The sequence below is a fragment of the Litoreibacter sp. GN1-5 genome (assembly GCF_055693805.1).
This window is the reverse complement of the sequence record NZ_JBVFUP010000001.1, coordinates 3,545,075-3,601,238: the sequence shown is the minus strand read 5'-3', so window position 1 is coordinate 3,601,238 and position 56,164 is coordinate 3,545,075. Positions and strand designations below refer to the sequence as shown.

At 54.5% G+C, this 56,164-nt stretch carries 57 protein-coding genes, 2 tRNA genes and 3 pseudogenes (2 of these 62 cut by a window edge); 22 read left to right on the top strand and 40 right to left on the bottom strand.

Annotated features, from left to right (window positions below; all coding sequences use genetic code 11):
- Both plsY and ACZ1HF_RS18110 read left to right on the top strand, forming a co-directional pair.
- Window positions 1-410, top strand: partial view of a glycerol-3-phosphate 1-O-acyltransferase PlsY gene (gene plsY, locus ACZ1HF_RS18115; RefSeq protein ID WP_472658824.1) — the 3' portion only. The gene continues 208 nt to the left of window position 1, outside the view; only the last 410 of its 618 coding nucleotides appear in the window; its start codon lies off the left edge, out of view; it ends in the stop codon at window positions 408-410.
- A gap of 64 nt (window positions 411-474) precedes the next feature.
- Window positions 475-849 (top strand): GbsR/MarR family transcriptional regulator, encoded by a 375-nt coding sequence (locus tag ACZ1HF_RS18110; RefSeq protein WP_472658823.1) that lies wholly within the window; start codon window positions 475-477, stop codon window positions 847-849.
- A gap of 13 nt (window positions 850-862) precedes the next feature.
- On the opposite strand, the gene ACZ1HF_RS18105 is transcribed toward ACZ1HF_RS18110, so the two are convergent.
- The 12 genes and pseudogenes from ACZ1HF_RS18105 to ACZ1HF_RS18050 all read right to left on the bottom strand — a co-directional run bounded on the left by ACZ1HF_RS18105 (window position 863) and on the right by ACZ1HF_RS18050 (window position 7,923).
- Window positions 863-937: transfer RNA gene (locus tag ACZ1HF_RS18105), tRNA-Phe, on the bottom strand.
- 101 nt (window positions 938-1,038) lie between these two features.
- Window positions 1,039-1,221, bottom strand: coding sequence for a DNA gyrase inhibitor YacG (locus ACZ1HF_RS18100; RefSeq protein WP_472658822.1), 183 nt, complete (start codon window positions 1,219-1,221; stop codon window positions 1,039-1,041).
- Window positions 1,218-2,264 (bottom strand): ribonuclease E/G, encoded by a 1,047-nt coding sequence (locus ACZ1HF_RS18095; RefSeq protein ID WP_472658821.1) that lies wholly within the window; start codon window positions 2,262-2,264, stop codon window positions 1,218-1,220. Before ACZ1HF_RS18095 ends, ACZ1HF_RS18100 begins: the two co-directional genes overlap by 4 nt.
- The gene (locus ACZ1HF_RS18090; RefSeq protein ID WP_472659082.1) at window positions 2,261-2,833 is read right to left on the bottom strand and encodes a Maf family protein; all 573 of its coding nucleotides are present in this window, start codon (window positions 2,831-2,833) and stop codon (window positions 2,261-2,263) included. Before ACZ1HF_RS18090 ends, ACZ1HF_RS18095 begins: the two co-directional genes overlap by 4 nt.
- Before the next feature lie 23 nt (window positions 2,834-2,856).
- A complete protein-coding gene (gene infA / locus ACZ1HF_RS18085) occupies window positions 2,857-3,075 on the bottom strand; it encodes a translation initiation factor IF-1 (protein WP_213887575.1) in 219 nt (72 codons plus the stop codon).
- A 180-nt stretch (window positions 3,076-3,255) separates the two neighbouring features.
- Window positions 3,256-3,699, bottom strand: coding sequence for an arsenate-mycothiol transferase ArsC (locus ACZ1HF_RS18080; protein ID WP_472658820.1), 444 nt, complete (start codon window positions 3,697-3,699; stop codon window positions 3,256-3,258).
- Between the two features lie 3 nt (window positions 3,700-3,702).
- Complete coding sequence (locus ACZ1HF_RS18075) at window positions 3,703-4,173, bottom strand: UPF0262 family protein (protein WP_472658819.1); 471 nt, start codon at window positions 4,171-4,173, stop codon at window positions 3,703-3,705.
- Window positions 4,170-5,470: pseudogene (hisD, locus tag ACZ1HF_RS18070) on the bottom strand (histidinol dehydrogenase). The gene ACZ1HF_RS18075 and the pseudogene hisD overlap by 4 nt, the downstream one beginning before the upstream one ends.
- Window positions 5,471-5,513: 43 nt before the next feature.
- Entirely contained in the window at window positions 5,514-6,008 is a 495-nt protein-coding gene (locus ACZ1HF_RS18065; protein ID WP_472658818.1) for a GNAT family N-acetyltransferase, read from the bottom strand.
- Window positions 6,005-6,484: a DUF2948 family protein gene (locus ACZ1HF_RS18060; RefSeq protein ID WP_472658817.1), complete on the bottom strand. Its 480-nt coding sequence runs from the start codon at window positions 6,482-6,484 to the stop codon at window positions 6,005-6,007. Before ACZ1HF_RS18060 ends, ACZ1HF_RS18065 begins: the two co-directional genes overlap by 4 nt.
- Complete coding sequence (gene murA, locus ACZ1HF_RS18055) at window positions 6,481-7,746, bottom strand: UDP-N-acetylglucosamine 1-carboxyvinyltransferase (protein WP_472658816.1); 1,266 nt, start codon at window positions 7,744-7,746, stop codon at window positions 6,481-6,483. The genes ACZ1HF_RS18060 and murA overlap by 4 nt, the downstream gene beginning before the upstream one ends.
- A gap of 3 nt (window positions 7,747-7,749) precedes the next feature.
- Window positions 7,750-7,923, bottom strand: a complete 174-nt coding sequence (locus ACZ1HF_RS18050) for a hypothetical protein (RefSeq protein WP_472658815.1) — start codon at window positions 7,921-7,923, stop codon at window positions 7,750-7,752.
- A 95-nt stretch (window positions 7,924-8,018) separates the two neighbouring features.
- Here ACZ1HF_RS18050 and ACZ1HF_RS18045 point away from each other — a divergent pair.
- Together ACZ1HF_RS18045 and ACZ1HF_RS18040 are read left to right on the top strand one after the other, a co-directional pair.
- Window positions 8,019-8,093, top strand: a tRNA-Thr gene (locus ACZ1HF_RS18045).
- Window positions 8,094-8,538: 445 nt separating this feature from the next.
- Entirely contained in the window at window positions 8,539-10,086 is a 1,548-nt protein-coding gene (locus tag ACZ1HF_RS18040; protein WP_472658814.1) for a reverse transcriptase domain-containing protein, read from the top strand.
- Between the two features lie 142 nt (window positions 10,087-10,228).
- Here ACZ1HF_RS18040 and ACZ1HF_RS18035 read toward each other — a convergent pair whose 3' ends face one another.
- The 5 genes from ACZ1HF_RS18035 to ACZ1HF_RS18015 form a co-directional block, all read right to left on the bottom strand.
- Window positions 10,229-11,179, bottom strand: coding sequence for a 2-hydroxyacid dehydrogenase (locus ACZ1HF_RS18035; RefSeq protein ID WP_472658813.1), 951 nt, complete (start codon window positions 11,177-11,179; stop codon window positions 10,229-10,231).
- The gene (locus ACZ1HF_RS18030) at window positions 11,172-12,020 is read right to left on the bottom strand and encodes a fumarylacetoacetate hydrolase family protein (protein WP_472658812.1); all 849 of its coding nucleotides are present in this window, start codon (window positions 12,018-12,020) and stop codon (window positions 11,172-11,174) included. Before ACZ1HF_RS18030 ends, ACZ1HF_RS18035 begins: the two co-directional genes overlap by 8 nt.
- Window positions 12,021-12,053: 33 nt before the next feature.
- Window positions 12,054-12,245 (bottom strand): hypothetical protein, encoded by a 192-nt coding sequence (locus ACZ1HF_RS18025; protein WP_472658811.1) that lies wholly within the window; start codon window positions 12,243-12,245, stop codon window positions 12,054-12,056.
- Between the two features lie 35 nt (window positions 12,246-12,280).
- Window positions 12,281-14,068 (bottom strand): IlvD/Edd family dehydratase, encoded by a 1,788-nt coding sequence (locus tag ACZ1HF_RS18020; RefSeq protein WP_472658810.1) that lies wholly within the window; start codon window positions 14,066-14,068, stop codon window positions 12,281-12,283.
- Between the two features lie 96 nt (window positions 14,069-14,164).
- Window positions 14,165-14,908 carry an SDR family oxidoreductase gene (locus ACZ1HF_RS18015; RefSeq protein ID WP_472658809.1) on the bottom strand — a complete coding sequence of 248 codons (744 nt, stop codon included), beginning with the start codon at window positions 14,906-14,908 and terminating at the stop codon, window positions 14,165-14,167.
- 134 nt (window positions 14,909-15,042) lie between these two features.
- Between ACZ1HF_RS18015 and ACZ1HF_RS18010 the strand changes: the two genes are divergently transcribed.
- Entirely contained in the window at window positions 15,043-15,942 is a 900-nt protein-coding gene (locus tag ACZ1HF_RS18010; RefSeq protein ID WP_472658808.1) for an NAD(P)-dependent oxidoreductase, read from the top strand.
- A complete protein-coding gene (locus ACZ1HF_RS18005) occupies window positions 15,939-16,793 on the top strand; it encodes an NAD-dependent epimerase/dehydratase family protein (RefSeq protein WP_472658807.1) in 855 nt (284 codons plus the stop codon). Before ACZ1HF_RS18010 ends, ACZ1HF_RS18005 begins: the two co-directional genes overlap by 4 nt.
- A 135-nt stretch (window positions 16,794-16,928) precedes the next feature.
- Here the strand turns inward: ACZ1HF_RS18005 and ACZ1HF_RS18000 are convergent, their stop codons facing one another.
- From ACZ1HF_RS18000 to ACZ1HF_RS17990, 3 genes are read right to left on the bottom strand one after another with little or no spacing between them, the layout of a single operon-like run.
- Window positions 16,929-18,350: a homospermidine synthase gene (locus tag ACZ1HF_RS18000; protein WP_472658806.1), complete on the bottom strand. Its 1,422-nt coding sequence runs from the start codon at window positions 18,348-18,350 to the stop codon at window positions 16,929-16,931.
- Window positions 18,351-18,361: 11 nt separating this feature from the next.
- Window positions 18,362-18,673, bottom strand: a complete 312-nt coding sequence (locus ACZ1HF_RS17995; RefSeq protein WP_472658805.1) for a P-II family nitrogen regulator — start codon at window positions 18,671-18,673, stop codon at window positions 18,362-18,364.
- A gap of 3 nt (window positions 18,674-18,676) precedes the next feature.
- On the bottom strand, window positions 18,677-19,651 hold the full coding sequence (locus ACZ1HF_RS17990; RefSeq protein WP_472658804.1) for a sodium-dependent bicarbonate transport family permease: 975 nt from the start codon (window positions 19,649-19,651) through the stop codon (window positions 18,677-18,679).
- Window positions 19,652-19,721: 70 nt separating this feature from the next.
- On the opposite strand from ACZ1HF_RS17990, the gene ACZ1HF_RS17985 reads away from it, so the two are divergent.
- The gene (locus tag ACZ1HF_RS17985) at window positions 19,722-20,486 is read left to right on the top strand and encodes an SDR family oxidoreductase (protein WP_472658803.1); all 765 of its coding nucleotides are present in this window, start codon (window positions 19,722-19,724) and stop codon (window positions 20,484-20,486) included.
- 30 nt (window positions 20,487-20,516) lie between these two features.
- Here the strand turns inward: ACZ1HF_RS17985 and ACZ1HF_RS17980 are convergent, their stop codons facing one another.
- A complete protein-coding gene (locus ACZ1HF_RS17980; protein WP_472658802.1) occupies window positions 20,517-21,083 on the bottom strand; it encodes a TetR/AcrR family transcriptional regulator in 567 nt (188 codons plus the stop codon).
- A gap of 179 nt (window positions 21,084-21,262) precedes the next feature.
- Window positions 21,263-21,886 carry a glutathione S-transferase family protein gene (locus tag ACZ1HF_RS17975; RefSeq protein ID WP_472658801.1) on the bottom strand — a complete coding sequence of 208 codons (624 nt, stop codon included), beginning with the start codon at window positions 21,884-21,886 and terminating at the stop codon, window positions 21,263-21,265.
- 282 nt (window positions 21,887-22,168) lie between these two features.
- Here ACZ1HF_RS17975 and ACZ1HF_RS17970 point away from each other — a divergent pair, with 282 nt between their 5' ends.
- Window positions 22,169-22,768 (top strand): uracil-DNA glycosylase family protein, encoded by a 600-nt coding sequence (locus ACZ1HF_RS17970; RefSeq protein ID WP_472658800.1) that lies wholly within the window; start codon window positions 22,169-22,171, stop codon window positions 22,766-22,768.
- A complete protein-coding gene (locus ACZ1HF_RS17965; RefSeq protein ID WP_472658799.1) occupies window positions 22,765-23,547 on the top strand; it encodes an SseB family protein in 783 nt (260 codons plus the stop codon). The genes ACZ1HF_RS17970 and ACZ1HF_RS17965 overlap by 4 nt, the downstream gene beginning before the upstream one ends.
- On the opposite strand, the gene ACZ1HF_RS17960 is transcribed toward ACZ1HF_RS17965, so the two are convergent.
- From ACZ1HF_RS17960 to ACZ1HF_RS17920, 9 genes and pseudogenes are all read right to left on the bottom strand, one after another.
- Window positions 23,544-24,479 carry a 2-hydroxyacid dehydrogenase gene (locus tag ACZ1HF_RS17960; RefSeq protein WP_472658798.1) on the bottom strand — a complete coding sequence of 312 codons (936 nt, stop codon included), beginning with the start codon at window positions 24,477-24,479 and terminating at the stop codon, window positions 23,544-23,546. The two genes, ACZ1HF_RS17965 and ACZ1HF_RS17960, sit on opposite strands and share 4 nt — an antisense overlap.
- A gap of 3 nt (window positions 24,480-24,482) precedes the next feature.
- Complete coding sequence (gene rodA, locus ACZ1HF_RS17955) at window positions 24,483-25,622, bottom strand: rod shape-determining protein RodA (RefSeq protein ID WP_472658797.1); 1,140 nt, start codon at window positions 25,620-25,622, stop codon at window positions 24,483-24,485.
- Window positions 25,619-27,562, bottom strand: a complete 1,944-nt coding sequence (mrdA, locus tag ACZ1HF_RS17950) for a penicillin-binding protein 2 (RefSeq protein WP_472658796.1) — start codon at window positions 27,560-27,562, stop codon at window positions 25,619-25,621. Before mrdA ends, rodA begins: the two co-directional genes overlap by 4 nt.
- On the bottom strand, window positions 27,559-28,098 hold the full coding sequence (locus ACZ1HF_RS17945) for a hypothetical protein (RefSeq protein ID WP_472658795.1): 540 nt from the start codon (window positions 28,096-28,098) through the stop codon (window positions 27,559-27,561). The genes mrdA and ACZ1HF_RS17945 overlap by 4 nt, the downstream gene beginning before the upstream one ends.
- Window positions 28,091-29,000 (bottom strand): annotated as a pseudogene (gene mreC / locus ACZ1HF_RS17940) (rod shape-determining protein MreC). Before mreC ends, ACZ1HF_RS17945 begins: the two are co-directional and overlap by 8 nt.
- Window positions 29,001-29,058: 58 nt before the next feature.
- Window positions 29,059-30,096: a rod shape-determining protein gene (locus ACZ1HF_RS17935; RefSeq protein WP_472658794.1), complete on the bottom strand. Its 1,038-nt coding sequence runs from the start codon at window positions 30,094-30,096 to the stop codon at window positions 29,059-29,061.
- 406 nt (window positions 30,097-30,502) lie between these two features.
- Complete coding sequence (locus tag ACZ1HF_RS17930) at window positions 30,503-30,895, bottom strand: DUF1304 domain-containing protein (RefSeq protein WP_472658793.1); 393 nt, start codon at window positions 30,893-30,895, stop codon at window positions 30,503-30,505.
- Between the two features lie 254 nt (window positions 30,896-31,149).
- Window positions 31,150-32,706, bottom strand: a complete 1,557-nt coding sequence (locus ACZ1HF_RS17925) for a 2-isopropylmalate synthase (protein WP_472658792.1) — start codon at window positions 32,704-32,706, stop codon at window positions 31,150-31,152.
- An 11-nt stretch (window positions 32,707-32,717) separates the two neighbouring features.
- On the bottom strand, window positions 32,718-33,071 hold the full coding sequence (locus tag ACZ1HF_RS17920; RefSeq protein WP_472658791.1) for a cupin domain-containing protein: 354 nt from the start codon (window positions 33,069-33,071) through the stop codon (window positions 32,718-32,720).
- 216 nt (window positions 33,072-33,287) lie between these two features.
- On the opposite strand from ACZ1HF_RS17920, the gene ACZ1HF_RS17915 reads away from it, so the two are divergent.
- Window positions 33,288-33,953: an SDR family NAD(P)-dependent oxidoreductase gene (locus tag ACZ1HF_RS17915; protein ID WP_472658790.1), complete on the top strand. Its 666-nt coding sequence runs from the start codon at window positions 33,288-33,290 to the stop codon at window positions 33,951-33,953.
- Window positions 33,950-35,476 (top strand): cryptochrome/photolyase family protein, encoded by a 1,527-nt coding sequence (locus ACZ1HF_RS17910; RefSeq protein ID WP_472658789.1) that lies wholly within the window; start codon window positions 33,950-33,952, stop codon window positions 35,474-35,476. The genes ACZ1HF_RS17915 and ACZ1HF_RS17910 overlap by 4 nt, the downstream gene beginning before the upstream one ends.
- A gap of 81 nt (window positions 35,477-35,557) precedes the next feature.
- Here ACZ1HF_RS17910 and ACZ1HF_RS17905 read toward each other — a convergent pair whose 3' ends face one another.
- Both ACZ1HF_RS17905 and ACZ1HF_RS17900 read right to left on the bottom strand, forming a co-directional pair.
- On the bottom strand, window positions 35,558-36,409 hold the full coding sequence (locus tag ACZ1HF_RS17905) for a tetratricopeptide repeat protein (RefSeq protein WP_472658788.1): 852 nt from the start codon (window positions 36,407-36,409) through the stop codon (window positions 35,558-35,560).
- Between the two features lie 150 nt (window positions 36,410-36,559).
- Window positions 36,560-38,038: an MORN repeat-containing protein gene (locus ACZ1HF_RS17900; RefSeq protein WP_472658787.1), complete on the bottom strand. Its 1,479-nt coding sequence runs from the start codon at window positions 38,036-38,038 to the stop codon at window positions 36,560-36,562.
- A 135-nt stretch (window positions 38,039-38,173) separates the two neighbouring features.
- On the opposite strand from ACZ1HF_RS17900, the gene ACZ1HF_RS17895 reads away from it, so the two are divergent.
- Window positions 38,174-39,838, top strand: a complete 1,665-nt coding sequence (locus ACZ1HF_RS17895) for an NAD+ synthase (RefSeq protein WP_472658786.1) — start codon at window positions 38,174-38,176, stop codon at window positions 39,836-39,838.
- A 108-nt stretch (window positions 39,839-39,946) separates the two neighbouring features.
- Entirely contained in the window at window positions 39,947-40,765 is an 819-nt protein-coding gene (locus ACZ1HF_RS17890) for a CE1 family esterase (protein WP_472658785.1), read from the top strand.
- 15 nt (window positions 40,766-40,780) lie between these two features.
- On the opposite strand, the gene ACZ1HF_RS17885 is transcribed toward ACZ1HF_RS17890, so the two are convergent.
- Window positions 40,781-41,707: an MBL fold metallo-hydrolase gene (locus tag ACZ1HF_RS17885; RefSeq protein WP_472658784.1), complete on the bottom strand. Its 927-nt coding sequence runs from the start codon at window positions 41,705-41,707 to the stop codon at window positions 40,781-40,783.
- A 143-nt stretch (window positions 41,708-41,850) separates the two neighbouring features.
- Here ACZ1HF_RS17885 and gltX point away from each other — a divergent pair, with 143 nt between their 5' ends.
- Window positions 41,851-43,173, top strand: coding sequence for a glutamate--tRNA ligase (gltX, locus tag ACZ1HF_RS17880; RefSeq protein ID WP_472658783.1), 1,323 nt, complete (start codon window positions 41,851-41,853; stop codon window positions 43,171-43,173).
- A gap of 48 nt (window positions 43,174-43,221) precedes the next feature.
- On the opposite strand, the gene ACZ1HF_RS17875 is transcribed toward gltX, so the two are convergent.
- Window positions 43,222-43,779: a TlpA family protein disulfide reductase gene (locus tag ACZ1HF_RS17875; RefSeq protein ID WP_472658782.1), complete on the bottom strand. Its 558-nt coding sequence runs from the start codon at window positions 43,777-43,779 to the stop codon at window positions 43,222-43,224.
- 24 nt (window positions 43,780-43,803) lie between these two features.
- On the opposite strand from ACZ1HF_RS17875, the gene argH reads away from it, so the two are divergent.
- From argH to ACZ1HF_RS17855, 4 genes and pseudogenes are all read left to right on the top strand, one after another.
- Window positions 43,804-45,195 (top strand): argininosuccinate lyase, encoded by a 1,392-nt coding sequence (gene argH / locus ACZ1HF_RS17870; RefSeq protein ID WP_472658781.1) that lies wholly within the window; start codon window positions 43,804-43,806, stop codon window positions 45,193-45,195.
- A complete protein-coding gene (locus tag ACZ1HF_RS17865) occupies window positions 45,192-45,332 on the top strand; it encodes an argininosuccinate lyase (RefSeq protein ID WP_472658780.1) in 141 nt (46 codons plus the stop codon). Before argH ends, ACZ1HF_RS17865 begins: the two co-directional genes overlap by 4 nt.
- Window positions 45,333-45,432: 100 nt before the next feature.
- Window positions 45,433-45,904: pseudogene (greA, locus tag ACZ1HF_RS17860) on the top strand (transcription elongation factor GreA).
- Window positions 45,905-45,937: 33 nt separating this feature from the next.
- Window positions 45,938-46,963, top strand: coding sequence for a hypothetical protein (locus ACZ1HF_RS17855; protein ID WP_472658779.1), 1,026 nt, complete (start codon window positions 45,938-45,940; stop codon window positions 46,961-46,963).
- Between the two features lie 153 nt (window positions 46,964-47,116).
- Here ACZ1HF_RS17855 and pheS read toward each other — a convergent pair whose 3' ends face one another.
- Window positions 47,117-48,190, bottom strand: a complete 1,074-nt coding sequence (gene pheS, locus ACZ1HF_RS17850) for a phenylalanine--tRNA ligase subunit alpha (protein ID WP_472659081.1) — start codon at window positions 48,188-48,190, stop codon at window positions 47,117-47,119.
- Between the two features lie 1,015 nt (window positions 48,191-49,205).
- Window positions 49,206-49,715 carry a GrpB family protein gene (locus tag ACZ1HF_RS17845; RefSeq protein ID WP_472658778.1) on the bottom strand — a complete coding sequence of 170 codons (510 nt, stop codon included), beginning with the start codon at window positions 49,713-49,715 and terminating at the stop codon, window positions 49,206-49,208.
- Between the two features lie 347 nt (window positions 49,716-50,062).
- On the opposite strand from ACZ1HF_RS17845, the gene ACZ1HF_RS17840 reads away from it, so the two are divergent.
- Together ACZ1HF_RS17840 and ACZ1HF_RS17835 are read left to right on the top strand one after the other, a co-directional pair.
- Window positions 50,063-50,422 carry a DUF805 domain-containing protein gene (locus ACZ1HF_RS17840; protein ID WP_472658777.1) on the top strand — a complete coding sequence of 120 codons (360 nt, stop codon included), beginning with the start codon at window positions 50,063-50,065 and terminating at the stop codon, window positions 50,420-50,422.
- A 300-nt stretch (window positions 50,423-50,722) separates the two neighbouring features.
- Window positions 50,723-51,121, top strand: a complete 399-nt coding sequence (locus tag ACZ1HF_RS17835) for a DUF805 domain-containing protein (RefSeq protein WP_472658776.1) — start codon at window positions 50,723-50,725, stop codon at window positions 51,119-51,121.
- Between the two features lie 244 nt (window positions 51,122-51,365).
- On the opposite strand, the gene ACZ1HF_RS17830 is transcribed toward ACZ1HF_RS17835, so the two are convergent.
- From ACZ1HF_RS17830 to ACZ1HF_RS17820, 3 genes are all read right to left on the bottom strand, one after another.
- On the bottom strand, window positions 51,366-52,736 hold the full coding sequence (locus ACZ1HF_RS17830; protein ID WP_472658775.1) for a glutamate--cysteine ligase: 1,371 nt from the start codon (window positions 52,734-52,736) through the stop codon (window positions 51,366-51,368).
- Window positions 52,737-52,796: 60 nt separating this feature from the next.
- A complete protein-coding gene (locus tag ACZ1HF_RS17825) occupies window positions 52,797-53,324 on the bottom strand; it encodes a hypothetical protein (RefSeq protein ID WP_472658774.1) in 528 nt (175 codons plus the stop codon).
- Between the two features lie 234 nt (window positions 53,325-53,558).
- A complete protein-coding gene (locus ACZ1HF_RS17820) occupies window positions 53,559-54,284 on the bottom strand; it encodes a 16S rRNA (uracil(1498)-N(3))-methyltransferase (protein ID WP_472658773.1) in 726 nt (241 codons plus the stop codon).
- Window positions 54,285-54,297: 13 nt separating this feature from the next.
- Here ACZ1HF_RS17820 and ubiA point away from each other — a divergent pair, with 13 nt between their 5' ends.
- Together ubiA and ACZ1HF_RS17810 are read left to right on the top strand one after the other, a co-directional pair.
- Window positions 54,298-55,287, top strand: coding sequence for a 4-hydroxybenzoate octaprenyltransferase (gene ubiA / locus ACZ1HF_RS17815; RefSeq protein ID WP_472658772.1), 990 nt, complete (start codon window positions 54,298-54,300; stop codon window positions 55,285-55,287).
- 55 nt (window positions 55,288-55,342) lie between these two features.
- A protein-coding gene (locus ACZ1HF_RS17810) for an OmpA family protein (protein WP_472658771.1) crosses the window boundary here: on the top strand, window positions 55,343-56,164 show its 5' end (the start). The gene runs 1,158 nt beyond the window's last position; only the first 822 of its 1,980 coding nucleotides appear in the window; the start codon lies at window positions 55,343-55,345; the stop codon falls past the right edge of the window.

Here is a 56,164-nt window from a genome sequence, read left to right as displayed (position 1 = left end):
GCAAGGGTGCGATTGCGGTTCTGGCGGCACGGACAATATTCTACGGCACTGATGCCCCGCAACTGGCAGGGTTGGCGGCGTTTCTGGGGCATCTCTTTCCTATCTGGTTGGCGTTCAAAGGCGGCAAAGGGGTTGCGACCTATCTTGGGACCCTGCTTGCTTTATCGTTTCCTGCTGGTGCAGCAGCCTGCCTGACATGGCTGGTGATTGCAGTACTGTTCAGGATCTCATCACTGGCAGCCCTTGTAACAGCCCTGATGGTGCCAGCATGGCTTTGGGCACTGGGACGACCTGAGGTGATTATGCTGGCCATTGCACTTGGGGCGCTGGTCTGGATGCGACACGGCGAAAATATCAGGCGCATGTTGGAAGGGACGGAGCCGCAGATCAGAAAGAAATCCGACAGTTGAAAGAGTGCATGACTTTCCAATCATGCCAATTACTTCAATATTAAAGAAATTTCAGGATAGCCTGATGAAACTGACCCAAGCTATGCAAAACTTTATTCTTCATTTGGGGGATATGGGCACGAAATGTGGGACCAACCGCTCCGTCGCACAAATCCATGCCTTATTGCATATTTCGCCCAAAGCAATGACCGCAGATGAAATTTGCGAGACGCTAAATCTAGCTAGTTCAAACGTATCAAAGGGGTTAAAAGAATTACAAAGTTTGAAACTTGTAACAACCAAGAGAGAGCTTGGGGATACTCCCGAGAAGTCACTGCGCTTGCGCTCTATCATGGATAACGGGCAGGGGGTGATCGTGAACTTGGCCAACACACATTGGACGAAAGTTCGGCAAGAAGCCGAGCTTATTCGGAGCCTAAAAAATCCCCACCACCTCTAAGTTTTTGATTTTATGGTGCCCGGGGGCGGAATCGAACCACCGACACGAGGATTTTCAATCCACTGCTCTACCCCTGAGCTACCCGGGCACCGGGGTCCACTTGGCGAAACTCAAGCGAACTCCGGGCGTTTTATGATAGGGTGTCAGGGCTGTCCAGAGCGATTTTACCAAAAACTTACTCAGGCGCACTTAATGCAGCTTCCGGGTCTCTTCTTCCAGCGCTTCAATCGCCTCTTCCATATCTTCAGGGTCAGTGCTTGGGATGGCGTAGCCACCCGTCATCCAACGCCCAAGATCGATATCGGCACAACGTTGAGAACAGAAGGGGCGATACTTCTGAACGGTCTCTTTTGAACAGATTGGGCAGCTCATATGATCAATCCTTTCGGAAATGGCAGACGTTCGCGTTTGCGTTGCAACTCAAAATGCCCAAGAGGTGTCCAACCCACAAGGGCTGTTTCAATCGGATCGGCCCGGAAGGCGGCGCGTAAAACCTGTTCAACCTGGCGACGATCCTTCTTGGCCATAGGCGCGGTGTCCAACACGATTTGTCCCCCTAACCCCCGCAAGCGCAGTTGCCGCGGCAAAGCACGCGCGGCAGACAGGTTCGCCTTAAGGCCAGAGGCGGCCGAGAAATCACCACCGGTGTTGACATCGACCGCGACCAGCGCACGGGTCGGTTCTATAAATATGCTGCTGCTACTGCCAAGACTGATATAGGCGTCCTCAAGGCTTAAAAGCGCGTCCAGTACGCCATGCTGCGCAAACGCATCTGGTGTCTCAACAACTGTATCCGCGGGTCCCTGCAACCAATCGCGCCAAGCCAACGTATGGGGATCGGGCGCACCCAGCAACAATTCCGCTTGATCACCTGTGTCGTTCAAAACGCTATCGGCAAGATCCAGCAGAGCCTCGGTTTCTTCTGCAATTTGATCATCCTGCACGTTAATTGCGTTTGAGCGAACAATAACACCGTGTGACCGTTCTGGAGCAGAAGTTTCATGCAACACTTCAAGCAGCCGCAGCTTTTTCTCATCATCCCTGATCTGGCGCGACACGTTGATGCCTTGCGCACCCGGCGTCACGATCACAGCCTGCCCTTTGAAAATCAGGCGGTCCGTCACGGGAACAGCCTTCCCGGCTTCCGCATAACTGGTGACTTGCACCAAAAGCGATTGCCCGACGCTGATACCCTTGGCCTGACGAAACAAAGCTTTGTCATCATCGGGCAGTTTCATCATCATGCCGCCCTGCCCCTTCATGGGGCGATCGGCGACAGCGCGAAAAATAGCGCCCGGTGCAGGCGGCGCGTCATCTGCAACATCGATCAGGACATCATCTAGCTGTCCATCAACCATCAGCGCAGCCGCCTTACGGCCTGCTATTTCGTCCAGCAGGATCAATCGGCCCTTCATACCTGCCCAATACCATAACCAGCTGCCCGTAACAGAGCCGCCGTCTCATAGATCGGCAAGCCGACGACACCTGTGAAAGACCCCTGTATCCACGGTATAAACGCCCCCGCTGGTCCCTGAATGGCATATGCACCTGCCTTGCCCTGCCAGTCATCTGTCGCAAGATAGCTATTCAGGTCTTCATCAGACAAGCGTTTCATCCTGACAGTCGTCACAACGTCACGTTGCCAAACCTTATCGCCCCGTTTGACCGCGACAGCCGTTATAACCTTGTGCCTCCGACCCGACAGGGCCAACAAGAATTCCGCCGCCTGCCCCGCTGTCTCGGGTTTGCCAAGAATGCGGCGCCCCATAGCCACGGTTGTATCGGCACATAACACAATCTCATCCGCCGCAGCGCTTACGGCGTCAACTTTTTCGCGCGCCATGCGAACGCAATAAAGGCGTGGAAGCTCCGCTTTCGCGGGCGTTTCATAAATATCAGGGGGCCGCACGTCAAAAGGCACAACGCCGATTTGCGCCAGCAATTCCAATCTGCGTGGACTTCCAGATCCCAGCACAAGTTTCAGGCTGGGATCACTCTGCGTTTGTGTCACTTGAACCGGTAATTAATCCGACCCTTGGTCAGATCATAGGGGGTCATTGCAACCTGTACCTTGTCGCCAGCCAGAACGCGGATGCGGTTCTTGCGCATCTTTCCTGCCATATGGGCGAATATTTCATGGCCGTTTTCCAGCTCGACCCGAAATGTCGCATTAGGCAAGAGTTCCTTCACGACACCGGGAAATTCGAGCTCTTCTTCCTTGGCCATGTTCACTCCATAATTAAGACCTGCCAGACTGCAGGCGTGGCATAGATGCGCTGGAACACAGCAATTTTCAAGGGCTAAGTGTTATTCAGGTTATCCCTCTTTGACAAACTGTGTCCTGTACTACGTCAGCATCATCGGTCACGACCATCACGGCAATCGTTGCTCAACATTCATTGCAAGCTACCTGAACCGCTGCTTGATCCGATCACGGATCTGGTCGCGGGCCATGCGGTAGGAGTTCAGCTTTTCCTCGCGCCCCTCGCCCAGACCAGTTGGGTCCAGAATTGGCCAGTATTCCACGTCCAGATGATAGAACCGGGTCAGTTCCAGCGCCATGCGCTGCGATGCCGGGCTAAGCGCGATGATCAGATCAAAACCCGACAGATCGTCCCCCCATTCCTGCATTTCCTCAAAAGATCGGGTGCGGTGGCGCGACAGCTCCACCCCGATCTCTTCGCAGACCGCGACAGAAAACCCGTCTATATCAAGATCATTCTTCACGCCTGCGGATTGCACGTAGATCGACGTGCCATAGAACTTCTTCATCAACCCCTCTGCCATAGGGGATCGAACCGCGTTATGATCACAGCAGAAAAGCACGGATTGAGGGTTTTCTGCTGACACTGTTCAGGCCCCGAAATGTAACACGCAGATCAACGTAAACAGCCTGCGGGATGTATCCATATCCGTATCCACCTTGCCTTCCAGCCGTTCCAGAAGGACACGCGCGCCTTCGTTGTGGATGCCCCGCCGTGCCATATCGATGGCCTCGATCTGGCTTGGCGGAAGTTTCTTGACCGCATCGAAATAGCTTTCACAGATTTGGAAGTAATCTTTCACAACCTGTCGAAATGGGCTGAGGGACAAATGGAATTCAGCGGCCTTCTCCTCCTGCTCGGTCTGCACATCAAAAACAAGACGACGTTCGCGGATCGCAAGCAGCAATCTGTAAGGGCCAAGCGAGGCGTCCTCATGAGGCAGCGCAAAGGTGTTTTCTTCCAGCAGGTCGAAAATTGCGACCTTTCTTTCCTGCTCTATCTCGGGGGTAGGCGTCGGCAGGTTGGCATCATCGATGCTGATATGGGTCAGTTTGGTCATTGGTTCAGCTTATCCAGCCTTGCGCGCACGCTTAGACCGTGGGCTTCCAGCCCCTCGGAAATGGCAAGCGTTTCGGCTGCGGACCCAATGGCGCGCAAAGCATCCGGGGTCATGCGTGCAAGTGTCGTGCGTTTGAGAAAATCCATGACGGACAGCCCGGACGAAAACCGGGCCGAGCGGGCCGTTGGCAGCACATGGTTTGGACCACCGATATAGTCGCCGATGGCTTCCGGGGTCCATGATCCAATGAAGATCGCACCTGCGTGTTGCACTTTTTCCGAAATATCTTCTGCGCCTTCACAAGCAATTTCAAGATGTTCCGGGGCAATCCTGTCAGATAACTTTAATGCCTCATCCATATTTCGCACGATAATAACTGCGCCAAAATCACGCCAACTTGCCCCAGCGATATCCCGACGTTCCAGCGTTTCAAGCTGCTTCTCAACGGCACCTGCTACGGCTTGCCCGAAACCCGCATCATCAGTGATCAGGATGCTCTGCGCACTTTCGTCATGTTCGGCCTGAGACAACAGATCAAGGGCAATCCAGTCCGGGTCGTTGTCCTTGTCGGCAATCACCAGAATCTCCGATGGGCCGGCGATCATATCAATACCAACCTTACCGAAAACCCGGCGTTTTGCTGCCGCAACATAGGCATTGCCGGGTCCAGTGATTTTGTCGACCGGCGCAATTGTCTCTGTTCCATAGGCAAGCGCTGCAATCGCTTGCGCACCACCAATACGGTAGATCGTCTCGACACCGGACAGTCGCGCAGCCAACAGAACCAATGGATTGCAGACGCCACCCGGTGTAGGTGCGCAGATCGCAAGATGTTCGACACCCGCTACCTGCGCAGGAATCGCATTCATCAACACCGAGGACGGATAGCTCGCCAGCCCCCCGGCACATAGAGCCCCGCCGCCGACACAGGTGTCCAGCGCCAACCAAGCATTGCGCCATGCTCATCCTCCCAAGAGGCATCGGTTGGCATCTGACGGTCATGATAGGCGCGGATGCGCTTAGCCGCCAATTCCAGCGCTGCATATTCCGCGTCTGAAACCTTGGCAATCTCGGCATCAATCTCATCTCGGGAAAAGGCCAAAGTGTCAGGCGTCAGAGCAAGCCGATCAAACTTTTCGGTCAGCTCAATCACCGCCACATCGCCACGCATGCGGACATCCTCGATGATACCAGCCACGGTGGCGTCCACATCTGGGCTGTCCTCACGTTTCATCGATAGAAGCGCTTTGAACGACGTTTCGAAGTCGGGATCTTGGATATTGAGAAACTGAGTCATAGGACGCCAATACCCATGTCACACAAAAGGCTCAAGATGGTGTTTAGAGCATTCTTACGTAGAATTCATCGTCGAGGCTTCTTTCACCGACCAAAGCGGCATTAGGAAGCGTGCCATGTTTGACAAAACCGTTACGAGTATAGAAGGCAATAGCACGCGTGTTCCCAGCCCAAACCCACAGTTCTAGCTGACAGATTCTAAGCGCTTGTGCGTGAACTAAAATAGCCTCAAACAACATTTGCGCGCCACCACTGCCTTGGGCATCTGGTGTGACGTAAAGTGGCCCGATCTCTGCACGATGTCGGGTTGCTTTCCAGTGCTGCTGCACCAACCCCGCAAAACCCATCAAGCGGGTATTGTCGAATAACCCGAACATGCCTCCACGTGAAAGCTGGCCCTCGAGATGGTCTTTGTTCGAGGCTTCTATTTCAGCGCGTGTCGGCAGAAACGCATCTGGAAAAATATCAACACCCTCAAGGCGCAGAGCAAAGAATTGATCAGTATCCGTGTCCGTTAGTTCTCGGGTAGCGAATGTCACTCTGGATGCTCAGGCGCTTTGCCGGAAGGTGCGATGTAGGGTCTGGTGACATCCTGTAAGGTCACGTTGATACATTCTGTTTTCAAAGCAATCGCGCCGTCTCCGGCCAGGGTCAGGATCAATTGCCCTGCACCATCTTCCGCAGGTTCCCAAACGATCGACAAAAGCGAATGAACCATGTCGGGATCGCCACGTGAAATGCCTTGGGATTGAACCCCGGTCACATCATCAATTGCCAAAACCGACCGGACACGCTCATAAGCGCGCTTGCGGTTGCGCGCTTTGGTTTGATCTTCCCAACGGAAGCGGTTCAACAAAATGGCAAAACGCCTCTCTGAGGCTTTCCAAGTCATCTCAGAGGCAGGAAACACCGCATCCTGCGCAAGGGTGGATATGACTTGCAGATCATCTGCATCCTCTGCGATCAATCGTAGAGATCGCTCTCCTGCGTCCTCAAACCGCGCGTCTTCGGTCATTCCGGCACTCTTTCTATCATCGCCCCACATGCGCTCAGCTTTTCCTCAACTCGCTCATACCCACGGTCAAGATGATACACACGGCTGAGAACAGTTTCCCCTTCCGCAGCCAAACCAGCAAGGATCATCGAGACAGACGCCCGCAGATCAGTTGCCATCACAGGCGCGCCTTTCAGACGCTGGACACCGGTGACTGTAGCCGTCCCGCCATGCACCTCAATATCTGCGCCCATTCGGATCAGTTCTGGCGCATGCATAAAGCGGTTCTCGAAAATCGTCTCGTGGAGTTCTGACGTGCCTTCGGATGTGCAAAGCAACGCCATCATCTGCGCCTGCAGATCCGTTGGAAACCCCGGAAACGGCTCTGTGGTCACATCAACAGCCTTCACGCGACCATTGGCATGTTTGACTTTCAGGCCTGTCTTGGTTTCCTCGATCGATACGCCTGCTTCTTCCAGCTTGTCGCAAAACGTATCTACCAGATTGCGCCGGCCGCCCAAAAGCTCCACCTCACCACCGGTGATTACAGGTGCCAGCATATAGGTGCCCAGCTCGATCCTGTCCGTTACAACAGGATGGGTCGCCCCATTCAGGCGATCCACGCCCTGCACCGTAATTGTTGAACTTCCCTGTCCCTCAATCTGCGCCCCCATTTTGATCAGGCATTCCACCAGATCAACGATCTCAGGCTCGCGCGCGGCGTTCTTCAGAACGGTCGTCCCCTTCGCCAGACTTGCAGCCATCAAGGCATTCTCAGTCGCCCCCACCGACACAAATGGGAACTCAAACTGAGCCCCTTTCAGCCCCCCCGAAACCTTGGCGTGGATGTATCCATCCTTCAATTCCAGCTCGGCGCCCATCGCCTCCAGCGCTTTCAGGTGCAAATCAACCGGCCGCGCGCCGATAGCACAGCCACCGGGAAGCGACACAACCGCATGCCCGTACCGCGCCAGCAGCGGGCCCAACACAAGGATCGAGGCCCGCATCTTGCGAACGATGTCATAATCAGCTGTGTGATTGTTAATGTCATGGGATGACATCGCCAGAACCTGACCGTCTTGTAACGAAGACACTTCCGCCCCCAGGGATGCCAGCAGAGTGGTCATCGTCTTGATATCGCTCAGCCGCGGCGCATTGGTCAGGGTCAGCGGTTCCTCCGACAGCAGTGTCGCTGGCATCAAGGTCAGACAGGCATTCTTCGCCCCAGCAATGGGGATTTGGCCCTTTAGAGGCCCGTTTCCTGTTACAACGATTTTATCCATGTTCTACTGCCCTGTATTATCTGATTCAGGTGCTTTACGCGCCCGAGCCTGTGCCTTACGTCGCCCCATATTCACTTTCAATGCCGCTTTCAGCCGCTCTTCCCGCGTTTGCTGCGGTTTTTTCGGGGTGGACGGCACCGCTTTCAGAGGTTCGGACGGGTTGGAATTCTTGCTCATAGGGTCGTCATACCTCAGCGGTCCAAAGGCGTCCAGATAACGCTTGCGTCGCTGATCATTTGATCGTATCCACCCGCCCACATGTTGCTGAAGATGCTGTGGTAGCTCAGTGGTAGAGCACACCCTTGGTAAGGGTGAGGTCGAGAGTTCAATCCTCTCTCACAGCACCACCCAAACCCCTTATTTTTTGAACACCTAACTAAGCAAGGGCTTTTCTACGTCTTTGTCCTACTAACGACTAGGACAGAACGGATATGCCGCCGCGTCTCTTCGTATACTTCACTTTAGGTGGCGGCATATATCACCTAAACATTCCCATCCCCTCCAATCCTGAATTGGTGACAACGACTTGTATAAGCCGTCGTATTTAATTGATTGGTTGGTGCTGGCCGGCAAAGCGGGACTGATTTGTCGGATTTGGTGAGTCTTGATTGACCTTTTGTTCGGATCACTGGTACTCAACCTATAGAGGCGTAGTAGCCGATGGTGGGGCGGGCGAAATACCGGGCGCTCAAGGTGTCGATGGCGCACCGCAAGGTGTGACGATAGAATTTTTCTGTCGGAGTCCCTGACTCTTAGCTCCCCCACCGACCTACTCAATATTGGTGGCGATTCATGCAAAATGCATTGAAGGTCGAGATTAAGCGACTATCCAAGAAGGCTTTCGCAAAAGCCGAGCGACAAGAAAAGACCGAAGAGAAATATCGTGCAAGGTTCGAGAAGCGCACTGGAAAGCCTGCGGGCGTTCCGTCGCCCAAAAAGTCAGTCGTTCTGCATCGTCATTTTGACCCAAAGTTCTGCGCACGAAATGCAAATTTCCTGGCGAAAACAATCTGGCACAAGGTCCAAAATAAAGAGTATGAGCCAACTCCAGCAGTCAACTATCAGATTCCTAAGCCTGATGGATCAAAGCGCAGTATCATGGCCTTCTCAATACCTGATGCTGCGCTGGCGAACGTTGTTCTGAAGCGGACTCGAAATCGCAACACAAAGCGTCTGTCGCCATCATCCTATGCTTATCACCCAGACAAAAACGTTTTCGATGCTATCTTAGCGTTAAGGGAATTTGACGCTGGCGGAAAACTGTTCGCCGTCCAAATCGATTTTGAGAAATACTTTGACCTCATACCGACCGGATACCTAACTGAACGACTGGAAGACGCAGGCAAAATCAGCCTGACCCCGCACGAAAGACATATCTTTGATAGGTTCCTTCGCCATCGGCACTGTGACTACAAGGACTATGCCAAAGGTAAATTCAAACGACGTTACAAGGGTACCCCACAAGGCTCCTCCGTATCTTTGTTGCTGGCGAATATCGCTAACCATGAACTGGATACGTCTTTGTCGGCGGAGTCGGGCAAGTTTGTACGTTTCGCTGATGATGTGGTGGCTCTTTGCCGGACCTATGAGCAAGCCCAGCTTCTTGAGCGTTGTTTTTATGATCACTGTGCCAAGAGCGGATTGAAAATAAATGAGAGTAAGTCGCCGGGGGTGGCTATTATTGCGAGCAACGATCAAGAGCTACGCAGTTACGCACATTTTGACTATTTGGGCTATCGGTTCGGGCAAGATGGGCTTGGGGTTCCTGAAAAAGTCGTTGACCGGATCAAATCCCGCATATCGAGATTGGTAAATATTTACTTGCTTCAATACCTCGACGAGGGGTTCAAATCTAATCGTGCTGCAGTGACGCCGCACCCGTACGATTGGGATTTGCTTGGGTTAATCTATGAAATGCGCCGTTCGCTTTACGGTGGCCTTTTAGAGGAAGAGTTGCGAGCGTTCATTCACGAAGGAAAGATGCTTAGGAAAATGAAAGGCCTTATGGGTTTCTATTGCCTTATCGATGATCCAAGCGAAATGCGAAAACTCGATGGATGGATGCTAAGTGTCGTGCGAAGAGCAATGGTTGTCCGCAATCGGGTTTTGCAGACAAAATACAAAAGTAGTTGTCCGACCCCAACCAACGCGCAGTTAGCTACCGGCGATTGGCTGGACCCTAAAGCGTGGCGCGGGGACGATCTACCAGAGGCCAGGATGCCCAGCTTGATACGTGGCTGGCGAGCGGCGCGCAAACACTACTACACCTTCGGTTTGGAGAACGTGGAAGCACCCACTTATGTAGCGTACGCTGACGTGGCTGACCTATTTGACTACTGAGCGCCATTCGGGGGAATTGCCTTAACAATCGCACCAACTTCGTTAGGACAAAACACTTTAATCTGATTTAATATCAATTATTTATGGAAATTTAAACGAAAGTTCAATCCTCTCTCACAGCACCATCAAGACCAAAATCCCCTCACAGATGCGCGCATTCCGGGACTGGGGTTTTAACGGTTCCAGTCTCAAGCCATTGCAATAGATTATCAACCGTCAGGCTGCCCATGGCCGCGCGGGTTTCCACTGTGGCAGAGCCGACATGGGGCAGCAGCACGACATTGTCCATTGCTTTCAACGCGTCGGGGATATGCGGCTCCTTCTCGAATACATCAAGCCCGGCATAGCCCAGCTTGCCTGTTTGCAAGGCCTTAATCAGCGCCGCCTCATCCACGACCGAGCCACGCGCGACATTGATCAGCGTGCCCTGAGGGCCAAGTGCTTCCAGCACATCCTTGTTCACAATCTTATTCGTCGATTGCCCACCAGGCGTGATGCAAATCAGAACATCACAATCGGCCGCCATCCTTGTCAGATCATCGTAATACTTATACGGCACGTCTTTTTTGGTCCGCGTGTGATACAAGATCGTAGGGTTGAAAATACTCAGCCGATCCGCAATTTCCTGACCGATCCGACCAAGACCCAGAATACCGATTGTTCGATTGTCAGGTGAACGCGACAAGGGCAGAGCACCGTCACGTTCCCACCTGCCCGACCGGGCCTGTTCCTCGTTCATGCGGAAATCACGGTAGCAGGCCAATAGCAGCAAAAGCGTTGTATTGGCCACTTCTGCATTCAGCACATTTGGGGTGTGTGACACCTTGATCCCACGCGCCACACAGGCATCCGTATCAATTGCATCATAGCCCACGCCGTAGCACGAGATCACTTTTACATTTGGTAAAGCGAACAGAATTTCCGGTTTAACGCCATCGTGACCATTAGTCGCCACGGCCTCGATTCTGTCACCATTGTCCGCCGACCATGCCGCAAAATCTTCGATCTCGGAGAGTTTGTGGATAGTGAATTTCTCGGCCATGCGTGCAAGCATGGCGTCGGTGGCGCCTCCGATGAGCAAAAGATCAGGCATCTTGACCAACTTCCTGCCGTTGCTTCCCAAGCCCTTCGATTTCCAACTCCATCACGTCGCCTTTCTTGAGGTAGACAGGATCAGGCTTGATCCCCATTCCAACACCCGGCGGTGTACCGGTGGTGATCACGTCCCCCGGGTGCAGCGTCATCAGCCCGGACAAATGCTCGATAATCTGCGCAACCGTAAAGATCATTGTATTGGTGTTGCCGGTCTGCATTCGCTTGCCATTCACGTCCAGTGACATTGACAGGTTTTGCACGTCGCCGACCTCGTCCTTGGTCACAAGCCATGGCCCTGTCGGTCCAAACGTGTCACAGCTTTTGCCCTTGGTCCATTGACCGGTCAGCTTGGTTTGGAAATGCCGTTCCGAGACGTCATTCACCACACAATAGCCCGCGACATAATCCAGCGCATCCGCCTCGGAGGCATATTTGCATGTCTTGCCGATGACCACGCCCAGCTCCACCTCCCAATCGGTATGGGTCGATCCGCGCGGCATCATCACCATGTCGTTCGGCCCGACAATCGCAGAATTGGCCTTGAAAAATAGGATCGGATGTTCAGGGATCGCCGCCCCGGTTTCTGCTGCATGGTCCGAATAATTCAGCCCGATACACATGAATTTACCGATATTGCCCACACAAGGCCCGATCCGGGGCGTGCCATCGACCGCTGGCAGGGATGCCGGATCAAGGGCCTTCAGCTTTGCCAGTTCCGTGTCACTTACCGTCATGCCATCAATATCGCCAATCACAGCAGACAGATCGCGGATTACGCCATCTCCATCCAACATGCCGGGCTTTTCTTGGCCAGGCGCGCCAAAGCGGCAAAGTTTCATCTTGTATCTCCTTGGTTAAGGCAGGGCTTTGGATCAAAGCGAATTGATAGAACGGAATAAGATGCTCATCACAATGACTAAGACCACAATGGATACGAAACCGATCGCGATCGCTATCATCAGGTTCCCTTTGGCGCCGTCGGGCCGTTCTTTTTTGTAATAGGATTGGCCGATGCCCGCACCAATGAAAAGCGGAGCGAGATAAACCATAAGAATTTCTGCCATTGTATTAGTTTCCCTCTTTAAGTTGAGTTCGGTTTTTAATGATTATCGCGCGGCATAGATTTACGCGCAATGTCTTGGTATTTAGGAGCCCCGCGCAGGGTCATGCCTTCGCTGAACGGCTGAACCATCGCTCGGAAAATCTCCTGCCACGGAGTTTGGCTATCGGGCACGTCAATCGAGCCATTCACGAGTTTTTCGGCCCGCGCTTTCAGCTCGGCATCCTCCACCAGCATGTCGGCGGTGCATTTCTTCAAATCAATGCGGATACGATCCCCGGTTTGCACCAAAGCAAGCCCGCCGCCATCCGCAGCCTCAGGGGATGCGTTCAGGATCGACGGGCTACCAGAAGTCCCCGATTGCCGCCCATCCCCAACGCATGGCAGCGCGTGAACACCTTTCTTCAGCAGGTAAGACGGAGGCCGCATATTGACCACTTCCGCCCCGCCCGGATACCCCTTCGGCCCAGCGCCGCGCATGATCAGGATGCAATGCTCATCGATTGAAAGACTTTCGTCATCAATTCGGTGATGGAAATCCTCCGGCCCATCAAACACAATCGCACGCCCCTCAAAGGCGTCTGGATCGTCGGGGTTGGACAAATAGCGGTCACGAAACTCTGCCGAAATCACCGAGGTTTTCATGATCGCGCTGTCAAACAGATTGCCCTTCAGATTAATGAAGCCCGCATCCTTCAGCATCGGTGTATCTATCGAATAGATGACATCCTCGTTGTTTGTTAGCACCTCGCTACAATTCTCGGCCATTGTCTTACCATTGGCCGTTATCACCCCCGGATGCGGCAGCATTCCTGCCTTCAACAGCTCACCGATTACCGCCGGAACGCCCCCTGCGCGGTGGTAGTCTTCGCCCAGATATTTCCCGGCCGGTTGCAGGTTCACCAGCAGCGGCACTTTGTGACCCAGCCCCTGCCAGTCATCATTTGTCAACTTGATGCCTAAATGCTTGGCAACGCCATTCAGGTGAATAGGCGCATTGGTTGACCCACCAATTGCAGAATTGACCACTACGGCGTTCTCAAAAGCCTCACGCGTCATGATATCAGAGGGGCGCAGATCCTCGTCAACCATCTCGACGATCCGTTTGCCGGTCAGATAGCTGATCTGTCCCCGTTCGCGATAAGGAGCCGGGATCGCCGCCGAGCCTGGCAATTGCATCCCCAAAGCCTCGGCCAGCGAATTCATCGTGGTCGCAGTCCCCATCGTGTTGCAATAGCCCACCGATGGAGTCGAGGACGCGACCAGATCCATGAAGCCGTCATCATCAATCTCACCCGCCGCCTGTAATTCGCGCGCTTTCCAGACAATTGTGCCCGATCCCGTGCGCTCGCCATTGAACCAGCCATTCAGCATCGGGCCAACAGACAAAGCAATTGCCGGAATGTTCACAGTGGCCGCCGCCATAAGCAGTGCAGGCGTGGTCTTGTCGCAACCGATATTCAGCACAACCCCGTCGATTGGGTAGCCATAGAGCGTTTCGACCAGCGACAGGTAAGCCAGATTGCGGTCCAGCATCGCCGTGGGACGCTTGCCAGTCTCCTGAATAGGATGCACTGGTATCTCAATCACCGTTCCGCCGGCGGCAATCACCCCATCACGCACGCGCTTGGTCAACTCGATGTGATGGCGATTACAAGGGCTCAGATCCGATCCGGTTTGTGCAATTCCGATAATCGGCTTGCCCGATTGCAGTTCCTCGCGGGTCAACCCGTAATTCAGATACCGCTCCAGATAGAGGGCAGTCATCTCCTGATTATCGGGGTTGTTAAACCATTTTTGCGATCTCAGCTTCGATTTATCAGCCATAATAATCTCATATTAAGGTTAACGCGTCCTCCGGTCTTGAGAGAAACCGCTTTGGTCATTTTTGTGTCGAATACTCTTGCCGAGGACGTTTTGATCTCAGCCAGACCATCCACCATCAATCACATGGGGTTGCCCGGTCGTAAAGCCGCTTTCATCGCCAGCCAGATAGACGACCAGCGCGGCAATTTCTTCCGCCGTTGCAACACGCCCCATCGGCTGACGGGACACAAACTGCTTTAGCGCTGCATCATAGCTGCCCAATTCTTCGCCCAGCGCCTTTACCCGATCATGCCAACTGGGGCTTTCGACAGTTCCGGGACAGATGCAATTGCAGCGAATACCCTTGGTGATATATTCAACCGCCACGGATTTTGTCATCCCAATCACGGCCGCTTTCGTCGTGCCATAAATGAAGCGATTAGGTGCACCAATAATGGATGAACAGGCCGACGACATATTGATGATCGAGCCGCCGCCACGCTCTAACATACCCGGAAGTGCGGCGCGCATCGTGCGAAACATCGACCGTACATTCAGATCAAACGCGAAGTCCCATTCGTCATCCGTCGCGTCCAGAACCGATCCGTGATGGACAAACCCCGCACAGTTGAACAGCACATCCGGCGCAGCCCGTTCGACCGCCGCTTTAACAGAGGCATCATCGCGGGCATCAAGCATAAATGTCTCGATATTCGGATGCGAAACCCCGGCCAGAGCCTCTTCATTGATGTCAGTTGCAAAAACCTTTGCGCCTTCTTGTGCCAGCGCCAATGCGCTGGCTTTTCCAATCCCCTGCCCCGCTGCCGTCACCAACGCGCGCTTTCCGCTTAGTCGTCCCATATCTTGAAGTTTCTCCCGGTTTTCATGCGTTTCGCAGGTCGCTCTGCACGCAGCTTTTCTCAAGTCCTAAGTGCAAAGCGAAGAGGCGGCAATGCTTTTAAGTCTTATTAAGCTGATCTAGTGTGAGCGCAAACATGGGAGGACAGGATTTGGCGAAAGAGACAATAGCGCTGCTGGGCACCGGCCTAATGGGCGCACCTATGACGCGCAATTTGCTGAAATCAGGACATCAGGTTCAGGTGTGGAACCGCTCCAGCGCGAAAGCGGAAGCCTTGGCAACACATGACGCGATCATCTGCAAGAGCCCTGCAGAGGTCGTGAGCGGCGCGGATGTGGTGATCACGATGCTTAGCGACGGGGTGGCCGTTGGGTCATTAATTACGGACACTGCCGTTTCAGATGCCATGCAGGCCGGGGCCGTTTGGGTAGACATGTCCTCGGCCAAACCCGAAGAAGCACGCGCGCAGGCGGCGCATCTGGCGGGACTGGGGTTTGATCATCTGGATGCCCCGGTGTCCGGCGGCACCAAAGGTGCAGAGGCCGCGACCCTTGCTATTATGGTGGGAGGGAACGAAAGCGTCTTTGCCAAGGTAAAATCTGTTTTGCAGGCCATGGGCCGCCCTGTCCATGTGGGGCCAACCGGGTCAGGGCAATTGTCGAAGCTTGCGAATCAGGCGATTGTCGCTGTGACCATTGGCGTGGTGGCCGAGGCGATGTTGCTCATCCAGCGAGGCGGTGCTGACCCTGCTGCCGTGCGTGCAGCGCTAAAGGGCGGATTTGCCGACAGCGTGATCCTGCAACAGCATGGGGAACGCATGACAGAGGGTAATTTTGAACCGGGGGGACTGTCGAAATTCCAACTTAAGGATCTGGATAACCTGCTAAACGAGGCAAACCAGCTTGGCCTGAACTTGCCCATGGCACAGGACATCCGGGGTCGCTTCGCGCATTTTTGTGACGCTATGGATGGTGGCGAGAAAGATCATTCGGGGATCTATCTGGAATTGCTGGCACGCAACGGCGGCACAGTATGAAGGTTCTGATCCTGGGCGGTGGCGGGATGATTGGGCAGAAACTGGCCCATCATCTATTGGATCATGGGCTGAACGGTGTGTCTTGCCAGATCGTCCTGCACGATATCGCTTTCCCTGAAAATGGCGCTGCCACAGAAATGCGTGTCGGCAGCATTGCTGATGCCAGTGTCGCACAAGGGCTGGCGGCTGAGCGCTTTGATGTGATCTTTCACCTCGCCTCCATTGTTTCAGGCGAGGCCGAGGCGGATTTCGACAAGGGTTGGCAAGTCAATATGTTTCCAACATGGGCCTTGCTGGAAGCCTTGCGGGCAGAACACGAGACGAGCGGTGGAACATATGTCCCGCGTCTTGTTTTCACCTCATCTATTGCTGTCTTCGGCGGCCCCTATCCCGACAAGATCGACGATGACTTCCTAAGCGCGCCACAGACCTCTTACGGGGCGCAGAAGGCAATCTGCGAGACGATGATTTCAGATTTCTCGCGCAAGGGGTTCGTGGATGGCATCTCGATCCGTCTTCCGACCATCTGCGTGCGGCCCGGCAAAGCCAACAAGGCTGCGTCCTCGTTCTTTTCTGGTATCATACGGGAGCCATTGAACGGCAAGACCGCCATACTGCCGGTCCCGGACAGCGTGCGCCATTGGCATGCCTCGCCCCGGTCGGCGGTGGGGTTTCTGACCCATGCAGCAGTGCTAGAGACCCAGAGGTTAAACGGTCGGCGGGCGCTGAACTTGCCCGGCGTAAGCTGCACCGTGGCCGAGCAAATTGAAGCCCTGCGCGACATTGCCGGGTCCGATGTCGTCGCCCGAGATCAAGCCAAAGCCAGATCAGACCATCATGAAAATCGTTGAAGGGTGGCCCCGCGACTTCACACCAGAACGCGCCCTTGCGCTGGGTTTCACCGCAGACCGTAGCTTTCACGACATCATCAAGGTCTATATCGAAGATGAATTATGATGTAGCGTGGATCGCATGACATTTAACACTCAACTTGCAAGCACATTGCGGAATTGCCAGGGGTCGCTTTCGTCAATATCTTCCGAAAAATGCTGCCAACGATCCTGAAGCGGTGTCCAGTCCGTATAATGCGCCTCGACCGGACCAAGATAGGGGCGTTGCACTTCTAAACATCTTGCATGGTCCATCTCATCTGTTTCAACGATCCCGGCTTGCGGATTTTCCAGCGCCCAGACCATGCCGGCCAGCACAGCCGATGTGACCTGCAAGCCGGTGGCATTCTGATACGGGGCCAGCGCGCGGGTTTCCTCACTCGACAGGCGTGAGCCAAACCACAAGGCGTTCTTTGCATGCCCATAGAGCAGCACGCCCAGCTCATCTATGCCCTCGACAATCTCTTCCACATCCAGAATTTCATGAATTTTCTGCTGACATCCTGATCCGAACATCTCATGCAATGACAGCACAGCATCATCGCAGGGATGATAGGCATAATGACAGGTCGGGCGATAGTCAGGCGCACCGGGATCACCAACGGTGTAGTAGTCCGAGATAGACACTGCTTCGTTATGCGTTACCAAAAACCCAAACTGAGGCCCCGGCGTCGGGCACCAGCTATGCACCCGCGTAATTGCGCCCGGTCGATCAAGCCAGATGGCAGACTGACACCCCACATCATAGCGATGCGCATTCTCGGGAAACCACGTCTCATGGGTGCCCCATCCCAGCTCTGCCGGTTGGAACCCTTCGGCGATAAACCCTTCTACGGACCATGTGTTCACAAACACGTTTCGCGGTCGCGGCTGCCTACGCGCCTGCGTATCCCGCTCGGCAATATGTACACCTTTTACACCAAGGGTCTGCATCAATCGCGCCCAGCCATCCCGCGTTGCGGGCGGCGTCGCATCGGCGCCACTATCTTTCGCGAGTGTCAGTAAACCCTCCTTAACGAACCAACTGACCATCCCCGGATTGGCCCCGCAGCACGATACGGCTGTCGTCCCACCGGGATTGCTCGCCTTCTCGTCACGGACAGCCTGACGCAACGCATAATTCGTCCGCTCCGCATTGCTTTGCGTCTCGAAGTAGAACCCTTCCCATGGCTCAACCACCGTATCGATATAGAGCACTTCCATTTCGCGGCAGAATTTCATCAGGTCCAGCGAAGATGTATCTACACTCAGATTGACCACAAACCCTTTGCCTGGTTCCAGTAACCCGCCCAGAACCTCACGGTAATTCTCGCGCGTCAATGCCGTGTCAACAAAGTTCAGCCGGTGCTGTCTAAGGAAATTATGCGATGACTGATCTGGCTCGATCACAGTAAAGCGGTCTGCATCATATTCAAAATGCCGCTCAATCAGCGGCCAAGTCCCGCGCCCGATAGACCCAAATCCGATCATCACAATCGGCCCATCGATCTGCCCATAAATCGGGTAAGACTGTGCCATATATTTCCCTCTCAGAAGCGTTCGGCCCTTAATACCTTGGCGTCCGTCACATTGACCACCCCGATATGGCGCTCCAGTACTGATAAAACAGCCTCCAGCAACTCGTCCAGTCGCTCTGGTCGGATCATACATATGACGCAAGACATGCCATCTGCCCGCCCGACCATACCTTGCCGCGACCACTGCCCCGAGCGGCCCGATCCCCCCTTGACCGGCAGCACCGAGAACCCCGTGACCCCGGCCTTGATCAGCAGGTCGGTTAAGCGCTTCTCCATTACGGCCTCGATCATGATTTCAACTCGCTTCGCGTCATGCATCTCCATGGCTTATCCTCCCAAAGCCTGTGCGGCAGCCAGATAGACCGGGATGCCCACCGTCAGATTAAACGGGAATGTAATGCCTAAAGACAGTGTCAGATAGACCGCCGGATTGGCCTCGGGCAGCGCCACCCGCATCGCCGCCGGCACCGCGATATAAGAGGCAGAGGCAGACAGGACTGCGATCAGCGCAACACCACCCACTGAAAGCCCCAACACCATTCCCGCAACGATGCCAAAGCTTGCACCAATCAAAGGCATCACCAGCCCGAACACCACAACAGGCATGGACACAACACCGCGCGCATTGCGCAAACCACGTCCGGCGACCAGACCCATATCCAGCAGAAACAGGCACAAAACCCCCTTGAAGGGCGCCGTAATAAAAGCGTCGATTTCTACCTTGCCCGAAGGCCCCGTCACCCAACCGATAATAAAAGAGCCGACCAGCAAGACGATAGATCCATTCAGAAGTATTTCGCGCAACAACTCGCTGCTCATAGCGCCTTTTCCTGAAGACCGTGACACCAACCACAGTGCCGAAACAATCGCAGGGGCCTCCATCGCAGCGGCGACGGCGACCATATACCCCTCATAGCCAATTCCCTGCGCATCCAGAACCGAGCTTGCCGCGACAAAGGTTACAATCGAAATTGATCCGTAATGCGCAGCCACTGCCGCCGCATCAAGTGCGCTTAGCTTGGTAATGGCGCGCAGCAGAAGATACGCCACGAAGGGCAGCAGCGCCGATAAGACAACTGCCGCCAGCATAGACCATAAGAGCTGCGCATCGACCCCGTGATCAGCCACGCTAACCCCACCCTTGAAGCCAATCGCAAACAACAGATAAAGCGACATGCCCTTGGCCACAGCTTCAGGGAAATTCAGATCAGATCGCGCCAGAGCGGCGACCAATCCGAGGGCAAAACACAAAATGATGGGCGATAGCAGGTTTGACGCTGCCAATTCCAGAACCGATCCCATTGCGCCCCCTGCCCTATTCGTTACTGTGGCGGTAGATATCAATTCCTGACCGAATTACAAGGAAATGACGATGACTGATCTAACTGGAAAAACTGCTATCATTACTGGCGCCAGTCGGGGTATCGGGGCCGCCACAGCCCGCCATTTTGCAAATCTTGGGGCGAATGTTGTCCTTGCGGCACGCAGTACTCACGAGATTGACCGGATCGCGGAAGAAATCGGCGGCACTGCGCTCGCAATCCATTGCGACGTTGCGATTTATCCGCAGGTCAAAACACTGGTTGAAACCACGAAAACACAATTTGGCAGCGTCGATATTCTGATCAACAATGCAGGTCTGATCAATCCTATCGCCCGGATCACTGACAGCGACCCGGCGGCGTGGGGGCAGGTCGTCGATGTGAACCTGAAGGGTGTCTACCATGCCTACCGCGCCGCATTACCTGTGATGCAGGCTCAGGGGTCCGGTACCATTATCAACATCTCGTCAGGTGCCGCCACGGGCGCGCTTGAAGGGTGGAGCCATTATTGCGCCACGAAGGCAGCTGTCTTGTCCCTCACCAAATGCGGCCACAAGGAAATGGCCGCGCACGGAATTCGTATAATGGGTTTAAGCCCCGGCACAGTGGCAACCGAGATGCAGGTTCACATCAAATCTTCCGGCATCAACCCGGTCAGCCAATTGGACCCATCGGCCCACATCCCCGCCGAGTGGGTGGCACAAGGGCTCTCTTATCTCTGCGGGCCGGGCGGTGACGCGTGGCTTGGACAGGATTTCAGCCTCAAAACCAACGAAGGCCGTACCGCAGTTGGATTGCCGCTGATCGACGCCTGAAAGTAACCCGCGGGCGGTCGTTATCTTTCATTAATCAAGGCGTCCAAGCATCAGCGCGACAGTTTCTTCAAATCGGGTCATGTCTTTTTCTGCCCGCGCTGCAAGTTGCGCACCTTCCAGAGCTGCCAGCCAAGTTGCAGCCTCTTGACGGGGGTGACCTATAGATTTGACGGACCCGTCGGCTTTGCCTTCCGTAAATACTTTTTCGAGCCAGTTTAAACTGATGTCACGATAACGCTTCAACTCGCTTAAAACGCGCGGCTCCAGACTTTCCCTACTGATTGAAAAGGACACGCAAAGGCACAGGCCTTCGCCATCAAACAAGCCCTTACGGTAGCGATCTATATGTGTACGAAGTCGTTTGGCTGCGCTCACCGCCTTAGCATCAAGAGCCATCAAATCGGCTTCAAGCATTTCATTATAGCGCTCCATAAGAGACGTCGCGAGGTTGGCCTTGGTCGGGAAGTGATAGTGGATCGATGCGGTACGCACGCCGACCTCTGACGACAGGTCTGCATAGCTGAAGCCGTCATACCCTCGGGACCGCACCGCTTTTTCTGCGCTATCAAGAAGCGCCATTTTTGTATCTGTACCCATAGGCCTAACCCATTCAAAACCCGTTACATGTCGATCCTGTTTTTGGGGACCATGCAAATTTTCTTGTGTAGCGCTTTGGTATATTGCGCCATATTCGGCGACGCAACCGCACCCAGTCCTGACATCATGTAACGAAAAGGGACGCACCGTCTGGCCCGCCCCTTTATGACAGAGTTAAGCTACCCCGCCACGCTAGGTCGCGCCGCTACTTTCTGGCGCCAGACAGAGAGGTTTGCCAGATCAGAAGGAACGTCAACCTTGGCAAAATCCGCAAAAGCCAGACCAGCAAATGCCGTAATATCGGCCATCGAAAATTCTTCACCTGCAAGATAATCATTCTCTGCTAGTACACCGTCGAGATAGCGCATTGTTTCTGTTGCAACACTTTTACGTTTCGCGCCCCATTCGGCGTTCTGGTAAGTCTCAAGATCAGGGCCAAGGCCCGGTGTTGCATGGTGGAAGTAATCACCAACCGCATTCAGAAGACCGTTCTCAGCACGCAGATTCATCATATGCACCTTCGCGCGAGATTTTGGATCACGCCCCCCTGTCAGGGAAGGACCCTCAAAAGTCGCATCGATATATTCGGTAATCGCTGTACATTGCGAAATCGTCGTACCGCAATCAAGCTCCAGACAAGGTACAGTCGCATCCGGGTTTTTCGCTTTGAACACTGGCGCGCGGTGTTCTCCGCCCATGACATCTACAGAGATGAAGTCCACCTTGTCGGTAGCCTTTTTTTCAGCAAGCGCGATCCGCACACGCGCAGGATTAGGGAAGCCTTCGACATCATATACCTTCATGGCATAACCTTTCGTCAGAATTAAGATTGAAACTACCTATCAGTCAGTAGTTAACTCTAACAGACATGTTCGCCTTTCAAGTGATCACTCTGTCGTGAACCCCGGTCGGAAAAATTTATCTGTTATTATCGGTGCATCGTAAGCGGTGCATGTGGTCTTCACCCCTGAAACGTCTGGCGTTTGAGGTTATGCAAAAAGGCAGAACAAATATCGCAAACTCCCATCAGGTAATTCCGTAACACCCCCTGTTTTCTCTGATGCATCCCGGCCTATCTTAGTCGCATGTCGATAAAGCAGCTTCAGCGTGATCTTCATGCGTGTACCTTATGCGAAGACCGCTTCGCCCGAACCGCAACCAAACATCGGCCAAACCCTGTGGTCTGGTTTGACACAGGTGCGCGCATCCTGATTGCAGGGCAGGCACCGGGGATGAGGGTTCATAACAGCGGTAGACCTTTCACTGACCCATCCGGGGACCGCCTGCGGGATTGGATGGGCGTAGACGATAGCACGTTCTATGATCGCTCAAAAGTTGCCATCATTCCAATGGCGTTCTGTTTTCCAGGCTACAACGCTAATGGCACTGACCTACCCCCGCCGCCGATCTGCGCGCAGACATGGCATGGTCGGATATTGGAGACGTTCCAAAAATTTCAGCTAAAGCTATTGGTAGGCGGATATGCCCAAAAATATCACCTTGGTGCGGCCGCAAAAGATGGTGTCACAGCAACAGTATCCAGATGGCGCGACCATGCGCCTGACATCTTTCCCTTGCCGCATCCGTCCTGGCGCAATACCGCATGGCTGAAACGTAATCCATGGTTCGAGGAAGACCTGTTGCCCGTGCTTAAATCCACTGTCCAGAAAGCCCTGCGCGAATGACACACACCGCATTGGACAAAGCCCATATTGCAATGGACGCAGCCCCCGAGGATGACAGCAGTCGGCTGCGCTTCTACGAGCGGCTCGCCGATAGTGAACTGTTCTTGCTGCTTGAGGCCGCCCCCGAAGGTGACAACATCACGCCTCTGACCTTTCCGGTGGACGACATTGAAGTCGCACTCGCCTTTGATCGGGAGGATCGGCTGGCTGAATTTGTTGGCAAGCCCGCACCATATGCAGCACTTTCGGGCCGGGTTATGGCTGGAATGCTGGCGGGATCAGGGCTTGGGTTGGGCGTAAACCTTGGACTGGCGCCATCGTCCATTCTGATCCCGAATGACGCTGTAAAATGGCTCCACCAGACGCTTGGACATCGCCCCGATACGCTGGACGCAAACCTGCAAGAGCTGTTGCCCCCGGCAAACCTTCCCGAAACCCTGATCACCGCGCTGGACACAAAGCTGGCAACCGCCACCGGGCTTGCCCAATTCGCCTATCTGTGCACCGTCAGATATTCCAGCGGTGGTAGCGGGCATATGCTGGCCTTTGTGAGCGCTGCAAACGGGGCAGAGCCCGCGCTGGCCAATGCTGTCAACGAAGCCCTGATCTTCAGCGGTATCGAAGCGGGGGCATTGGATGTGGCTTTCTTCGAGGCGTCGAATCCGATGGCCGCAAAACTGGCCAAGGTAGGTCTGCGGTTTGATCTGCCGCAGCCGGAACAGCACCAACCTGCGACAATACCCGGCAGCAACCCGGACAAGCCGCCGATCCTGCGTTAGTACCCGGCCTTGCGGTCAACGACATGCAGAAAAGGCAGGCCCGCCTGCCCGCGCCTGATATTGTCCGCAATGACCTGTGATGCGCTGCCTACCCGCGTCTCGGACGCGATATGGGGAGTGACGGTCACACGCGGATGCGCCCAATAAGGGTGATCCGGCGGCAAAGGTTCTTCCCGGAACACATCCAGCGTGGCATGGGCAATCCCCCCATCGTTCAAGGCATCAAGAAGCGCTTCATCCTCGATCAACGCCCCGCGTCCCGGATTAAGAATAACCGCAGCTTGCGGCAACAGCGCAAGCATCTCGCGGTTCAATATATTTTCTGTCTCAGCCGTCAACGGCAATAACAAGACCAGAATATCCGCAATGCACAAGGCGGCTTTCAGGCCGCCTTCCCCAGAATAGCACATCACGCCGTCAATTGACTTTTGCGATCTGCTCCAGCCGTGAACCTGAAACTTCACTCTGGCAAGGGATTGCGCGCAAGCCGCCCCTAGCTCACCCAATCCAAGCACGACAACCCGCCGATCTTTCGCCAAAGGCGGTGCGGTCCCTGCCCGCCATATGCCGTCCTGTCCATGGATATGGGTATCCATCCCCAGATGATGGCGCAGCACGTGGCCTGTGACCCATTCGACCATGCCATCGGTCAGTGATGGGTCCACCATCCGGCACAAAGGCACGGACAGGGTTGGGTTGCCCACGACGTTCTCTACCCCCGCCCAAAGGTTGAGAACAGCTTTGAGACCTGTAAACGGGGTAAAATCGCTTAGCGGGCCATTCGGTGCATAAACGATGTAATCGATACTGGCCGGGGTGTCCGTCTTGACCATTAACCTGACATCCAGACCCGCCCGCACAAACGCGTCACTCAGTGGTGCTTCATACTGTGCCCAGCGATCGCTACCGGCTGCAAACAAGACGTTGATCATGCCCTATTTCGGACGGTGAACATGGGCGCTTTGAACAAGCCCGAACGCCAGCAGCAGAACCAGCATCGCCGAGCCGCCATAGCTGACCAGCGGCAGCGGCACACCGACAACCGGGGCAAGCCCCATCACCATGGACATGTTCACCGCGAAGAACAGAAAGAATGTCAACCCGATCCCAAGGATCAATAGCGACGAGAACCTATCCTTATTGCTGATCGCTGATACGATGCAGAAAAACAGAACCAGCACATACAAGGCCAAAAGGGAGATACCGCCGATAAAACCGAATTCTTCGGCCAGCGTGGTAAAGATAAAATCCGTGTGTTTTTCGGGCAGAAAGTTCAACCGGGATTGGGTGCCTTGCATATAGCCCCGCCCTGTCCAGCCGCCAGACCCAAGCGCAATTTTGGATTGGGTGATGTGGTAGCCTGATCCTAGCGGGTCACTGGCCGGATCCAGAAACGTATCGATCCGGCGGTACTGGTAGTCTTTGAGCAACTGCCATTCCGTCCCGCGCGACTTGATCACCGCCGTGACCAAAGCAGCCCCAGCCCCAATCACACCTGCAAAGTAAAACCAACTGACGCCCGCCAGAAACATCAAGCCGCCCCCGGCAAAGAGCAATAACAGCGCAGTCCCTAGGTCAGGTTGTTTGAGCGTCAGAAACACAGGCACCGCGATGATGATCAGCGGGACCAGCACCCAGAACGGGTGCGACACTTTTTTGATGTCCAACCAGTCATAATAGGCTGCCAGAAACATGATCAGAGTAATTTTCATCAGCTCGGATGGTTGCAGGCGCATGAACCCCAGATCGATCCAGCGCTGGGCACCCATACCCGTTGACCCGAAAAACTCTACTGCTACCAGCAGCAGAACGCTGACCCCATACGCCAGCGCGGCCATGTTGCGTAAAAACCAAATCGGCACAAAGGCAACCGAGAACATCAGCACCATGCCCAGCGCAAAGCGCTTCATCTGCGGCTCGGCCCAAGGCGACATCGACCCGCCAGCGACAGAATACAGCATCAGAAAACCAACGCTTGCGATGGCCATCAGCAATAGGATGATGGCCCAGTTCAGATGCAGGATTTTCGCAAAACCCGATGGAACCGATTTGACGGAATACTCAAGATAGCTCACGCCTGTGAGCCCTCCGTCTCATCGCCGTCCAGATTGCGCAGCTCCAGATTTTCGAGGGCGGCCTCGATCCGGCCACGTTGTGATTTGGGATAGGATGACAGAGGCGGTACACCATCGTGCAATGCCGCAAGCATGATATCGCGTGCAATCGGAGCCGCTGCTTTCGAACCACCACCGCCATGCTCCACAACGACCGAGATCGCATAGCGCGGCGCATCATAGGGTGCAAATCCGACGAACAGTGCATGGTCGCGGCGTTCCCATGGCAGGTCTTCGTTGCGAAACACCCCGCGCGCGCGTTCGGCTTTGGTGATGTTGCGTACCTGACTGGTGCCCGTCTTGCCCGCCATACGCAGACTTTTCTCGGCAATGCGCGACGAATAGCCCGTCCCGCGTTCTTCATTGCTGACAGCAAACATGCCATCGGTCATGTATCTGACAGAGCTCGATCGCAGGCCAAGCGGCTCACCCGCGCCCGATGGCATCACATTGCCATCGATTGCATGAACAAGGCGGGGTTTGATCGCCCTGTTGGTCGCAATCCGCGCAGTCATCAAGGCCAGTTGCAACGGGGAGGCCAACACAAATCCCTGGCCGATCGCCGCGTTGAGACTGTCCCCGATCACCCACTCAGCCCCTCGGCTTTCGCGCTTCCAGGCCTTTGTGGGCGTCAGGCCCGCCGATACCGCAGACATCGGGACATCATGACGTTCCCCCAGTCCAAGGCGGCGCGCCATGGCAGAAATTTTCTCTATCCCGACCTTTTGGGCCAGATCATAATAATAAACGTCGCAGGATTGTTTGAGGCTATTGCGCATATTCATGTGCCCATGCCCACCGTTTTTCCAGCAGTGAAAGCGCCTGTTGCCGACTTCTGCATACCCACCACACCATGCGGTTTCTTCGGGCCCGATCAGACCGTCTTCCAAACCGGCCAAGGCGACCACCATCTTGAATGTCGAGCCCGGTGGGTAGGTGCCCTGAACGGCTTTATTGGCAAGCGGGCGGTAGATATTTTCGGTCAGAGCAGAATAATCCTTGACGGAAATACCCCGGACAAATTTGTTCGGGTCAAACGCAGGGGCCGAGCCGATGGACATCAGATCACCCGTTTTGACATCAATGACCACCGCAGCCGCACTTTCGCCAGCCAGCCGCGCCTGAACGAAGTTCTGCAGCTTTGTGTCAATGGTCAGTTGAACACCAATACCCTTTTGGCTTTCGTCACGGCCCAGTTCCCGCATCACACGTCCGCGTGCGTTCACTTCAACGCGCTTAGTACCCGCTTTGCCACGCAGATCATGTTCCAGCTTGGTTTCGACCCCTGTTTTTCCGATCTGGAACTTGGGGATTTGCAGCAGCGGGTCTTTATCCTCGATCCGGCTGAGGTCGTAATCACTGACCGGCCCGACATATCCAACGATATGTGCAAAATCGCCACCACGCGGATAATACCGGCTAAGGCCAACTTCCGGCGTAATGCCCGGAAGAACAGGCGCATTCACCGCAACACGGCTCAGATCTTCCCAACTGAGCCGGTCCTTGATCGTAACCGGCACAAGACGTGATCGTTTGGACAGTTCCTCATGCACGCGTTTCAAATCTTCTTCTGTCATCGAGATCAAACGGCTGAGATCACGCAGCACTTTTTCTGGGTCATCAACCTCATCACGCACCATAACAACACGGTAATTCTGCTCGTTCCCGGCAATCAAATACCCGTTGCGGTCAAATATCTGACCCCGCGCAGGCGGCAGAAGGCGGATATTGATGCGGTTTTCCTCGGCCAGCAGGCGAAACTGATCCGCCTGATCCACTTGCAGATGACGCATCCGAAGCGCAAGGATACCGCCAAAGCCCAGCATACCCCCGCCAAGAACAAGCCCCCTGCGGCTGATGATGCGGGCACTGGCCTCTGTATCTTTGGGGGATCGTCTCATGCTTTTGATCGTACCATATCTAAATCACCCGGATGGGTATGGCGCACACCCAACACGAAATGTGATACCACAATCACAACAGGATATGCCAATGCCGTTGTCAAAATATGCAACACCAATGTCAGAAGCGTAGGCTGTTCAAGCAGGAACGCAAAATGTGCCAACGCATTTACAAATACCATGACTGCAAACGTGCCGCATGCCAGCAGAATTTCAACCGGTATTTCTATATCCGTTGGCCCTGTTGATTTCCGCCGCAGGTACTCATAGCCGAAGATGGTAATCGCCGACCAAAGGCCCGGCGGGCGCAGAAACAGAATATCCGCCAGAAAATGTAGCAATACGATTATGAACAGAGGTGCAAAAGTCGGTTTGCGCATGATCCAGACCGCTGTAAACGCGAACAGAAAATCCGGGCCGGGGATTGGCGAAGGTTCGGTGCGCAAAGGTAAAAGCTGCAAGAAGATGACAATGCAACAAACCAGCACGAACATCCCACGATAAAGCCAAAGATGAACAGTCGCTGGATCAACCATCCCCCGGCTCCGCATTCTCAGGAGCGATAGACACAGAATCGTCATCAACCGAAATCAAACTACCTGTCGAGGTGATCCCCGGCGCTTCGGGGTTTCGCAAAACCCGTAGAAATTCCAGACGCCCGTAATCCGCAGCAAGCTTTACCCGCAAACGCCCTTCGGGGCCTTGGGCAATCTGGCCAACCAGAATATCTGCCGGGAATACTTTGCCATCACCAGACGTCACCACGCGGTCCCCCGGCCTGACATCTTCGATGTTTTCGACAATATCCACCGGAGGCGCCAAAGTATTGTCACCTACAAGCAACGCTTTTTGCCCCGAAGGCTGTATGGTCACAGGTATACGGCTGTTTGAATCCGTCAGAAGAATAACCCGGCTGGTCTTTTCACCCACCCCAGAGATCTCGTCCCACTAGCCCCAGCCCGTCCATCGTGGCCCACCCATCCATGATACCGTCACGCGCCCCGACATTCAGCAAAACCGAGCGCCGAAAAGGCGAGCCATTATCCGTCAGAACAACCCCTGTCACATACGTCAGGCGCGCATTCAGCCGTACCTTGTTCAAATCCAGCAGGCGGGCATTTTCCTGCTCTAGTTGAAGGGCCGCCTCGCGCCAGGCTTTCAACTGTTGCAGTTCACGTCTAAGCTCTTGGTTTTGCTCGTAAATACGACTATATGATTGAAAGTCTTCAACCATTCTGGACACTTTGGTCACTGGCATCAGAGCCCAGTCAAAACTTGGTACAATCTTGTCGACCATCGCTGTGCGAAACCGCTCAACCCGGGGGTTGTCGATCCGCCAGATACCAAAGATCGCAAGCAGCACAACGACCAGAACGCCCACCAGAATACGTCTGAGGGGACGCCCGTACTCATCTTGTCCATATCTGTCTCGTGCCATGGTCCAAGCCCCGCCTTAGCAGGCATAAGGATGCGTTAATTCCGGCTATGACGCCAGATCAGCTGTCATAGTCTATCACATGGCGTAGCTGTTTTTCATATTCCAGTGCCTTGCCCGTGCCCAAAGCCACACAATTCAGGCTTTCGTCAGCCACAGAAATCGCCAAACCCGTCTGTTCACGCAGGGCCAGATCAAGATCACCCAACAGCGCACCGCCCCCCGTCAGCATCACACCGCGATCCACGATATCGGCAGCCAGATCAGGCGGAGTGGCTTCAAGGGCAATCATGACCGCCTCACAAATTGCCTGCACAGGTTCCGCCAAGGCTTCGGCCACTTGCGCCTGACTGATCTCGGTCTCTTTCGGCACGCCGTTCAAAAGGTCGCGTCCGCGAATTTGCAAACAGGCCCCACGGCCATCGTCAGGCATCCGCGCGGTTCCGATCGAGGTCTTGATCCGTTCCGCCGTAGCCTCGCCCACCAGAATATTCAAATGCCGCCGCAGGTATGAAATAAGCGCCTCGTCCATGCGGTCGCCACCAACCCGAACCGAACGTGCATACACAATGTCGCCCAGTGACAACACAGCTACCTCGGTCGTTCCGCCACCAATATCCACAACCATGTTACCAGTTGGGTCCGTAATCGGCATCCCGGCCCCAATCGCAGCCGCGATAGGTTCTGCAATCAGGCCCGCCTTGCGTGCCCCCGCCCCAAGCACTGATTGGCGAATGGCCCGTTTCTCAACAGGGGTTGCGCCGTGGGGGACACAGACAATGATCTTGGGCTTGGTGAAGGTCGAACGTTTGTGCACCTTGCGGATAAAGTGCTTGATCATCTCTTCCGCCACATCGAAATCGGCAATCACGCCTTCGCGCATGGGCCGGATCGCCTCAATGCTGCCGGGGGTACGGCCAAGCATAAGCTTCGCGTCTTCACCGACAGCCAAAACTTCCTTACGGCCATTCTTCGAATGATAAGCAACCACGGACGGCTCATTCAGGATGACGCCACGCCCTTTGACATAGACAAGCGTGTTCGCCGTGCCGAGGTCAATCGCCATGTCCGAAGAAAATAACCCACCGAAGCCTGCCATGCCTTGGCCTTCCGTTTCCAATATAGCTGTGTTCGCACCATCGCGCCGCAAACGGTTATAAAACGGGTGGCCAGTAGATAGAAGCCCTTGTTTTAGAGTGAATGGCGATATGTTGCCACTTATACTTTTGCAACTTTATTAATCTGAATATCGGAAAAAATCATTATAAATTATAAAATTACGATTTTTATTCCATTCTGCCGATTGCAATTCCTTAAGTGGCAATCGCCGGCCTGATAAAAACGCAACGTCAAGCCGGACATCGCAGCCCTGCCCCATGCCCAGCATGTGCTCATCGATCCAGCATATCAAACGCCAGGTATGTTTGATTTCCCATCCTTACATTGCCATAGACACGAAAAACGATGCTGGCTTTGAGTCCAAAGCGGGCAAAGTTTCGCTTAATTTACTTTGTGCTATCGAGCCTCGTCGATTTGCGGCAAAGGTAGAGGAGGATCAAAGCGATGGATGCAGGAACGATCTGAATTAGGCCTGGTTTAACTGCTACAGTAACAGCGGCAACAACACCGGCGACGGCGACGAAACCCAAGAAGCAGCTCGCAACATTGTTCTGCCACTTCGCATCCTTGATAAGCAAGGACCAAACAAGCCCAACTGCCAAAAACGCATTATAAATCCCTTGATTAGCGGCCATATGCACTGTCTGCTCGAAGAGCTCAGGGGGGAATGTGTCAAAAACTTTCGGTCCTCTGGATGTCCACGCAAACATTTCGAACCAAGCAATGTAGAAATGTAGCAGAGCGATAAGTGCGATGAGAGCTAAAGCGATTTTTTTCATTTGGTTTCTCTAAAAAAGAATGACCTTACTCACAGTCACGACTATTGCCCGCTCGATCAAGGACTTTAACTTATCATGTTACCTCGATGGTAGTTTTGTCTCGTCAGCCACCATGAACCCAAGCTTGCTGGTCCTTTCCTTTGGTCAAAACGGCCCATCTGCCCCCTACGGAAAACTCAGGATCGTCGTTCGAGCAAAGCAAAGGCAGTCCACCCAGCGCCGCACCTTACATTGGCACGGCGCTAGCTGACATCTCAGGAGACATCCTTATAGGACACCTCTGCCACATCAGGCCCGGATTTGGCGCGGCGCAGGATCAGACGGTTGAGCGCATGGACATAAGCCTTCACAGAGGCCACGACGGTATCCACATCCGCCGACTGGCCGGTTGCGATCTTACCGTCTTCTTCCAGCCGCACAGTAACGGTGGCCTGCGCATCTGTGCCTTTTGTCACGGCATGCACCTGATAAAGCTGCAGCCGCGCCTCATGCGCGAACAGAGCCTTAACCGCGTTGAACGCAGCGTCCACTGGGCCGTCGCCTGTGGCGGTGGTGGAATGTGGCTCGCCATCAATTTCCAGCGTCATCTCGGCAGATTTGACCTGATCCATGCCGCAACTTACCTTCAAAGCGGTTAGCTTGATGTGATCCTCGCCCGCATCCCCTGTTTGCATCAGCGCGATCAGGTCTTCGTCATAGACCTCTTTCTTCTGATCGGCCAAAGCCTTGAAGCGCACAAAGACATCCTTCAGCTGGTTATCTCCCAGTTCATACCCAAGATCCTTCAACTTGGATCGCAACGCAGCCCGGCCCGAATGTTTACCCATCACAAGGTTCGTCTCGGTCAGCCCCACATCCTCGGGGCGCATGATCTCGAAGGTTTCCGCGTTCTTGAGCATACCATCCTGATGGATACCGCTTTCATGGGCGAAGGCATTCTTGCCAACAATGGCCTTGTTGAACTGCACCGGAAACCCCGAGACAGAGGCTACACGGCGCGAGATATTCATCAGCTTGGTCGTATCAATGCCGGTCCGGTAAGGCATGATGTCATTGCGCACTTTCAGGGCCATCACGACCTCTTCCAGTGCAGTGTTGCCGGCCCGCTCGCCCAGACCATTGATCGTGCATTCGATCTGACGCGCGCCCGCTTCAACTGCCGCCAGCGAGTTCGCGGTCGCCATGCCAAGATCGTTATGGCAGTGCGTTGCAAATATGATTTGATCCGCGCCAGGGACTTTTTCTAGCAGCATCGCAATCAGGGCTGCACTTTCACGCGGGGCGGTATAGCCAACCGTATCGGGGATGTTGATCGTGGTCGCCCCCGCTTTGATTGCGATTTCAACCACACGGCACAGGTAATCTTCTTCGGTACGCGTGGCATCCATTGGCGACCACTGCACGTTGTCACAGAGGTTACGCGCATGGGTAACTGTGTCATGGATACGGTCTGCCATTTCATCCTTGTTCAGATCAGGAATGGCCCGGTGCAACGGGGACGTCCCGATAAAGGTGTGAATACGCGGGCGCTGTGCATGTTTGACGGCCTCCCAGCAGCGGTCGATATCCTTGAAATTCGCCCGTGCCAGCCCGCAGATCACAGCGTTTTGCGCTTGTTCTGAAATCGCTTTGACCGCCTCGAAATCACCGTCCGACGCAATGGGAAACCCGGCCTCGATGATATCCACGCCCATCTCGTCAAGCAGGGCTGCGATTTCCAGTTTTTCTGCATGGCTCATCGTGGCGCCGGGGGATTGTTCCCCGTCGCGCAGTGTTGTGTCAAAAATCACCACATGATCTTGTTTTGTCATGGTCTCAGCTCTCAAATACGTGGTTTGGGTGCGGCGGTCGCTGGATCGCCGGTATTGGGCAGGCCTGCAGGCTCAATCAGAAGCACCTTGGCCTCGGTCGCAGCGCGCGGGCGGTGTGTGACGCCTTTGGGAATGACGCAAAGCTCCCCGGGTCCAAGGGTGACGCTATCACCGCTCTCTTGATCCAGCGTGACCTCGCCATCGATCACAAGGAAGAAATCATCACTGTCATCATGTTTGTGAAATGGAAATTCACCCTGGAATTTCACCACCATAATATCGTTGCCATTATAGTCAGCCACCACATGGGGATCCCAATGGGACGAAAACTGACACAGCTTGTCTTTCAGATTGACCTTTTGCATGGCCCTGTCTCCTGTAGGTTTGTTGGAGGTTCGGCGCTCAGACCCAACTGAGCGGTCGCGCCGACAGGCACCGCTCAGCTTAGGCTAAGAAGTAGTGCTTGTAGGCCAAGGCCCCGGATATGTGTCCGTGTGCTCATGGAATTTATAATACGCGACAGCGATAAAAATGAAAGTGCGAATTTGACCTTTCGCCGCAGACGTTTAGGTCACACTGCTATGGCACGAATACTTCTTATTGGCATATCAGGCGGTATCGGATCCGCATTGGCGCGAGCATGGCACAACCGCGGGGACGAGGTCGTGGGGTTGTCACGCTCTGCCGATGGGTTGGACATCACAGATGAGGCTTCTATTGAACGGGTCTTCGGCAGGCTATCGGGCGAATTCGACGTGGTTTTTGTCGCAACGGGGGCGTTGGTTGTGGACGGTCATGCACCTGAAAAAACTATCCGGGCAGTATCGGCAAAGGCTTTCGCGGCGCAGTTCGCGGTCAATGCCATCGGCCCCACGTTGATCCTGAAACATGCGGCGCCATTCCTGCCAAAGAACCGCCGGGCAGTATTTGCGGCTTTGTCAGCACGGGTGGGGTCCATTGGCGACAACCAAATCGGCGGATGGCATTCCTACCGGGCCGCAAAAGCTGCATTGAATCAACTGATTCACGGGGCCGCGATCGAGCTGTCCCGAACGCATAAACAGGCCATCTGCGTCTGTCTGCACCCCGGAACCGTTGCCACGAACTTCACTGCGGATTACGCAGCACGACACAAGACGGTTTCGCCCGAAACAGCGGCTGCGAACCTGATCAGCGTGATTGATCGCTTGGATGTTGCACAGACGGGCGGTTTTTTCGACTATTCAGGCGCGCAGGTGCCGTGGTGAGCCGTCTTATTCTTGTCTTGGGGGATCAGTTATCTGATCGCCTGTCCGCCTTGCAAAAGGCTGATGAAAGCAAGGACGTGGTTGTTATGGCTGAGGTGGCGGATGAGGCATCTTACGTGCCACATCACCCCAAAAAGATCGCCTTTATCTTTGCCGCAATGCGCAAATTCGCAGCCCAACTGCGCGACGATGGCTGGAAGGTTGCCTATACGACACTTGATGACCCAGACAATTCCGGCTCGATTACCGGTGAATTGCTGCGCCGCGCCGAAGAATTCGCAGCAAAAGGCGTAATCGCCACAGAGCCCGGCGAATGGCGTCTGATCGAAGCCCTGCAAGAGATGCCTTTGAAGCTGCACATGATCAAGGATACGCGGTTCATCGCCTCTCACGCCGAGTTCGAGGCTTGGGCCGAAGGACGTAAAGAGCTGCGGATGGAGTGGTTCTACCGCGACATGCGCCGCAAGACCGGGCTGCTGATGGACGGTGACAAGCCTGTTGGAGGTAAATGGAACTTCGATCATGAAAACCGTAAACCAGCATCTGAAGAGATCACATTTTCCGGCCCGATGCAGTTCCCTGCAGATGATGTGGTCGAAGAGGTTCTAACCCTTGTGGATGCGAAATTTCGTAGAAATTTCGGCACGCTCCGCCCGTTCTGGTTTGCAACAGATAAGGATCAGGCGCAGCAGCAGCTTGATCACTGGATCCGCGAAGGCCTGCCAAAATTTGGCGATTATCAGGATGCCATGCTCAATGAGAACCGGTTTCTCTACCACTCCATCCTTAGCTTTTATATCAATGCGGGGCTTTTGGACCCGCTGGAGGTCTGCCAGCAGGTCGAACAAGCCTACCGTGACGGCCATGCCCCGATCAATGCCGTCGAGGGCTTTATCCGCCAGATCATCGGCTGGCGGGAATATATGCGTGGCATCTATTTTCTGGAAGGACCGGATTACACAGCGCGCAATGCGCTGGAACATACACGCGACCTACCGGCACTGTATTGGGGCGGCGCAACCAAGATGAACTGTATGGCCAAAGCCGTAGCGCAGACAGAAGCCGAGGCCTACGCCCATCACATACAGCGGCTTATGGTGACAGGCAATTTCGCCCTGCTTGCCGGCGTCGACCCAAACCATGTGCATGAATGGTATTTGGCGGTTTATGCAGATGCCTATGAATGGGTCGAGGCCCCGAATGTAATCGGGATGAGCCAATGGGCCGATGGCGGGATCGTCGGCTCTAAGCCCTATGTCAGCTCAGGGGCTTATATTGATCGGATGTCGGATTACTGCAAAACCTGCGCCTATAAGGTGAAAGACAAAACCGGCCCCGATGCCTGCCCGTTCAACCTGCTTTATTGGCATTTCCTGATACGCCACCGGGCACGGTTCGAAACCAACCCACGCATGGGCAATATGTACCGCACATGGGACAGGATGGATGGGACACGGCGCGAAACCGTCCTGAAAGACGCAGAAAAATTCCTAGATCGAATGGAGTGTGGAGAAGCTATCTAAACCTCAGTTTGTTAAGTCCCCCAACACATTTTGAGCGCCAGTAGAAGCAAACCACGCTACATCAGAAAATAAAATCAAACCTTAATACTTTATTCGCGGCTCACACGCATTTTCTGCAAAATCTTTTTTGACAGCTTTCAGTTCTTCTTTTGTTTGGGTCAACTCTTCATCAGAAAATGTTTTAATGATCTTTTCGAATTGCTCATTATATGCCCCAACACCTGTACTGAGTTCATCACTTAGATAATGCCAGGCCAACCCTCTTGCGCGATTGCTTTGAAACCCTTCACCTCCATTGATATAAAGCAAGGCAAGTTGCTCCATTGCGCCAAGGTTTGAACCATAAGAAGCTTTTAAGTACCAGCTTTCTGCGGCTTTCAAATCTATATCCGCTTTTAGCCCATCAGTTACGAAACTACGACCTCTGCCATATAATGATCCGAGCTCCGATGCCGCAGACGCTGAGCAACCTTCCGCGGCCTTCAGGTACAAATCCAATGCCGTATTTAAACGCTCATCAACGGGAATACCGAAATCATAACTTTCATAAATATAGCCGGTCCAATACTGAGCTTCTGCATTTCCCTGTTGAGCGGCTTTATTATACCAGTCGTAAGACTGTTGTATGTCTACGGGCGCATTATATCCGTTCAAATAGCGACTGCCCAATTCGACTTGCGCCAATATATCGCCCTTATCTGCCAGCTTTGTAACCTTCTCAATAGGCCGAGCCGTTTCTTTTGCTGTTTCCGTTCTGATTTCACCCCATTCTTTTAGGATCTCTTCTAACAGTAACTCGTCATCTACGATGTCTTCTAAAATATCTTCTGATTTTACGCCGTTATCATTCGCATAAGCATTCTGCGCGCCGCATATAGCCAAAACGGCCAGAACATATAGTTTCGCTTTTTTACTGATTTTAATTCTATTCAATTTTCACAACCAATTTTAATGTACAAAATATATCCTACCAGCAATGCGCTGATAAGTTAAAAAATACGTTATGGCATTGTGCTGAAAATTTGAAGCTGCCAAATCCCTTGACAGCCCGCGCAAACTAACCGCCCAATGGACCTGCGATGTTTAGTTTGTCGATCCGCCATCCGGGATCGCCGGCTCATTATCAGAACCAGCATTTCCGCTTGGCGCGGGATCAGAGCCTCCAGCAAGATTTCTCAGCAATCGCCCGTCTTCCCAGGTTCCTTTTGCCACTGTGCCGTTTGCATAGCGCATTTCGCCTTCGCCCGAGCGTTTGCCGTTCTGGAATTCCCCTTCATAAACGTCGCCAGTGGCATAGGTCGCGACACCCTTCCCCTCGACCTGACCACGCGCCCATTCGCCTGTGTAGCTGAACCCGTCCTTCATTGTCAGAGTGCCAGTCCCGTGGCGTTGCCCATCCTTGAAGCCGCCCTCATAAACAGTGCCGTTCGCATAGGTGGCCTTACCATCACCATCGCGTTGACCAGCCTTCCACATCCCTTCATAGACGTAGCCATCTGGGTAGGTCATCTTGCCTTTCCCGTCATTCTGAGCGTTCTTGAAACTGCCCTCATAGACCAGACCGTTGGCGTATTTTGCAATACCTTCGCCTTCGATCACACCTTTAACCCAGTTGCCCTCATAGGTTGCACCGTCGGCATAGGTGATCTTACCGGTCCCATCTGCCAGATCGTTGCGGAGCTGCCCCACATAGACCGAGCCATCGGGATAAGTTACGTTGCCCTGTCCTTCGATCCGGCCATCCACCCAGCTGCCTTTATAGGCAAAACCATCTTTTCCGGTGAACTCCCCCTGACCGCTGCGTTTGTCGTCTTTGAAATCGCCGATATACACATCGCCATTGGCATATGTGACCTTGCCTTTGCCGTCACGTGCGCCTGCAACCAAAGTGCCTTCGTAAATGTCACCATTTGCCTGAATCAGCTTGCCTTCACCCTCGATCTGGCCCGCTTTCCATTGACCGTTATAGATCAGACCATCTGTCATGGTCAGTGTGCCGTCGCCATCGCGCTTGCCATCCGCCAGATTGCCTTCGTAAACAGCGCCATCTGGGTAGGTGATCTTGCCGCGCCCGGCCATGACCCCGTTTTGCCATTTGCCCTCATAACGATAGCCGTTGGGGTTCACCATGACACCGGTGCCATGGTGCTGCATATTCTGGAATTCCCCTTCATAGCGCACGCCATTGGCATAAGTCACAATGCCGCGGCCGCTGATCTTGCCGTCTTTCCAATCGCCTTCATAGGTGCCGCCATCGGCAAAGATGATCTTGCCAAACCCTTCGGGCTTGCCAGCCACAAACTGCCCCTCATACAGAGACCCGTTCGGGAATCGCGCGGTCCCCTGACCGCGGATTTCGCCATCGACCCAAGCGCCGGAATATTCGTAGCCATTGGGAAGGGTGAACGTACCCTGGCCGTGGCGCTGACCTTCCTTGAATTCGCCAGTATAAACCCCGCCATCATCATATTGCTTGGTGCTTGTTTCCTGTGCAAAGCCCGGTGAGCCTACCCACCCGGCGGCTGCAACACTTAAGACAAACCCTCTGACAAATTGGCGCACGACACTCCCCCAGCTTTGGTATTCGCAGGCAAAACCCTACGTGACCTCGAAACCGCTGACAAGCATATCGCGCAATCAGCTTTTCCTTGCGCCAAGGTCTGCTAGAAGATGCAACAGATTTGAAGGGTTTAAGACATGAGTGACACATTCAAACTGACGCTGGCACAGCTAAACCCGACGCTGGGCGATTTCGCAGGCAACGCTGCCAAGGCCCGTGCCGCATGGGATCAGGCAAAAGCGGCGGATGCTGACATGTTGGCCCTGCCAGAGATGTTTATCACCGGCTATCAGGCGCAGGATCTGGTGCTCAAACCCGCTTTTACCAAACACGCCATGGCCATCGTCGACCAACTTGCCGCAGATTGCACCGATGGGCCCACGATAGGTGTGGGCCATCCGCTGTTGACGGACGGCATGCTTTATAACGCCTACTCGGTCCTGCAAGGCGGTAAGGTCAAAACCCGCGTCCTTAAGCACTTCCTACCCAATGATGGTGTGTTCGATGAAAAGCGCCTGTATGCTGAAGGCCCGGTCGCAGGGCCATATAGCATTGATCCGCTACGCATTGGCACACCGATCTGCGAAGATGCCTGGTATTCGGATGTGACCGAAACCCTGAGCGAGACCGGCGCAGAGATTCTGCTGGTCCCCAATGGCTCCCCCTATTTTCGGGACAAACATGATGTGCGCATGGCGCATATGGTGGCACGCGTGGTCGAGACCGATCTGCCACTTGTTTACCTCAACATGGTCGGCGGGCAGGATGATCAAATGTTTGACGGCGGTTCTTTCGTGCTGAACCCCGGCGGCGCATTGGCGGTACAATTGCCCAAGTTTGACGAAGTGATCACCCATGTCATCTTCACCCGGACCCCCGATGGCTGGCGCGCGGAGCAGGGGGAGCGTACCCCCCACCCCAACATATGGGAGCAGGATTACCGCGTCATGGTCGAAAGCCTGCGTGACTACCTTCGCAAAACCGGTTTTGCGAAAGTCCTGCTGGGCCTGTCCGGTGGTATCGACAGCGCTATTGTCGCCACCATCGCGGCTGACGCCTTGGGGCCCGAAAACGTACGCTGCGTGATGTTACCGTCTGAGTATACCTCGGCCCATTCGCTAGAGGATGCTACCGAAGTCGCGCATAATCTAGGTTGCAAACTTGACACCGTACCGATCTCTGGCCCCCGCGCCGCAGTGACCGAAGCACTTTCACCGCTGTTTCAGGGGACGACCGAAGGCATCGCCGAGGAAAACATACAGTCCCGCCTGCGGGGCCTTCTGCTGATGGCCTTGTCCAACAAATTCGGCGAGATGCTTCTGACCACTGGCAACAAATCCGAGGTCGCGGTGGGATATGCAACGATCTATGGCGATATGGCGGGTGGGTATAACCCGATCAAAGACCTTTACAAAATGCGGGTGTTCGAGACCTGCCGGTGGCGCAACACCCATCACCGCGACTGGATGATGGGTCCGAAAGGCGCAGTTATCCCGCAGCGGATCATCAACAAACCACCCTCGGCTGAACTGCGCGCGGATCAAAAGGACGAGGACAGCCTACCCCCTTACGAGGTGCTGGACGATATTCTGGAACGGCTGGTCGACAAGGATCAATCGATCGCCGATTGCGTCGCTGCGGGCCATGATCCTGCGACCGTCAAAAAGATCGAACACCTGATCTACATTTCGGAGTACAAACGCTTCCAATCCGCGCCCGGTGCCCGTTTGACCAACCGCGCTTTCTGGCTGGATCGCCGCTATCCAATTGCAAACCGCTGGCGTGATCCCTCTGGTGAATAATCAGGGCTGCGGTCTGTAAAACAAACCCGCAGCCCACGCGCATTTGATTTGAAAACGTTCGCAGGTTCCTAGAACAAGAATCATGGATTCTAAAAAGGTGGATATGAAATGACACACCTCTTGCCTCTTTGCCTTACCGTCAGTGGGTTTCTGACGCTGGCCACCACCGCATCCGCCTGCGGCCCCGATACGAATTGCGATATTGGCGACCGTCATTACCGCATCGCCATGCCAGAGGCCCATGACGGGGCAAGCCCTGTCGGTGCGGTTGTTTTTGCCCATGGCTATCGCGGCTCGGCGGCAGGGATCATGCGCAACAAGAACCTGCGGCGCGTCGTATCTGATATGGGTCTGGCCCTGATCGCAGTTAAATCAGCGGATGAGGATTGGGTGATCCCGAACGCGCCGCGCCATATGAACAGCGACGGGTCAGAGGAGTTCACCTATTTCGATGCAGTCATCGAAGATGCGGCCAAAAAGTTTGGCATTGATACAAAGCGCCTAATGGCGACGGGCTTTTCGGCGGGCGGCATGATGGTTTGGAACCTCGCCTGTTCACGCAGCGAAAGCTTTGCTGCTTTCGCGCCGATCTCGGGCACGTTCTGGCTGAAACCACCAAAGACATGTAATAAGCCTGTTGCCAATATCCTTCATATTCATGGGGACAATGATCCTACCGTACCGCTGGAAGGACGGCCCATTCTGAACACACATCAAGGCGATGTGGGTGATGCAATGGATATGTATGGCCGTTTCGGCAATTTCAAACGCGACGTCCCTGTCAAACTTGGCGAACTTCGCTGTCAGGGACGGGGAAATGCCCAAAACGACCTGCTTGCCGCCTGTATTTTTGAGGGCGGTCACTCTTTCCGAAGTGAATATGTCAAAATGGCTTGGGACTATTTCGTAAAGGCGGGGCGGCTGTAACCCCGCCCCAAAACCTCAGAGCATCATCTGATAGCTCATCGGGACATATTCAAACCCGTCATCTCTGGCAGCAACATACCCTATGGCCGGGAATGGCATGTGGTAGCCAACCATTGGCACTTTATCCGCCGCCAGCATCCCCAGAACCTTACGACGCGAGGCAGCAGCGGCAGCTTTGTCCATATCGAACCTCACTTCCCAATCCGGCTTGGCCAGCGACCAAACCGGGTGGTTGGCCAGATCCGCAATCAACATCAACTGCTTGCCACCGCTTTCAATCATGTAGCCCATATGGCCGGGCGTATGACCAAACGCGGCCATTGCGGTTACACCAGACGCGACCGCGCCGCCATCATCAAGGAAACTGAACTTCTCAACCAACGGCGCGACCTTGCCCTTGTAGCCATCATTATCGGCAGCAGACCAATGGTTGTTCTCGGCAGAGCCGGTCACATAGGCCGCGTTGGTAAAGGTCTCACCCGCATCACCCATCAACCCGCCGATATGATCGCCATGCATATGGGTGATCACAACCTTATCAACCTGATCCGGTGTATAGCCTGCTGCTGACAAAGCGCCGGTGATACCTTCCGGGTTCAACCCTGTGTCAAACAGGATCAATTCTGAGCCGGTATTGACCAATGTGGGTGTAAAGAAGAATTGCACCTTGTCCGTTGGCAGAAACGCCTCTTCTGACACGGCGGCAAATTCCTCGGCTGACACGTTCATGCCAAAAATTCCCTGCGGCTCATCGCGCGCAGCGGTGCCAGCCAGAAGCGTTGTCACCTCGAAATCCCCAAGCTGAATGCGACGGTGCTTGGCAATATCAGCGCCCTTCATCTCGGCTTCTGCCTGAGACGGCCCTGCAAAAGCGGCAGCAAGTGGCAGGCTTGCGCCAACACTAAGTGCTGCGCGACGTGAAAGTTTTGGTGCATTTGACATGGAAATTCCTCCTGTTCGGTTCAACCTATCCTTGGCATATAGCGTATAGTCGCGTTGCGCCCATCAACTGCACGTGAACAACCCGCAGATATGGACAATCACGCCGCACTATGGTTCACGGACAGCGATCAAAGGATGACCCCATGACGACAACACGTTTCGCCCCGTCCCCCACTGGCTACCTGCACGTTGGCAATCTGCGCACAGCACTGTTCAACTTCCTGATTGCACGCCAATCCGGCGGGCAGTTCATCCTGCGCCTGGATGATACGGATCCAGAACGCTCCAAACCTGAATATACCGATGCGATTCAGCGCGATTTGGAATGGCTGGGTCTAGACTGGGACCGGATCGAAACGCAGAGCTCTCGGCTGGACCGCTATATGGCCGCCGCTGACGATCTTCGTAATAAAGAGCGGTTCTACGAGGCGTTTGAGACTCTGACCGAGCTGGACCTGAAGCGCAAGAAACAGCTTAACATGGGCAAACCACCTGTTTATGACCGCGCTGCTTTGGATTTGTCAGAAGTTGAAAAAGACGCTCTGCGCGTGGACCGCTCAGGCCATTGGCGGTTCAAGCTGGATCACGAACGCATCGAATGGCATGATGGCATCCTCGGCGATATCTCTATCGATGCCGCCTCGGTCAGTGATCCGGTGCTGATCCGCGGTGACGGGCAGGTGCTGTATACGCTGGCCTCTGTCGTGGACGACACCGAGATGGGGATCACCCATGTGGTGCGCGGCTCGGACCATGTCACCAACACGGCGACACAAATCCAGATCATCGAGGCACTTGGCGGCACAGTACCGACTTTTGCGCATCATTCGCTACTGACCGGCCCGCAGGGCGAGGCCTTGTCAAAACGCCTTGGCACACTGGCCCTCAAAGATCTGCGCGAGCGCGGCGTTGAGCCGCTGGCTTTGCTGTCCCACATGGCGCGCCTCGGGTCATCTGACCCGGTCGAGCTGCGCAGTTCCATGCAAGAGCTGATAGATGGGTTCGATCTGTCGAGATCCGGCTCTGCGCCCACAAAATTTGACGAAGAAGACCTATTCCCGCTGACTGCAAAATACCTACACGCGCAACCCGTGCAGGCTGTCAAAGGCGATCTTGACGCGCTGAATATCCCCGCAGATAAGCAGGATGCTTTCTGGACCGTCGCCCGCGAAAACATCACCACGCGCCATGACATCGCTGCATGGTGGCGCTTGTGCCAAGACGGTGCGGACCCGGTGATTGACGCAGAGGACACAGATTTCGTGGCCACGGCCCTGACCCTTCTGCCAGCACAGCCGTTCGACGATCAAAGCTGGTCCACATGGACAGCGGCGGTCAAAGAAAAAACCGGCCGCAAGGGACGCGCGCTGTTCATGCCACTTCGAAAGGCGCTGACCGGCATGGATCACGGCCCCGACATGAGCACGCTCATGCCACTGTTGCAGGTGATCAAAACCAAGCCCTGATCTGCACGTTTTAGGCGATGCTCAGGGCGATCTGTCAGCTCACACAGATTACGATCCGGCCATCCATGCCTTAAACAGCTTCTGCGCAGCGGGGCTGTCCCATTCAACAGCGCCCTGAGCCCGGCCAATTTCTTGGCCGTCAGGGTTGATCAGAACTGTCACCGGCAGGCTCAAAGCGCTGAAATCGCGAGCCATCGCCATTTTCGGATCAAAGAGCTTTGGCAAGGCGATCAGCTTTTCTGCCTCAAAAAATTTGTCCACTGCTGGCAAAGCGTTGCGGCCCGTTGCTATGGTAACAACCTCAAAAGCCCCGCCCCCCAAAGCCGTATCCAGACGGTCAAGGGCGGGCATTTCTTCGCGGCAGGGCGCGCACCAGAGGGCCCAGAAATTCAGCAAAACGTATTTACCGCGGTAATCTGCAAGCGTCAGCTTTGTACCGCCCACATCAGTAAAGGCAGTTCCGGGAACGGGTTTGGGCGTGCTGTGGAACTGAATTTTCCCCAGATCTCCCTGCGCCAAGGCCGCCAATGCGCCAGTATCCGCCGCAGCAGTGTTTGCACCAAGCGCAAGGCCCGCGTATAGGACCAGAAACCGAAAAAATCGCATATCATTCCTCTCAAGAGCCAATACATGACCGACACAAAATCAAACGCAATGTGGGGCGGGCGCTTCGCCGCCGGACCGGACGCGATCATGGAGGCGATCAATGCCTCGATCGGGTTCGACCAGCGTCTTGCTCAGCAAGATATCGACGGGTCCCGCGCCCATGCGGCGATGCTGGCCGAACAGGGTATCATCACTCCTAACGACGCCAAGGCGATCCGGGAAGGCCTGCTCACGGTCTTGTCAGAGATCGAGACTGGAAAGTTCGAATTTTCCGTCGCTTTGGAAGATATCCACATGAATGTAGAGGCCCGGTTGAAAGACCTGATCGGCGAACCTGCCGGTCGTCTGCACACGGCGCGGTCCCGTAACGATCAGGTGGCCGTTGATTTCCGCCTTTGGACCCGCGCCCAGATGGACGCAGTCATAGAGGGCATCCGCGCTTTGCAACACGCGCTTTTGGCGCAGGCCAAAACCGGCGCCGATTGGGTCATGCCGGGCTTTACCCATTTGCAAACCGCGCAACCCGTCACATGGGGCCATCACATGCTGGCCTATGTCGAAATGCTGGGCCGCGACGCTTCGCGTTTTGAAGATGCCCGCAGGCGGATGAATGAAAGCCCGCTTGGGGCAGCCGCCCTTGCAGGCACCTCTTTTCCGATTGACCGCGATATGACCGCCAAAGCCCTTGGCTTCGATCGGCCTGCTGCGAATTCGCTGGATGCTGTTTCTGACCGCGACTTCGCGCTGGATTTCCTTGGCGCGGCCTCGATCTGTGCAATGCATCTGAGCCGTCTTGCTGAAGAGCTGGTGATCTGGTCCTCGGCCCAGTTTCGCTTTGTGACGCTCTCGGATCGGTTCTCCACCGGGTCTTCGATCATGCCGCAAAAGAAAAACCCTGACGCGGCTGAGCTGATCCGCGCCAAGATCGGGCGCATCTTCGGCGCGAATACCGCTTTGCTGATGGTCATGAAGGGTCTGCCGCTGACCTATTCCAAGGATATGCAGGAAGACAAGGAACAGGTGTTTGATGCCGCAGACAACCTGATGCTGGCCTTAGCCGCGATGACCGGCATGGTCAGCGACATGGCCGCGAATCGCGCGTCCCTTGAAAAAGCAGCGGCCAGCGGGTTTTCCACCGCCACCGATCTGGCCGATTGGCTGGTACGCACCCTTGATATGCCGTTTCGTGATGCCCATCATGTTACAGGTGCGCTGGTGAAACTGGCCGAAGACAAAGGATGTGATCTTCCGGATCTCAGTCTTGATGACATGCAGGGCGTCCACGCTGACATCACAGCAGATGTATTTGGCGTGCTTGGTGTCCATAACTCGGTGGCATCACGCACGAGCTATGGTGGAACAGCACCGGATCAAGTGCGTATACAAATTAGCAGATGGCAGGAGAAGCTCGCATGAAACAGCTCGTGATCCTTATGATGACACCCCTGCTTTTAGTCGGCTGCGGCGTGGATGGTGAGCCTTCGACGCCACAAAAAGCCGATCGCCCCGGCCTGACCGTGTCAGGCACCGCCAAAGCAGGCGTTACATTGTAGCCGGCGACACGCCACGTTCTCAATCCCTTGCAAAATGCCACCAGATTGGGTGAAGTGACCCGCAGGTGTATTTTGCCTCAATAGTTTAAAGAAGAATGCCATGGAAAAGATTCCTGATGACCCCCAAAGGGTATGATGCACTGGGCAGTGAGCTGAAACAGCTCAAAAGCGTTGAGCGGCCCGCAATTATCAAGGCAATCGCCGAAGCCCGCGAGCATGGCGACCTGTCAGAGAATGCCGAATACCACTCGGCCCGCGAAAAGCAGAGCTTTATCGAAGGACGTATCAAGGAAATTGAAGGTATGTTGGGTCTGGCCGAAGTCATTGATCCGGCAAAATTGTCCGGAGCAATCAAGTTTGGCGCAACGGTCAAACTGGTGGACGAGGATACTGAGGAAGAAAAAACCTACCAGATTGTCGGCGAAGCCGAGGCCGATATTGAAAAAGGGATGCTGAACATTCGATCCCCTCTGGCCCGCGCCTTGATCGGCAAAGAGGAAGGCGACAGTATCGAGGTTCGAACCCCCGGCGGTACGCGTGACTATGAGGTTCTTGAAATCTCCTATATCTAGGGGAAAATCCGGACACAGAAGGCGACTGGCAGTATGAGCGACCCGTCCAGCAACGACCCACAGGAAAAGCCCATCAATCTGGGTGTGTATGACCGTCCCATTCAGGGTCTCGCCCCGTCTGATGTAATTGCCATAGCGCTCAGCGCTGTGTGGTTGCTGGGCTGCCTAATCTATTATTTTGCCTTCCGCTCTGACGCGGAAACAGCCCCTCAAAGCAGTGTCGTCATGACCATTCTGGCGGTCATCCTGCCAATTGCCCTGATCTGGCTGGCGGCCACCATGGTCAAGACGGCTTCGGTCATGCGCGAAGAAGCGGCCCGCCTACAAGGGGCCATTGATGCGATGCGCAATGCCTATATCACCCAAACCCAGATGGCCGGCAGCGGCATGAAACCCGATGTGGAACGCAAGATCAACGAAATCGCCGCCACACAAAGGCAGACCCAAAGCACGATAGCCAGCTTCATTGGCACATATGGCACTGCAGGCGGTCCAGACGCGCAACCCGCGCTGACGCGCCCGCAAGCGGCGGATGGCGAAAATCAGCCCGCGCTGGATCTTGACGCCCCTGACCAGAAAAACCTGCAACCTCTATCGGTCACTGATTTCGTCGGGGCGCTCGACTTCCCCGAGAACGAGAATGACGCGGAAGGCTTTCGTAAACTGCGCCGTGCCCTTGCCGATCCGAACAGTCGGGGATTGGTCCGCTCGGCACAGGATGTACTGACCCTGCTATCGCAGGACGGCATCTATATGGACGATCTCAAACCCGATGCCGCACCGCCGGAGATCTGGCGCAAATTTGCCGCCGGAGAACGTGGGCCGGTCGTCGCAGATATTGGCGGTATCGATGACCGTTCCAGCATTGCATTGGCCACAGGTCGCATGCGCAGTGATCCGATCTTTCGTGATACGGTCCATCACTTTCTACGCCAGTTCGACAAGACCTTCGCCGCGTTCACCGAAGCTGCGCGGGACGAAGACATTGCCCTTCTATCCGGCACCCGAACAGCCCGCGCCTTCATGCTGCTTGGACGTGTTACCGGAACATTCGAATAGCCCTTGCCCACGGACCCACTACGCGGTGGTCCTACAGGAGCTTAACCAACCAGCCGTAGTCCCCGCCAGACGTTTCTTCTACGCCTGAGTGATCGCTATACGGTTTATACCAAAGCCGTGATGCAAAAGACAAACAAACCTGAAGCTCAACGACTACCTGCTGAGACCACTTGCCAGATTGGGCTGATCCAGCGCTGAGAAGCCGTAGTTGCGCAACCAGCGCAGATCGGAATCGAAGAAGGCGCGCAGGTCGGGGATACCGTATTTCAGCATCGCGATACGGTCGATGCCCATGCCGAAGGCAAAACCCTGATATTTGGCCGCGTCGATCCCACCGGCCTCAAGCACCTTGGGATGAACCATGCCAGAGCCGAGGATTTCCAGCCAATCGTCGCCCTCGCCCACTTTCAACTGGCCGCCCTCCCACGAGCATCTTATGTCGACCTCTGCCGAAGGTTCAGTGAATGGAAAATGCGAGGCGCGGAAGCGCAGCTCGACATCGTCCACTTCGAAAAACGCCTTCACGAATTCCTCCAGCACCCATTTGAGGTTCGCCATGGAAATGTCGGTGTCAATGGCCAGCCCCTCGACCTGATGAAACATTGGCGTATGGGTCTGGTCATAATCTGCACGATACACCCGCCCCGGACAGATCACCCGGATCGGCGCGCCCTGCCCCAGCATGGAGCGGATTTGAACAGGGCTGGTATGGGTACGCAGCACATGAGGCGGGCGGTTATCACCTTCGGCGCGATGCATATAAAACGTGTCCATTTCACCCCGCGCCGGGTGATGACTTGGGATGTTTAGGGCATCAAAGTTATGCCAATCGCTTTCGATCTGCGGTCCTTCTGCAACGCCAAACCCCATATCTGCGAAGATCGCTGTCACTTCGTCAGTCACTTGTGACACCGGATGGATGGTGCCAGCGACCCGACCGCGTCCAGGCAGGGTGACATCCAGCCACTCGGTTTTCAGACGTTCGTTCAAAACGGCATCAGCCAAAGCTGCTTTCTTGGCGGTCAGTGCCGCGTTTACCTCATCCTTCAATGCATTCAACGCAGGCCCCGCGACCTGACGTTCTTCGGGCGTCATGCGCCCCAGTTCGCGCATTTTCAGAGAGACCTCGCCCTTTTTGCCGACGGTAGAGACACGCAGATCTTCGAGCGTGGCTTCATCTGTGACAGCAGAAATCTGTTCCAGCACTTTCGATCTTAATGTATCCAAACCGTCCATGTTATTCTCCATCACGTGGTTGGAATTGGTCCTATCATGAGACAGGGTGATTGCAAGAGGATGGTATTTGCGACACGCTTTATTTGGTGAGCCCTGCAAAGTAGGTGTCCAGAAAATCTGTGTCAGCCAGAACGCCGCCGATATTCTGCCAATAGTCTTCAATCATCGAAGGTGTGTCTTATCAATCGCTTGAAATGCCCGCCTCAAGGCTAGTTACCAAGCCCCCTGATTCGGGCCGTTCAGGTGTAGAGTCCGTCTTGGATCTGTCGCGGTTTTGTGCTGCCCCAAGTGCTTGTTTAAGCTACTTTGCGTTCGTAAGCGACGGGGGCTTTTCCAGCCGAGTGCTGAGTGGCGGCAGCGTGGATTGTAGAAGCCGTTGATGTATTCGAAGGTCGCCATTTCGGCTTTCCGAGCTATTTATCATTCCTCCTGTAACACTCAAATAGTGGCACAGTTTTACGGGGCCAAGACACCGCCACGCTCGGAACTTGGCCCTCTTCCTCTGGATCATCCAGCGCTGTTTCCTGATCTCTTCGCATTTGCAGCTTCTTACCACAGCAAATGCCGTGACTATTATGAAAGGTACGAAGAAAGCTCAGGCGTAGTATTTTTCTGGCCGCACTGATCATTCCGCTGTTCAGCGCAAGTGCAATGATCGGATTGCTTGTGGTAATAGGGATTGTAACACTCTGCCTTGGGCTGGGATTTACACAAGCAGTTGCAAATCTACGCGCGGTCAGCCGACCAGTGGCCTGAGATTTGAAAAATGGCGAAACCCTTGTGGTTTCGCCTATCGTGGCGTGCCACATAGTTTGACCCTTGGGTGGTTGCTAAGTCATTGATTTCCGGTGGTGCGAAATCTGAATGAAACACCTGAATAACTTTTTTGACAGATAGATTGAATCGACCGCGCCGAAATCATTGAAAGCTGCCGTTAACGGTTGGCTCATCGAGCTGCGGCAGCGCGGACAGAGCGCCAATCTCGCTGCGTATGCGCCAATGTCGGCTATGCCTTTGTTTGGTTCTTCCGGTATAGCTCATCTAGGAATGGGGCCTTGCCTGTTAGATACTCAGCAATGCCTGTTCTGTTTTCTTTCTCAAGACGCAATTTGAGTTCTGCATAGGCCCGGCGATCAGCAGAGTTGCTACGCAAGTGGTCGCGTATTCCAAGCATTCTACCAATCTGTGAGTGACCCGAACCGCAGACGTGAAGCTTGTGGGTCCTGATCCCACCAACATCGCGTTTGAAGAAGTGATGGCCCTCTATCAAGTCTCCACCACGCCTATAGCCTAGGCCAGTCAGCTCAGCCTGCCAATCATCCAAACCGCTGGCGTTGGAAACCACCACGAGAATATCGATTTCAGGTTTAGCGGCCAAACCCTTAACCGCAGTGCTGCCGACATGATGGATGTTGATACACGCATCGCCAAATACCGACCGCAATCGTCCTGCCTCTTCCGAAAAGAGACGTGGCCAACTCTGGTCATAATCAGTGATTGAACTCGTAAGCTTCATTCTGCCCTTTTAGGGCTGTGCTGACCATCGCGAAAGCCGCCATTCGCTACGATGCAAAAAGCTGTAGGATTGGGTTCGTTCCCGGCTTTCGCCGCGAGGCTCATGAACGGCAGCTTAGACCAGATGGGTCAGCGTTGCTGCCTCGTAAATCAATCTATCTGTCCATAGGGGTCAAACTATATGGCCATTCAGACCTATTTCTGTATGTTGTGGCAAAAAAACACTTCGCTATTAATTATCATCGGTATCTAAATTTATTTGATTTGAAACGAATTCATACTGCATATTGTGCCCCGGAGCATACATCCAAGCTATGCCGTAGATAAAACCGGAAGGGACAAAATACTATGACTTTCACAGAAGCCGTAAAAACCTGCCTTAGCAAATATGTCGATATGAGCGGTCGCGCCCAGCGTTCTGAATATTGGTGGTTCACCCTCTTTACGATGATTGTATCATACGTACCAATCCTGTTGTCCAATATTACCGGGATTGGCGCTATCGCGTTCCTTGGAATAATTGCATCGCTCGCTTTGCTTGTCCCAGGTATCTGCGTTGGGGTGCGCCGTTTACATGACCTTGGCAAGCCCGGATGGTGGCTGTTCATTGCGCTGGTGCCGGTGATCGGTGGGCTTCTACTGCTTTATTGGTTCGTCAGCCGTGGAACAGAAGGCCAGAACGAATATGGTGCTGATCCTCTGGCATAACACGCCAGCATATACGTGACTTATACGACGCGCATCTGTCATGGATGCGCGTTTTGCGTTTCAGACCTTGTTTACAAAACAGAAACACAGTGATGCGCAACATAGCATCGTGGTTAATGTGCATTGTTTCCAAACCCTATGATTAGGAACGCAAAGCCGCCGCAATCGGACAGATACCGCCGCATTTCTGTGGCAACCGACCCAGAAAATTCCTGAAACGGTCTGAAACGAACCTAAATCTCGTCAGCTTCACTGTGTCTATTGAGGATATTGGAAACGGAAACATAAGGACCTCAGGTCATGGACTTCGCAACAGCTATTACAACAAGCCTTCGCAAATACGCAGACTTCGACGGACGCGCCTGCCGCGCTGAATTTTTCTGGTTCGCTTTGTCGGCCAGCGTCGTTGGCGCGATGCTTTTGATGCTTGAAATCGCCATTCAAAACCAGCTTGGCCTGATCGTACCCCTGACAACTGTTTTCGCCATGGCCGTCTTCATCCCAAGTGCTGCCGTCACTGTGCGCCGCTTGCACGATGTGAACAAATCCGGTGCTTGGTATTTCCTGAACTTCATCCCTGTTGCCGGTCACCTTGCACTTCTGGCCATCTGCATGCTGCCCGCATCTCAAGAGCGTAACCAATACGGAAGAGCCTACCGCGCCCCCTTCGCCGCAATCGCCGAGCTGCGCGCCGCTTAAGACACCAGTTACCGGATCAGGATTTTTCCTTTCCAAAAGTGTTGCTGAGGTCCTGCGGACCACCACAAAGTCTGATCTGCGATGACGATATGACCCGCCCCTTATTGAGGGCGGGTTTTTCTTTGCAAGTTAGTTACAGCGTATGAAAGCACACGCCTTCCCCGGCCCATCGGTCGCAAGCGTGAGCTGGAAAAGGTGGGTTCACATAGCTCGTGGGCTATGCGCGTCTGACTATAAGGTACAATTAGTAGCTGTAATCTTCGTAGACGCGTTTGAGATCGCCACCCCAATCACCCTTATAATGTTCCAACAGCTCATCGGCGGGCGTCTTACCGGTCTCAACGGTTTCCTTCAGCGTGTTCAGGAAGTGGGTTTCATCGGGCACCATACCCCCTGCCCCAGCGCGTGCACGTGATTTGAGACCTGCTTCAGAGATAGCAACACATTCACGGGCAAGGTCGTGCATATTAATCTTGCCCACCTGCGCTTGAAGACCACCCACCGACGCTGCGACACGCAAGGCTTCGCGGGTCTCGCCATCCCAACCTTTGGCAAGGTCCCATGCGGCATCCAACGCGCTTTGATCATAGGTTAGCCCCACCCAAAATGCGGGCAGAGCACAAAGGCGACGCCATGGCCCACCGTCAGCGCCACGCATTTCGATGTACTTCTTGGCCCGCGCCTCGGGAAACACTGTGGTCATATGATCCGCCCAGTCCGATAGCGTTGGCTTTTCACCGGGCAGTGCAGGCAGTTCACCTTTCAGGAAATCGCGGAAAGACATGCCCAAAGCATCGATATATTTGCCATCGCGGTAGACAAAATACATCGGCACATCGAGCACGTAATCGACGTAGCGCTGAAAGCCAAACCCGTCCTCAAATACAAAAGGCAGCGTGCCAGTGCGGGACGCATCAAGGTCGCGCCAGATACGGGAGCGCCAGCTTTTGTGCCCATTCGGTTTGCCCTCGAAAAACGGGGAATTGGCGAACAAAGCCGTGGCCACAGGCTGAAGCGCGAGAGCCACACGCATTTTCTGAACCATATCGGCCTCGGACGAGAAATCGAGATTGACCTGAACCGTGCAGGTCCGGCGCATCATCTGGGTGCCATGGGTGCCGACCTTTTGCATATAGGCATCCATCAGCTTGTAGCGCCCCTTGGGCATCAGCGGCATCTGTTCATGCGTCCATTCAGGTGCCGCGCCAAGCCCGATAAACCGCGCACCGATGTCGTCAGCAACGCTTTGCACTTCGCGCAGATGGTGGTTTACCTCGTCGCAGGTCTCGTGAATATTTTCTAATGGCGCGCCGGAAAGCTCCAACTGCCCACCGGGTTCCAGCGAGATATTGGCACCGTCTTTAACAAGGCCAATAATATTACCGCCCTCTAAGATGCCTTCCCAGCCATAACGGTCGCGCAGACCTTCCAGAATGGCCTTGATCGAACGCTCCCCGTCATAAGGCAAAGGCAGAAGCGTATCCTTGCAGTAGCCGAATTTCTCATGCTCTGTACCAATACGCCAGTCTTCTTTGGGTTTGCACCCGTCTTCCATATAGCCTGCGAGTTGGGAAAAGTCGGTGATCGGGCCGCCGCCGGACTGAGGGATGGACATGGGGGACGCTCCAATAATTCGACTGTCAGAAGGCAGACCTGAAAGGATTTTTCGGGGAAGTCAATGCAAGCGCTTGTGTAGTTTGCTCCAGATCACGAATGTGTCACGGGACGTCGAACCCGCAGCCCGCATCGACGCGTCATAATCCACACCATTCAACGCACTGAGGGCATCGAAAATCTTGTCAGACCCTGCCGCATTCCCCGGAACGCGTAAGGTATTGCCGCCTTCATCTTCAAAAACCCAGAACAGGTCGTCCTGCGAAGGGCCGTCATCTGTGGTTTCTACCGTGATCCGTGTCAACGCCTCGATCGATATGGAGCCGCCGTTATAAGGGCCGAAATATGTGATCTCACGCTCGTTGACATCTAGCACGCCCGGACCGCCTTCAGAGACTGGGAACTGCACTCTGCGCCATGCAGCAAATGTAAGCGCCGCACCAAGCAGCGCCATAATCAGGCCGACCCCCTGAAAAAACCAGCCGGCTTGGACCAAAAGCCATAGACCAACCAGCATGATCGCCACACCAGCAATTACCTCAGACCAGCGTTTGAACAGGTCACGCAATTCGGGTCGGATAAAGTTCACAAAATATCTCCGTCCAGCGGGTGCCATCTATGGCGTTCTGCAAATTTCATATTGCGGAAATCTCGAAGCAGTACCAGCGCTTTGTCAGAGCAATCTATTGAAAACAGCATGAAGTCCGGTTGGTTGCCCGATCCCACAAAACCAATCGGTAAAGACGCCGCTTGGCGCTCAGCAAAATCACAGCAGCCTCATTCTGCGTTGCAAAAAACAGGTGCAACCGGGCCTCTGGCGTCATCATTGCCAATCCCCCAAGGCGCTTTGCCAAAGCGTCAAAGCGGCCACAGCAGCTGTATCAGCACGCAATATGCGAGGTCCCAGAGAAATCGGGGTCGTGAAGGGCAGCGCTATAAGACGATTACGTTCAGCTTCGGAAAAGCCACCCTCGGGGCCGATCAGGATTGCCCATGGACCTTTTGAGGCATCGGCAAGCGTTTCAGCCGGACCAACACGGGCTTCATCGCAAAACATCAATTGGCGGTCCGCAGGCCAGTCTGCCAGTACGCGATCAAGCCTGCTCAGCGCTGCGACCTCCGGAACATAAGTCCCGCCACATTGCTCGGTCGCTTCAATGGCGTGCGATTGCAGGCGGTCATGGCGAATACGCTCCGAATTGGTGAAATCGGTCTGTATAGGAACAATGCGGGCGGCCCCCATCTCGGCCGCTTTTTCGACTATAAAATCAGTGCGTGCCTTCTTGATCGGGGCAAAGAGCAGCCACAGGTCCGGGGGCATCTGCAACGGCTTGGTTTGCACGTCGCATCGCAAAACGCCGCGACGCTTGGCGGCTTCCACCACCTCTGCGCGCCATTCGCCATCACGACTGTTCAACAGCAGCACCTGATCCCCTACGCCAAGGCGCATGACACCGAACAAGTAATGCGCCTGATCCTGCGTCAACGGAACGGAATTGCCCACGTTCAAACCATGCTCTACAAACAATCTGATCTTTGGTTTTGCCATGAGGCCAGTATTTATGTCCGAGACGTCCCAAATACCAGAGGACCAAACGCCAGAGGTACATCCACCGGACGGTCAGGTTATCGACGCAGTGCAACAGAATTGGGTGGATACGTGGGCTCCTGCTAAAATACGCCCTTTCCTGCGCCTCAGCCGTGCGGATCGCCCCATCGGAACTTGGTTGTTGCTTTTGCCCTGCTGGTGGGGGGTCTTGCTGGCGGCGGGACGGGACGAGTTTCGGATGTTCGATCTGTGGATCATGGTAGGGTGTGCCATTGGTGCATTTCTGATGCGTGGGGCAGGATGTACATGGAATGACATCAGCGACAGGGAAATAGACGCGCAGGTCGCGCGGACGCAATCCCGGCCCATTCCATCCGGTCAGGTTGGTGTCAGGGCCGCTGTGGCTTGGATGATGATACAGGCTTTGATCGCTCTGGGCATTCTTCTGACGTTCAATACTGCGGCCATCGTCCTTGGTATTGTCGCGCTAATACCCGTGGCTATCTACCCTTTCGCCAAGCGATTCACCTGGTGGCCGCAGGTTTTTCTGGGTGTGGCGTTTAATTGGGGGGCATTGTTGGCATGGGCGGCTCATACCGGCGCGCTTAGCTTACCACCTGTTCTTTTATACTGCGCCGGGATTACCTGGACACTGTTCTACGATACAATCTATGCTCATCAGGACAAGGAAGACGACGCGCTGATTGGCGTAAAATCTACGGCCCGGCTATTTGGAGACAGCACCATCTATTGGTTGCGCGGCTTCTTGGTGTCTACAGTAATGTTGATGGGTGCCGCTGTTATCACTGCGCTGGTACCAGACGCCAATGTGTTGGCGCTGACACTGGCTTTGGCCGGGGTATGGGCCTTTGGCTGGCACATGGCATGGCAATTGCGTAACCTTGATACAGAAGACTGGACCGTGTGCTTGAAGCTGTTTAGATCAAACCGTGATGCGGGGCTTATACCTGCGCTGTTTCTTGCCGCAGCGGCGCTACTTTGATTGAAACCGGTATGGCCACGCTTTAGGACGTGCTAGCGGGGAGTCTAGCCAGACTATGAAATTGAAAACCTTATTTGCCTTTCTCGGAGCAGCCGGCCTTTGTACCGGCGGTGCTATTGTGGCAGCCGACTGGATCGAGGAACGCTCGGCCGCCGCAGTACGGTCTACTCTGATCGATGGCGCGCATGACTGGGCCGAGGTCGAAACAGACGGCCTGTTGGTAAACCTGATGGGCACCGCGCCAGATGAGGCGACCCGATTCCGTGTTGTGTCTGCTGTGGGCCGCATATTGGACCCGGACCGGATTGTTGATTTGATGGATGTGGCAGCCTCAGAAGTGGTCAGACCGCCGCGCTTTTCCATCGAAATGTTGCGCAATGGGGATGGCATATCCTTGATTGGTCTGATCCCGGCAGATACGGGTCGTGAAGAAGTGACCAACAAGGTCGAAGGGTTGTCTGACAGTGGCGAAGTCACCGACATGCTTGAAACAGCGGCCTTTCCAGTACCGGATGGTTGGAATGATGCGCTTGATTTCGCGATGGAGGCTTTGCAGACACTGCCTCGCTCAAAAATCTCGGTGACGCCGGAAACGGTGCGCATCAATGCAATAAGCGACAGCCCAGAAGAAAAGCAGCAGATTGAGCGCACTCTGACCCGTAAGGCGCCTGACGGATTGCGGCTTGTGCTGGATATTTCGTCACCACGCCCTGTCATTGCACCTTTTACCCTGCGATTTACGCTGGAAGATGGCGTAGCTGCTTTCGATGCCTGCTCTGCCTATGACAACGCCTCGCGTGCGCGCATCCTGCGCGCAGGTGTTGCTGCCGGATTGGGAGGTGAGCAGGATTGCGCTATCGGATTGGGTGTGCCGTCC

Bases quoted from the DNA above. Each gene is read 5' to 3' on its own strand.
- ACZ1HF_RS18110 (WP_472658823.1), top strand. From the start codon at position 475: ATGAAACTGACCCAAGCTATGCAAAACTTTATTCTTCATTTGGGGGAT.
- ACZ1HF_RS18100 (WP_472658822.1), bottom strand. From the start codon at position 1,221: ATGAGCTGCCCAATCTGTTCAAAAGAGACCGTTCAGAAGTATCGCCCC.
- ACZ1HF_RS18095 (WP_472658821.1), bottom strand. From the start codon at position 2,264: ATGAAGGGCCGATTGATCCTGCTGGACGAAATAGCAGGCCGTAAGGCG.
- infA (WP_213887575.1), bottom strand. From the start codon at position 3,075: ATGGCCAAGGAAGAAGAGCTCGAATTTCCCGGTGTCGTGAAGGAACTC.
- ACZ1HF_RS18075 (WP_472658819.1), bottom strand. From the start codon at position 4,173: ATGACCAAACTGACCCATATCAGCATCGATGATGCCAACCTGCCGACG.
- ACZ1HF_RS18060 (WP_472658817.1), bottom strand. From the start codon at position 6,484: ATGACCGAAGACGCGCGGTTTGAGGACGCAGGAGAGCGATCTCTACGA.
- murA (WP_472658816.1), bottom strand. From the start codon at position 7,746: ATGGATAAAATCGTTGTAACAGGAAACGGGCCTCTAAAGGGCCAAATC.
- ACZ1HF_RS18050 (WP_472658815.1), bottom strand. From the start codon at position 7,923: ATGAGCAAGAATTCCAACCCGTCCGAACCTCTGAAAGCGGTGCCGTCC.
- ACZ1HF_RS18040 (WP_472658814.1), top strand. From the start codon at position 8,539: ATGCAAAATGCATTGAAGGTCGAGATTAAGCGACTATCCAAGAAGGCT.
- ACZ1HF_RS18035 (WP_472658813.1), bottom strand. From the start codon at position 11,179: ATGCCTGATCTTTTGCTCATCGGAGGCGCCACCGACGCCATGCTTGCA.
- ACZ1HF_RS18030 (WP_472658812.1), bottom strand. From the start codon at position 12,020: ATGAAACTTTGCCGCTTTGGCGCGCCTGGCCAAGAAAAGCCCGGCATG.
- ACZ1HF_RS18025 (WP_472658811.1), bottom strand. From the start codon at position 12,245: ATGGCAGAAATTCTTATGGTTTATCTCGCTCCGCTTTTCATTGGTGCG.
- ACZ1HF_RS18020 (WP_472658810.1), bottom strand. From the start codon at position 14,068: ATGGCTGATAAATCGAAGCTGAGATCGCAAAAATGGTTTAACAACCCC.
- ACZ1HF_RS18015 (WP_472658809.1), bottom strand. From the start codon at position 14,908: ATGGGACGACTAAGCGGAAAGCGCGCGTTGGTGACGGCAGCGGGGCAG.
- ACZ1HF_RS18010 (WP_472658808.1), top strand. From the start codon at position 15,043: ATGGGAGGACAGGATTTGGCGAAAGAGACAATAGCGCTGCTGGGCACC.
- ACZ1HF_RS18005 (WP_472658807.1), top strand. From the start codon at position 15,939: ATGAAGGTTCTGATCCTGGGCGGTGGCGGGATGATTGGGCAGAAACTG.
- ACZ1HF_RS18000 (WP_472658806.1), bottom strand. From the start codon at position 18,350: ATGGCACAGTCTTACCCGATTTATGGGCAGATCGATGGGCCGATTGTG.
- ACZ1HF_RS17995 (WP_472658805.1), bottom strand. From the start codon at position 18,673: ATGGAGATGCATGACGCGAAGCGAGTTGAAATCATGATCGAGGCCGTA.
- ACZ1HF_RS17990 (WP_472658804.1), bottom strand. From the start codon at position 19,651: ATGGGATCGGTTCTGGAATTGGCAGCGTCAAACCTGCTATCGCCCATC.
- ACZ1HF_RS17985 (WP_472658803.1), top strand. From the start codon at position 19,722: ATGACTGATCTAACTGGAAAAACTGCTATCATTACTGGCGCCAGTCGG.
- ACZ1HF_RS17980 (WP_472658802.1), bottom strand. From the start codon at position 21,083: ATGGGTACAGATACAAAAATGGCGCTTCTTGATAGCGCAGAAAAAGCG.
- ACZ1HF_RS17975 (WP_472658801.1), bottom strand. From the start codon at position 21,886: ATGAAGGTATATGATGTCGAAGGCTTCCCTAATCCTGCGCGTGTGCGG.
- ACZ1HF_RS17970 (WP_472658800.1), top strand. From the start codon at position 22,169: ATGTCGATAAAGCAGCTTCAGCGTGATCTTCATGCGTGTACCTTATGC.
- ACZ1HF_RS17965 (WP_472658799.1), top strand. From the start codon at position 22,765: ATGACACACACCGCATTGGACAAAGCCCATATTGCAATGGACGCAGCC.
- ACZ1HF_RS17960 (WP_472658798.1), bottom strand. From the start codon at position 24,479: ATGATCAACGTCTTGTTTGCAGCCGGTAGCGATCGCTGGGCACAGTAT.
- mrdA (WP_472658796.1), bottom strand. From the start codon at position 27,562: ATGAGACGATCCCCCAAAGATACAGAGGCCAGTGCCCGCATCATCAGC.
- ACZ1HF_RS17945 (WP_472658795.1), bottom strand. From the start codon at position 28,098: ATGGTTGATCCAGCGACTGTTCATCTTTGGCTTTATCGTGGGATGTTC.
- ACZ1HF_RS17935 (WP_472658794.1), bottom strand. From the start codon at position 30,096: ATGGCAGGCTTCGGTGGGTTATTTTCTTCGGACATGGCGATTGACCTC.
- ACZ1HF_RS17930 (WP_472658793.1), bottom strand. From the start codon at position 30,895: ATGAAAAAAATCGCTTTAGCTCTCATCGCACTTATCGCTCTGCTACAT.
- ACZ1HF_RS17925 (WP_472658792.1), bottom strand. From the start codon at position 32,706: ATGACAAAACAAGATCATGTGGTGATTTTTGACACAACACTGCGCGAC.
- ACZ1HF_RS17920 (WP_472658791.1), bottom strand. From the start codon at position 33,071: ATGCAAAAGGTCAATCTGAAAGACAAGCTGTGTCAGTTTTCGTCCCAT.
- ACZ1HF_RS17915 (WP_472658790.1), top strand. From the start codon at position 33,288: ATGGCACGAATACTTCTTATTGGCATATCAGGCGGTATCGGATCCGCA.
- ACZ1HF_RS17895 (WP_472658786.1), top strand. From the start codon at position 38,174: ATGAGTGACACATTCAAACTGACGCTGGCACAGCTAAACCCGACGCTG.
- ACZ1HF_RS17890 (WP_472658785.1), top strand. From the start codon at position 39,947: ATGACACACCTCTTGCCTCTTTGCCTTACCGTCAGTGGGTTTCTGACG.
- ACZ1HF_RS17885 (WP_472658784.1), bottom strand. From the start codon at position 41,707: ATGTCAAATGCACCAAAACTTTCACGTCGCGCAGCACTTAGTGTTGGC.
- gltX (WP_472658783.1), top strand. From the start codon at position 41,851: ATGACGACAACACGTTTCGCCCCGTCCCCCACTGGCTACCTGCACGTT.
- ACZ1HF_RS17875 (WP_472658782.1), bottom strand. From the start codon at position 43,779: ATGCGATTTTTTCGGTTTCTGGTCCTATACGCGGGCCTTGCGCTTGGT.
- argH (WP_472658781.1), top strand. From the start codon at position 43,804: ATGACCGACACAAAATCAAACGCAATGTGGGGCGGGCGCTTCGCCGCC.
- ACZ1HF_RS17865 (WP_472658780.1), top strand. From the start codon at position 45,192: ATGAAACAGCTCGTGATCCTTATGATGACACCCCTGCTTTTAGTCGGC.
- ACZ1HF_RS17855 (WP_472658779.1), top strand. From the start codon at position 45,938: ATGAGCGACCCGTCCAGCAACGACCCACAGGAAAAGCCCATCAATCTG.
- ACZ1HF_RS17845 (WP_472658778.1), bottom strand. From the start codon at position 49,715: ATGAAGCTTACGAGTTCAATCACTGATTATGACCAGAGTTGGCCACGT.
- ACZ1HF_RS17840 (WP_472658777.1), top strand. From the start codon at position 50,063: ATGACTTTCACAGAAGCCGTAAAAACCTGCCTTAGCAAATATGTCGAT.
- ACZ1HF_RS17835 (WP_472658776.1), top strand. From the start codon at position 50,723: ATGGACTTCGCAACAGCTATTACAACAAGCCTTCGCAAATACGCAGAC.
- ACZ1HF_RS17830 (WP_472658775.1), bottom strand. From the start codon at position 52,736: ATGTCCATCCCTCAGTCCGGCGGCGGCCCGATCACCGACTTTTCCCAA.
- ACZ1HF_RS17820 (WP_472658773.1), bottom strand. From the start codon at position 54,284: ATGGCAAAACCAAAGATCAGATTGTTTGTAGAGCATGGTTTGAACGTG.
- ubiA (WP_472658772.1), top strand. From the start codon at position 54,298: ATGTCCGAGACGTCCCAAATACCAGAGGACCAAACGCCAGAGGTACAT.